General features: G+C 69.1%; 55 protein-coding genes and 1 riboswitch (2 of these 56 cut by a window edge). Of the genes, 36 read left to right on the top strand and 19 right to left on the bottom strand.

What is annotated here, in order from left to right; genetic code table 11:
* The 10 genes from ABFX36_RS08725 to groES all read left to right on the top strand — a co-directional run.
* Nucleotides 1-738, top strand: partial view of an alpha/beta hydrolase family protein gene (locus ABFX36_RS08725; protein ID WP_006897165.1) — the 3' portion only. The gene continues 165 nt to the left of window position 1, outside the view; only the last 738 of its 903 coding nucleotides appear in the window; the start codon falls outside the window, past its left edge; it ends in the stop codon at nt 736-738.
* Nucleotides 739-755: 17 nt separating this feature from the next.
* Entirely contained in the window at nt 756-2,618 is a 1,863-nt protein-coding gene (glmS, locus tag ABFX36_RS08730; protein ID WP_045540802.1) for a glutamine--fructose-6-phosphate transaminase (isomerizing), read from the top strand.
* A gap of 13 nt (nt 2,619-2,631) precedes the next feature.
* Nucleotides 2,632-4,062 (top strand): NAD(P)H-hydrate dehydratase, encoded by a 1,431-nt coding sequence (locus tag ABFX36_RS08735; RefSeq protein ID WP_346075954.1) that lies wholly within the window; start codon nt 2,632-2,634, stop codon nt 4,060-4,062.
* Nucleotides 4,063-4,067: 5 nt separating this feature from the next.
* Nucleotides 4,068-5,228 (top strand): alanine racemase, encoded by a 1,161-nt coding sequence (alr, locus tag ABFX36_RS08740; protein ID WP_346075956.1) that lies wholly within the window; start codon nt 4,068-4,070, stop codon nt 5,226-5,228.
* Nucleotides 5,221-6,420 carry an alpha/beta fold hydrolase gene (locus tag ABFX36_RS08745; protein WP_346075958.1) on the top strand — a complete coding sequence of 400 codons (1,200 nt, stop codon included), beginning with the start codon at nt 5,221-5,223 and terminating at the stop codon, nt 6,418-6,420. Before alr ends, ABFX36_RS08745 begins: the two co-directional genes overlap by 8 nt.
* Nucleotides 6,417-6,869, top strand: a complete 453-nt coding sequence (gene tsaE, locus ABFX36_RS08750; protein ID WP_006897170.1) for a tRNA (adenosine(37)-N6)-threonylcarbamoyltransferase complex ATPase subunit type 1 TsaE — start codon at nt 6,417-6,419, stop codon at nt 6,867-6,869. The genes ABFX36_RS08745 and tsaE overlap by 4 nt, the downstream gene beginning before the upstream one ends.
* Nucleotides 6,866-7,576, top strand: a complete 711-nt coding sequence (gene tsaB / locus ABFX36_RS08755) for a tRNA (adenosine(37)-N6)-threonylcarbamoyltransferase complex dimerization subunit type 1 TsaB (protein ID WP_346075960.1) — start codon at nt 6,866-6,868, stop codon at nt 7,574-7,576. The genes tsaE and tsaB overlap by 4 nt, the downstream gene beginning before the upstream one ends.
* Nucleotides 7,569-8,141 (top strand): ribosomal protein S18-alanine N-acetyltransferase, encoded by a 573-nt coding sequence (gene rimI, locus ABFX36_RS08760; RefSeq protein WP_346075962.1) that lies wholly within the window; start codon nt 7,569-7,571, stop codon nt 8,139-8,141. Before tsaB ends, rimI begins: the two co-directional genes overlap by 8 nt.
* On the top strand, nt 8,138-9,166 hold the full coding sequence (gene tsaD / locus ABFX36_RS08765; protein WP_006897173.1) for a tRNA (adenosine(37)-N6)-threonylcarbamoyltransferase complex transferase subunit TsaD: 1,029 nt from the start codon (nt 8,138-8,140) through the stop codon (nt 9,164-9,166). Before rimI ends, tsaD begins: the two co-directional genes overlap by 4 nt.
* 169 nt (nt 9,167-9,335) lie before the next feature.
* Nucleotides 9,336-9,632, top strand: a complete 297-nt coding sequence (gene groES / locus ABFX36_RS08770) for a co-chaperone GroES (RefSeq protein ID WP_006897174.1) — start codon at nt 9,336-9,338, stop codon at nt 9,630-9,632.
* Between the two features lie 127 nt (nt 9,633-9,759).
* Here the strand turns inward: groES and ABFX36_RS08775 are convergent, their stop codons facing one another.
* On the bottom strand, nt 9,760-9,999 hold the full coding sequence (locus tag ABFX36_RS08775; RefSeq protein ID WP_045540292.1) for a WhiB family transcriptional regulator: 240 nt from the start codon (nt 9,997-9,999) through the stop codon (nt 9,760-9,762).
* Between the two features lie 460 nt (nt 10,000-10,459).
* Here ABFX36_RS08775 and ABFX36_RS08780 point away from each other — a divergent pair, with 460 nt between their 5' ends.
* The 3 genes from ABFX36_RS08780 (at nt 10,460) to ABFX36_RS08790 (ending at nt 12,794) form a co-directional block, all read left to right on the top strand.
* Complete coding sequence (locus tag ABFX36_RS08780; protein WP_346075965.1) at nt 10,460-11,302, top strand: hypothetical protein; 843 nt, start codon at nt 10,460-10,462, stop codon at nt 11,300-11,302.
* Nucleotides 11,303-11,385: 83 nt separating this feature from the next.
* Complete coding sequence (locus ABFX36_RS08785) at nt 11,386-11,961, top strand: sigma-70 family RNA polymerase sigma factor (RefSeq protein ID WP_006897177.1); 576 nt, start codon at nt 11,386-11,388, stop codon at nt 11,959-11,961.
* Nucleotides 11,958-12,794, top strand: coding sequence for an anti-sigma-D factor RsdA (locus ABFX36_RS08790; protein WP_006897178.1), 837 nt, complete (start codon nt 11,958-11,960; stop codon nt 12,792-12,794). The genes ABFX36_RS08785 and ABFX36_RS08790 overlap by 4 nt, the downstream gene beginning before the upstream one ends.
* Before the next feature lie 93 nt (nt 12,795-12,887).
* Here ABFX36_RS08790 and ABFX36_RS08795 read toward each other — a convergent pair whose 3' ends face one another.
* On the bottom strand, nt 12,888-13,274 hold the full coding sequence (locus ABFX36_RS08795; RefSeq protein ID WP_039867726.1) for a DUF5319 domain-containing protein: 387 nt from the start codon (nt 13,272-13,274) through the stop codon (nt 12,888-12,890).
* Nucleotides 13,275-13,340: 66 nt separating this feature from the next.
* Between ABFX36_RS08795 and guaB the strand changes: the two genes are divergently transcribed.
* The 6 genes from guaB (at nt 13,341) to ABFX36_RS08825 (ending at nt 20,217) form a co-directional block, all read left to right on the top strand.
* The gene (guaB, locus tag ABFX36_RS08800) at nt 13,341-14,852 is read left to right on the top strand and encodes an IMP dehydrogenase (RefSeq protein ID WP_006897180.1); all 1,512 of its coding nucleotides are present in this window, start codon (nt 13,341-13,343) and stop codon (nt 14,850-14,852) included.
* 62 nt (nt 14,853-14,914) lie between these two features.
* Nucleotides 14,915-16,081 (top strand): GuaB3 family IMP dehydrogenase-related protein, encoded by a 1,167-nt coding sequence (locus ABFX36_RS08805; protein ID WP_039867727.1) that lies wholly within the window; start codon nt 14,915-14,917, stop codon nt 16,079-16,081.
* A 179-nt stretch (nt 16,082-16,260) separates the two neighbouring features.
* Nucleotides 16,261-16,551 carry a DUF4287 domain-containing protein gene (locus ABFX36_RS08810; protein WP_062367105.1) on the top strand — a complete coding sequence of 97 codons (291 nt, stop codon included), beginning with the start codon at nt 16,261-16,263 and terminating at the stop codon, nt 16,549-16,551.
* Between the two features lie 67 nt (nt 16,552-16,618).
* On the top strand, nt 16,619-17,842 hold the full coding sequence (locus ABFX36_RS08815; RefSeq protein ID WP_346075969.1) for a cytochrome P450: 1,224 nt from the start codon (nt 16,619-16,621) through the stop codon (nt 17,840-17,842).
* The gene (locus ABFX36_RS08820) at nt 17,839-18,432 is read left to right on the top strand and encodes a TetR/AcrR family transcriptional regulator (RefSeq protein WP_346075971.1); all 594 of its coding nucleotides are present in this window, start codon (nt 17,839-17,841) and stop codon (nt 18,430-18,432) included. Before ABFX36_RS08815 ends, ABFX36_RS08820 begins: the two co-directional genes overlap by 4 nt.
* Before the next feature lie 54 nt (nt 18,433-18,486).
* Nucleotides 18,487-20,217: a GMC family oxidoreductase N-terminal domain-containing protein gene (locus tag ABFX36_RS08825; protein WP_346075973.1), complete on the top strand. Its 1,731-nt coding sequence runs from the start codon at nt 18,487-18,489 to the stop codon at nt 20,215-20,217.
* A gap of 78 nt (nt 20,218-20,295) precedes the next feature.
* Here the strand turns inward: ABFX36_RS08825 and cysE are convergent, their stop codons facing one another.
* From cysE to ABFX36_RS08850, 5 genes are all read right to left on the bottom strand, one after another.
* A complete protein-coding gene (gene cysE / locus ABFX36_RS08830; protein WP_006897186.1) occupies nt 20,296-20,877 on the bottom strand; it encodes a serine O-acetyltransferase in 582 nt (193 codons plus the stop codon).
* Nucleotides 20,877-21,815, bottom strand: a complete 939-nt coding sequence (cysK, locus tag ABFX36_RS08835) for a cysteine synthase A (RefSeq protein ID WP_045537792.1) — start codon at nt 21,813-21,815, stop codon at nt 20,877-20,879. Before cysK ends, cysE begins: the two co-directional genes overlap by 1 nt.
* Nucleotides 21,816-22,084: 269 nt before the next feature.
* Entirely contained in the window at nt 22,085-22,681 is a 597-nt protein-coding gene (locus ABFX36_RS08840) for an energy-coupling factor transporter transmembrane component T family protein (protein ID WP_346075975.1), read from the bottom strand.
* Entirely contained in the window at nt 22,678-23,376 is a 699-nt protein-coding gene (locus ABFX36_RS08845; RefSeq protein WP_006897189.1) for an energy-coupling factor ABC transporter ATP-binding protein, read from the bottom strand. The genes ABFX36_RS08840 and ABFX36_RS08845 overlap by 4 nt, the downstream gene beginning before the upstream one ends.
* Entirely contained in the window at nt 23,369-23,986 is a 618-nt protein-coding gene (locus tag ABFX36_RS08850; RefSeq protein ID WP_006897190.1) for a biotin transporter BioY, read from the bottom strand. Before ABFX36_RS08850 ends, ABFX36_RS08845 begins: the two co-directional genes overlap by 8 nt.
* Nucleotides 23,987-24,411: 425 nt before the next feature.
* Here ABFX36_RS08850 and guaA point away from each other — a divergent pair, with 425 nt between their 5' ends.
* Entirely contained in the window at nt 24,412-25,995 is a 1,584-nt protein-coding gene (guaA, locus tag ABFX36_RS08855; RefSeq protein ID WP_006897205.1) for a glutamine-hydrolyzing GMP synthase, read from the top strand.
* Nucleotides 25,996-26,266: 271 nt separating this feature from the next.
* Here the strand turns inward: guaA and ABFX36_RS08860 are convergent, their stop codons facing one another.
* On the bottom strand, nt 26,267-26,485 hold the full coding sequence (locus ABFX36_RS08860) for a hypothetical protein (RefSeq protein WP_006897206.1): 219 nt from the start codon (nt 26,483-26,485) through the stop codon (nt 26,267-26,269).
* Entirely contained in the window at nt 26,482-27,765 is a 1,284-nt protein-coding gene (locus tag ABFX36_RS08865) for a PspC domain-containing protein (RefSeq protein WP_346075979.1), read from the bottom strand. Before ABFX36_RS08865 ends, ABFX36_RS08860 begins: the two co-directional genes overlap by 4 nt.
* Nucleotides 27,766-27,864: 99 nt before the next feature.
* On the opposite strand from ABFX36_RS08865, the gene ABFX36_RS08870 reads away from it, so the two are divergent.
* Together ABFX36_RS08870 and ABFX36_RS08875 are read left to right on the top strand one after the other, a co-directional pair.
* Nucleotides 27,865-29,112 (top strand): sensor histidine kinase, encoded by a 1,248-nt coding sequence (locus ABFX36_RS08870; RefSeq protein ID WP_346075981.1) that lies wholly within the window; start codon nt 27,865-27,867, stop codon nt 29,110-29,112.
* Nucleotides 29,109-29,777, top strand: coding sequence for a response regulator (locus ABFX36_RS08875; RefSeq protein ID WP_006897209.1), 669 nt, complete (start codon nt 29,109-29,111; stop codon nt 29,775-29,777). Before ABFX36_RS08870 ends, ABFX36_RS08875 begins: the two co-directional genes overlap by 4 nt.
* A 12-nt stretch (nt 29,778-29,789) precedes the next feature.
* Here the strand turns inward: ABFX36_RS08875 and ABFX36_RS08880 are convergent, their stop codons facing one another.
* Entirely contained in the window at nt 29,790-31,043 is a 1,254-nt protein-coding gene (locus ABFX36_RS08880) for a serine/threonine-protein kinase (RefSeq protein WP_346075984.1), read from the bottom strand.
* A gap of 100 nt (nt 31,044-31,143) precedes the next feature.
* Between ABFX36_RS08880 and ABFX36_RS08885 the strand changes: the two genes are divergently transcribed.
* Nucleotides 31,144-32,070, top strand: a complete 927-nt coding sequence (locus tag ABFX36_RS08885; protein WP_346075985.1) for an SPL family radical SAM protein — start codon at nt 31,144-31,146, stop codon at nt 32,068-32,070.
* Between the two features lie 72 nt (nt 32,071-32,142).
* On the opposite strand, the gene ABFX36_RS08890 is transcribed toward ABFX36_RS08885, so the two are convergent.
* Entirely contained in the window at nt 32,143-32,655 is a 513-nt protein-coding gene (locus tag ABFX36_RS08890; RefSeq protein WP_045537805.1) for a hypothetical protein, read from the bottom strand.
* Nucleotides 32,656-32,868: 213 nt separating this feature from the next.
* On the opposite strand from ABFX36_RS08890, the gene ABFX36_RS08895 reads away from it, so the two are divergent.
* Both ABFX36_RS08895 and ABFX36_RS08900 read left to right on the top strand, forming a co-directional pair.
* A complete protein-coding gene (locus tag ABFX36_RS08895) occupies nt 32,869-33,648 on the top strand; it encodes a hypothetical protein (RefSeq protein ID WP_006897213.1) in 780 nt (259 codons plus the stop codon).
* Nucleotides 33,645-35,252: a DNA polymerase Y family protein gene (locus ABFX36_RS08900; protein ID WP_045537807.1), complete on the top strand. Its 1,608-nt coding sequence runs from the start codon at nt 33,645-33,647 to the stop codon at nt 35,250-35,252. Before ABFX36_RS08895 ends, ABFX36_RS08900 begins: the two co-directional genes overlap by 4 nt.
* Nucleotides 35,253-35,285: 33 nt before the next feature.
* Here ABFX36_RS08900 and ABFX36_RS08905 read toward each other — a convergent pair whose 3' ends face one another.
* The gene (locus tag ABFX36_RS08905; protein WP_045537809.1) at nt 35,286-36,350 is read right to left on the bottom strand and encodes an alanine racemase; all 1,065 of its coding nucleotides are present in this window, start codon (nt 36,348-36,350) and stop codon (nt 35,286-35,288) included.
* Between the two features lie 33 nt (nt 36,351-36,383).
* Complete coding sequence (locus ABFX36_RS08910) at nt 36,384-38,303, bottom strand: SDR family oxidoreductase (protein ID WP_278126687.1); 1,920 nt, start codon at nt 38,301-38,303, stop codon at nt 36,384-36,386.
* Nucleotides 38,304-38,450: 147 nt separating this feature from the next.
* On the opposite strand from ABFX36_RS08910, the gene ABFX36_RS08915 reads away from it, so the two are divergent.
* Both ABFX36_RS08915 and nagB read left to right on the top strand, forming a co-directional pair.
* Nucleotides 38,451-41,741 carry an error-prone DNA polymerase gene (locus ABFX36_RS08915; RefSeq protein WP_346075990.1) on the top strand — a complete coding sequence of 1,097 codons (3,291 nt, stop codon included), beginning with the start codon at nt 38,451-38,453 and terminating at the stop codon, nt 41,739-41,741.
* A gap of 75 nt (nt 41,742-41,816) precedes the next feature.
* On the top strand, nt 41,817-42,566 hold the full coding sequence (gene nagB, locus ABFX36_RS08920) for a glucosamine-6-phosphate deaminase (protein ID WP_006897218.1): 750 nt from the start codon (nt 41,817-41,819) through the stop codon (nt 42,564-42,566).
* Here nagB and ABFX36_RS08925 read toward each other — a convergent pair.
* Entirely contained in the window at nt 42,563-43,717 is a 1,155-nt protein-coding gene (locus tag ABFX36_RS08925) for a citrate/2-methylcitrate synthase (protein WP_346075992.1), read from the bottom strand. The genes nagB and ABFX36_RS08925 overlap by 4 nt on opposite strands.
* A 54-nt stretch (nt 43,718-43,771) precedes the next feature.
* Here ABFX36_RS08925 and ABFX36_RS08930 point away from each other — a divergent pair, with 54 nt between their 5' ends.
* A complete protein-coding gene (locus ABFX36_RS08930) occupies nt 43,772-44,836 on the top strand; it encodes a citrate synthase (RefSeq protein WP_278126694.1) in 1,065 nt (354 codons plus the stop codon).
* Nucleotides 44,837-44,873: 37 nt separating this feature from the next.
* Here the strand turns inward: ABFX36_RS08930 and ABFX36_RS08935 are convergent, their stop codons facing one another.
* Nucleotides 44,874-45,338: a tRNA (cytidine(34)-2'-O)-methyltransferase gene (locus ABFX36_RS08935; RefSeq protein WP_006897221.1), complete on the bottom strand. Its 465-nt coding sequence runs from the start codon at nt 45,336-45,338 to the stop codon at nt 44,874-44,876.
* Between the two features lie 303 nt (nt 45,339-45,641).
* Here ABFX36_RS08935 and ABFX36_RS08940 point away from each other — a divergent pair, with 303 nt between their 5' ends.
* On the top strand, nt 45,642-45,812 hold the full coding sequence (locus tag ABFX36_RS08940) for a hypothetical protein (RefSeq protein WP_278126696.1): 171 nt from the start codon (nt 45,642-45,644) through the stop codon (nt 45,810-45,812).
* Between the two features lie 80 nt (nt 45,813-45,892).
* Here the strand turns inward: ABFX36_RS08940 and ABFX36_RS08945 are convergent, their stop codons facing one another.
* Nucleotides 45,893-46,285: a hypothetical protein gene (locus tag ABFX36_RS08945; RefSeq protein ID WP_346075994.1), complete on the bottom strand. Its 393-nt coding sequence runs from the start codon at nt 46,283-46,285 to the stop codon at nt 45,893-45,895.
* Nucleotides 46,286-46,377: 92 nt separating this feature from the next.
* Nucleotides 46,378-47,715, bottom strand: coding sequence for a cytochrome P450 (locus tag ABFX36_RS08950; protein WP_346075996.1), 1,338 nt, complete (start codon nt 47,713-47,715; stop codon nt 46,378-46,380).
* A gap of 121 nt (nt 47,716-47,836) precedes the next feature.
* Here ABFX36_RS08950 and ABFX36_RS08955 point away from each other — a divergent pair, with 121 nt between their 5' ends.
* From ABFX36_RS08955 to ABFX36_RS08970, 4 genes are read left to right on the top strand one after another with little or no spacing between them, the layout of a single operon-like run.
* Nucleotides 47,837-48,445 (top strand): TetR/AcrR family transcriptional regulator, encoded by a 609-nt coding sequence (locus ABFX36_RS08955; RefSeq protein ID WP_006897226.1) that lies wholly within the window; start codon nt 47,837-47,839, stop codon nt 48,443-48,445.
* A 43-nt stretch (nt 48,446-48,488) separates the two neighbouring features.
* Entirely contained in the window at nt 48,489-49,355 is an 867-nt protein-coding gene (locus tag ABFX36_RS08960) for a bifunctional methylenetetrahydrofolate dehydrogenase/methenyltetrahydrofolate cyclohydrolase (RefSeq protein WP_278126702.1), read from the top strand.
* Nucleotides 49,355-49,717 (top strand): DUF3017 domain-containing protein, encoded by a 363-nt coding sequence (locus tag ABFX36_RS08965; RefSeq protein WP_006897228.1) that lies wholly within the window; start codon nt 49,355-49,357, stop codon nt 49,715-49,717. Before ABFX36_RS08960 ends, ABFX36_RS08965 begins: the two co-directional genes overlap by 1 nt.
* 42 nt (nt 49,718-49,759) lie before the next feature.
* On the top strand, nt 49,760-50,137 hold the full coding sequence (locus ABFX36_RS08970) for a nuclear transport factor 2 family protein (RefSeq protein ID WP_346075999.1): 378 nt from the start codon (nt 49,760-49,762) through the stop codon (nt 50,135-50,137).
* A 23-nt stretch (nt 50,138-50,160) separates the two neighbouring features.
* Here the strand turns inward: ABFX36_RS08970 and metX are convergent, their stop codons facing one another.
* The gene (metX, locus tag ABFX36_RS08975) at nt 50,161-51,321 is read right to left on the bottom strand and encodes a homoserine O-acetyltransferase MetX (RefSeq protein ID WP_062367083.1); all 1,161 of its coding nucleotides are present in this window, start codon (nt 51,319-51,321) and stop codon (nt 50,161-50,163) included.
* Between the two features lie 48 nt (nt 51,322-51,369).
* A complete protein-coding gene (locus ABFX36_RS08980) occupies nt 51,370-52,680 on the bottom strand; it encodes a bifunctional o-acetylhomoserine/o-acetylserine sulfhydrylase (protein WP_278126708.1) in 1,311 nt (436 codons plus the stop codon).
* A 66-nt stretch (nt 52,681-52,746) separates the two neighbouring features.
* Nucleotides 52,747-52,861, bottom strand: a riboswitch (SAM riboswitch).
* A gap of 364 nt (nt 52,862-53,225) precedes the next feature.
* Here ABFX36_RS08980 and ABFX36_RS08985 point away from each other — a divergent pair.
* From ABFX36_RS08985 to ABFX36_RS08995, 3 genes are all read left to right on the top strand, one after another.
* A complete protein-coding gene (locus ABFX36_RS08985) occupies nt 53,226-54,443 on the top strand; it encodes an NADP-dependent isocitrate dehydrogenase (protein WP_006897232.1) in 1,218 nt (405 codons plus the stop codon).
* Nucleotides 54,444-54,536: 93 nt separating this feature from the next.
* A complete protein-coding gene (locus ABFX36_RS08990) occupies nt 54,537-55,796 on the top strand; it encodes an MFS transporter (protein WP_231875707.1) in 1,260 nt (419 codons plus the stop codon).
* Between the two features lie 9 nt (nt 55,797-55,805).
* Nucleotides 55,806-56,624: the 5' portion of an exodeoxyribonuclease III gene (locus ABFX36_RS08995; RefSeq protein WP_062367076.1), read on the top strand. It continues 24 nt past the right edge of the window; only the first 819 of its 843 coding nucleotides appear in the window; it begins with the start codon at nt 55,806-55,808; the stop codon falls past the right edge of the window.

Here is a 56,624-nt window from a genome sequence, read left to right on the forward strand (position 1 = left end):
GCGCACGGCTGGCTGGTGGGAAGTGCCCGCTACCGGGATCTGCTGTTCCACCTCGCCTCATGGGGCATCGTGGCGGCCGCGCCCGACGGCAGCCGGGGCCCGTTCCCGTCCGACATCTCCCTGGGCACCGACCTGCGCGCCGCGGCGACCGTCGCCGGCAGCGTGCAACTCGGCACCGGCCGGGTCCGCGTCGATCCGAACCGGATCGGGCTCGCCGGACACGGGTTCGGTGCCGCCGCCGCGGTCCGGGCCGCATCCGACGCCGTGCTGCTGGGCAGGCCGCCGATGAACGTCAAGGCGCTGGCGACCGTGTTCCCCGCGCCCACCACCGCCGACCTGCCTGCCGCGGCCGCGACCGTCCGGGTGCCGTCGCTGGTGCTGGCAGGCAGCGGACACCTGGCGTCGATGACCGGCAACGCACTCGACCTGGCGGAGAACGTCGCAGGCGATGTGGTGTTGCGCACACTCCCCGGAGCGGACGCGGGCGACCTCGTCGAGACGCCCTCGGTCAAGTCCCTCATCGGCATCAACGGCGCCGATCGAGCCGTACACAAGGCGGTTCGGGCGCAGCTGACCGGCTTCTTCCTGCATCGGCTGACCGGCGACGAGAAGTACGCCGCCTTCTCCGACCCCGAGCTCACCATGGGCGACGCGCTCGCCGTCGACCTCGAGTCCGCCGACCGTCCCGAACTGGACACCGTGTCCCAGTTGCTCGGCGCTAAACCACGCTCCGCCTGACGCTATTCTTGGTACCCATGTGTGGAATCGTGGGATATGTGGGCAAGCGCGACGCGCTCGACATCGTCGTGGACGCCCTCCGCCGGATGGAGTACCGCGGCTACGATTCGGCCGGCGTGGCGATCCTGGACGGCAACGGTGCGGTGACGGTCGAGAAGAAGGCCGGCCGGCTGGAGAACCTCGACAAGCAGATCGCTGAAGTCGGCCGTGCGGCGCTCACCGGTCACACCGGTATGGGCCACACGCGCTGGGCCACGCACGGTCAACCGACCGATCGCAATGCGCACCCGCACCTCAGCACCGACCACAAGATCGCCGTCGTGCACAACGGGATCATCGAGAACTACGCGCCGCTGCGTGCCGAACTCGAAGACTCCGGCATCGAATTCTCCTCCGACACCGACACCGAGACCGCGGTGCATCTGATGGAGCGCGAATACGCGTCGGGCCGGCACGCGGGCGACTTCGTGGCCGCCGCGTACGCCACGCTGCGGCGTCTGGAGGGCGCCTTCACCCTGGTCTTCACCCACGCCGACCACCCGGACACCATCGTCGCCGCACGCCGGTCCACCCCGCTGGTCGTCGGGGTCGGCGACGGCGAGATGTTCGTGGCCTCCGACGTGACGGCGTTCATCGAGCACACCCGCGACGCGATCGAACTCGGCCAGGACGAGGTCGTGGTCATCACCGCTGACACCTATGCGGTCACCGACTTCGACGGCAACCCGACCGGCGGCACCCCGTTCCACATCGACTGGGACCTGGCCGCCGCGGAGAAGGGCGGCTACGACTACTTCATGCTCAAAGAGATCGCCGAGCAGCCCGCGGCGCTCTCGGACACCCTGATCGGTCACCTCCGCAACGGCCGGATCGTGCTCGACGAACAGCGCCTGAGCGATCAGGACCTGCGCGACGTCGACAAGGTCTTCGTCGTCGCCTGCGGCACCGCCTACCACGCCGGACTGATCGCCAAGTACGCGATCGAGCACTGGACCCGACTGCCCGTCGAGGTGGAACTCGCCAGCGAGTTCCGCTACCGCGACCCGGTGCTCGACCGGTCGACGCTGGTGGTGGCGATCAGCCAGTCCGGCGAGACCGCCGACACCCTGGAGGCCGTACGCCACGCCAAGGACCAGAAGGCCCGCGTCCTGGCGATCTGCAACACCAACGGCGCGCAGATCCCGCGCGAATCGGACGCCGTGCTCTACACCCACGCCGGCCCCGAGATCGGGGTCGCGTCCACCAAGTGCTTCCTCGCGCAGATCGCCGCGGCCTACATGGTGGGCCTCGCACTGGCCCAGGCCGTCGGTACCAAGTACGCCGACGAGGTGACACGCGAGTTCGAGGCACTGGAACAGATCCCGGCCGCGGTCGAGAAGGTGCTCGAGCAGATGGAGCCCGTCCGAGAGCTCGCCCGCGGCCTCGCCTCGGCCGACACGATCCTGTTCCTCGGCAGGCACGTCGGCTACCCGGTGGCGCTGGAAGGCGCGCTCAAACTGAAAGAACTCGCGTACATCCACGCCGAGGGTTTCGCGGCCGGCGAGCTGAAGCACGGCCCGATCGCCCTGATCGAAGACGGGCTGCCGGTGATCGTGGTGATGCCGTCCCCCGAGGGCCGGGCCCTGCTGCACTCCAAGATGATCAGCAACATCCGCGAGATCCAGGCGCGCGGTGCCCGGACGATCGTGATCGCCGAGGCCACGGACACGGCGGCGGCGGAGGTCGCCGACCATCTGATCCCGATCCCGCACACCGCGACCCTCCTGCAGCCGCTGGTCTCGACGGTCCCGTTGCAGGTGTTCGCAGCCACCGTCGCCCAGGCGCGGGGCTACGACGTCGACAAGCCGCGGAACCTGGCCAAGTCCGTCACCGTCGAATAGCGATGAGGACCTCGTGGTGACCGGCTACTACACCGCCGCGCAGATCCGGGACGCCGAAGCCGCGACCGGCGATCTGCTCAGCGGCGGTGTGCTGATGGCCCGTGCCGCGAATGCGGTGGCGGCGCAGGTGAGCGCCGAACTGCGCGAGCGGACCGGCGGCGTCTACGGCCGGCGGGTGCTGCTGGTGGTCGGCGCGGGAAACAACGGCGGCGACGCGCTCTACGCCGGAGTTCGTCTGCGGCGGCGCGGCGTCCGAGTCGACGCACTCCTGCTCGATCCCGATCACGCGCACGGTGCGGGCCTGGCGGCGTTCCGGCGCGCCGGCGGCCGCGTGAGCGCCACCGTGCCGGACGAACTCGACATCGCCGTCGACGCCGTGGTGGGGCTCGGCGGCCGCGGCCCGCTGCGACCGCCGGCTGCGGAGGTCTTCGCGCGGATCGCGGACACGGGCGCGGCGGTGCTCTCCGTCGACCTTCCGTCCGGCGTCGATCCCGACACCGGCGTGGTGAACACACCGTCGGTGCGGGCCGACGTGTGCGTGACCTTCGGGGCGCCGAGGCTCGCCCACCTGCTCGCCGCGCCGGCCTGCGGCCGGGTGGTGGTGGCCGACATCGGCATCCCGGTACCGGCTGCACAGGTGACCAGTCCGAGCGATGCGGAGGTGGCCGCGCTGTGGCCGCTTCCCGGGCCGGGCGACGACAAATACTCGCAGGGCGTGGTCGGCGTGATCGCCGGGTCCGCGGTGTTCCCGGGGGCTGCGGTGCTCGCCACCTCGGCCGCGGTGGCCGCGACATCGGGCATGACCCGCTACGTCGGTCCGGCGGTCGACGAGGTGCTGGCGAAGTCGCCGGAGGTGGTCGCGGCGTCCACCGTCGCCGATGCCGGGCGAGTCCAGGCGTGGGCGATCGGCCCCGGAATCGGCACGGGTGAGCAAGCACACGATCTGCTGGCAGATGTGCTCGGGACCGACCTTCCGACACTGATCGACGCCGACGGGCTCACCGTGCTGGCGCGTGCGCCCGAGCTTCTGGCGGATCGGACCGCACCGACGCTGCTGACGCCGCACGCCGGGGAGTTCGCCCGGCTCGCCGGAGCCGAACCGGGGCCGGACCGGCTGAGCGCAGTGCGCGGCCTGGCCGAGAGGCTCGGGGTGACGGTGCTGCTCAAGGGCCGGATCACCCTGGTGGCCGACCCGGACGGTCGGGTCAGCGGCAACGACGCGGAGTCGTCCTGGGCCGCGACCGCCGGGGCGGGCGACGTGCTCACCGGCATCGCCGGATCGTTGTTGGCGGCGGGACTCCCCGCTCGTTCGGCCGGCGTCTGCGCGGCCCGCGTGCACGCGCGCGCCGCCGCGCTCGCGAGCGGAGGAGCGCCGATCAGCGCCGCCGCGTTGCGCGACGCGGTCGCGCCGACGCTCCGCCGTCTGCTGGATTTGCGAGAATAGGTGCGATGGACTCGCACGCTAACCTCTACGCCACTGTCGATCTCGACGCCATCGCCCACAATGTGGGCGTCCTGCGGGAGCGCTCGGGCTCCGATGTGATCGCGGTGGTCAAAGCCGATGGCTACGCGCACGGGGCGGTCGCCGTCGGCCGCACCGCGCTCGGAGCGGGTGCCATCGCGCTCGGTGTGGCGCAGATCAGCGAGGCCCGCGCACTGCGCGCCGCCGGCATCGACGGGCACCTGATCGCCTGGCTGCACACCGCGGAGGCCGATTTCGCCGGGGCGATCGCCGACGGGATCGACATCGCCGTCTCCTCGCCTCGGCAACTGGAGCTGGTGCTGGCGCAGGCGCGCAGACTCGGCCGGACCGCCACGGTGACGGTGAAGCTCGACACCGGGCTCGCGCGCAGCGGCGTCAGCCCGGAGGAATGGGCGCAGACCGCCGACGCGGTGGCTGCCGCATGTGCGGAGGGCGCGATCAGCCTGCACGGTGTGATGTGTCATCTCGCCTTCGGCGACGTGCCCGACCATCCGCTCAACTCACAGCAGGCGCAGCGTGTCGACGATGCCGTCGCCGACCTGCGTGCGCGCGGCGTACGGCCGCAGCTGGTGCACATCGCGAACTCTCCGGCGGCGCTCACCCGGCCCGACCTGGCGCGCGACGCGGTCCGTCCGGGACTGTCGATCTACGGCTACTCGCCGGTCCCGGACATCGGCGACTTCGGGCTGATTCCGGCGATGACGCTGGAGACGCGGATCTCGCTGGTCAAGAAGATTCCGGCCGGGCAGGGCGTCTCCTACAACCACACGTGGGTCGCTCCCGCCGACACCGTTCTCGGCGTGGTGCCCGCGGGCTACGCGGACGGAGTTCCGCGCCTGCTGTCCGGCCGGTTCGGCGTGCACGTGAACGGCCGGATCTTCCCGAACGTCGGGCGGGTCTGCATGGATCAGCTGGTGATCGACCTCGGACCGGACGGCGGCGGCGTCGCCGAGGGCGACCGGGCCGTGCTGTTCGGACCCGCGGGCGCCGCGGGCGGCGCGCCGGTGCCGACCGCGACCGACTGGGCCGACACCATCGGCACGATCGATTACGAGATCATCTCCCGAATCGGTTCGCGCGCGGTGCGACGGTATGTCGGCGGTCCCGGGGGAGACGTCGATGCCTGACCGCGAGCGTGCGAAGCCGCGACGGAAGGCCGCATGGCGCTCGGGATTGTCGGAGGCGCGCTCGCTCGGCGCGGTGACGGCGGGCGGCGCGTTCCGCCGCCGCAAGCTCCGCAAGGCCGACGGGCGGATCGATCCGCACGCGGGCGTCGATTTCAAAGCGATCTACGCCGACGAAGCTGCGACGGTCACCGCCGACGACGGCGTGTGTCTCGCGGTCCGCACGGTGCTCACCGGCGGTCCCGACGTGCGCGGCGACCGCAAGTGGGGGCGCACCGCGACGCCCGAGCTGACCGTGGTCTTCGTGCACGGGTTCACCCTGCGGATGGCGGCCTGGCACTTCCAGCGGTTCGGTCTCGCCGAGCGCTGGGCGGGCAGGCACATCAAGATGGTCTTCTACGACCAGCGCGGCCACGGAGCGAGCGACCCGGCGTCCGCCGAAAGCTCTACGATGGCGCAGCTCGGCGACGACCTCGCCGCGGTGATCCGCACGATGGCGCCGACCGGACCGGTGGTTCTGGTGGGCCATTCGATGGGCGGGATGTCGATCATGTCGTTCGCGCGACGTCATGCGCGGATGTTCTCTCACAGCGGTCGCATCGCGGGCGTCGCACTGGTCTCCACGGCGGCCAGGGGCATCACCGAGGCCGGGCTCGGCGAAGGACTCAACAACCCGATCGTCGATGCGCTGCGCCTGTCGGTCCGCTACATCCCGGGCGCCGTGCAGGCCGGCCGGGGGATCACGCGCCGGGCGGTGGAACCGGTGCTCGTCGCGGCGAGTTTCGGCCACGACCACTACAGCCCGCGCGCCGGCCACGCCGTCGAGTCGATGATTCAGAACACGTCGATCGCGACCATGGTGAACTTCCTGCACGTCTTGGAGAGCCACGACGAGGCGACGGCGCTGCCGGTGCTCGCTCAGGTACCGACGGTGGTGATGTGCGGCGACGAGGACCGGCTGACGCCGCTGCCGAACTCACTGAGCATGTACGGACAGCTCGGTCACGACTCCCGCATGGTCATCGCGGAGGGCTGCGGGCACATGCTCCCCATGGAGGACCCGGAGCTGGTCACCGACGCCATCGACGACCTGGTCTCGCGGTCGCGCCTGGCGCTGGGCCGGCCGGTGCTGCCGTGGCGGCTCTCCGGCCGCGCGCGTTCGGACAAGCACGCACGATCGGAGCGACAGGGATGACGCCGCAGCGCACCTCCGGAACCCGCGACCTGCCCGAGGTGGCCGACACCGAAGACCTCGGCCGCGAGCTCGCCGCCGACCTCGGCCCGGGGGATCTGGTGATCCTCGACGGTCCGCTCGGTGCGGGGAAGACGGCGCTGACGCGCGGTATCGCCGCGGGGCTCGGCGTGGCCGGCCGTGTCTCGTCGCCGACCTTCATCATCGCCCGTCAGCACGCTCCCGGCGTGCCCGGCGGCACCGGCCTGGTCCACGTCGACGCCTACCGGCTGGGCGGCCTGGACGATCTGGACGCCCTCGATCTCGACACCGACCTCGACGACAGCGTGGTCGTGGTCGAATGGGGCGAAGGCGTCGTGGAGCGACTCGTCGACGAATACCTCATCGTCCGGCTGCGCCGCGACGACGACACCGAGACACGACATGCGACCTGGGAGTGGGTGAACCGATGACCGCGCAGCCGCCGATTCGGGCTCTGGCGCTGGACACCGCGACTTCCGCCGTGGTGACCGGCGTGGTGGAACTGCGCGACGAGGGGCCCGTGACGCTCGCGGAGCGGATCGTGACCGATCAGCGCCGTCACGCCGAAGTGCTCACGACCCTGATGCGGGACGTGCTCGCCGAAGCGGGTGTGGCGGGCGACGCCCTCGACGCCGTGGTCGTCGGTTGCGGTCCCGGACCGTTCACCGGGCTGCGCGTCGGAATGGCAACCGGAGCGGCGTACGCCGACGCCCTCGGCCTTCCCGCCTACGGAGTGTACACCCTCGATGCGATCGACCGCGGCACGCCTGCGCCGGAGGCGGGGACGCGACTGGTGCTCACCGATGCCCGTCGCCGCGAGGTGTACTGGGCGCTGTACGAGGCCGGTCGGCGTGTCGCGGGACCGGCCGTCGACTCACCCGACACGCTGGTCGCGGAACTGGCGGGGCGCACGCTCTCCGACGTGGTGGGGGAGAGCAGATTCACCGAGCGCTTCGGCGCGGCGGGCGCCGACCTGGTCACACCGACCCCGGCCTCGCTGGTCGCCGTCGCCGCCGAGCGACTCACCGCTCGGGCTCCGGCCGAGCCTCTGACGCCGTTGTACCTGCGCCGCCCGGACGCCGTCGAACTCAAGGACCAGAAGCGCAAGTCGCTGCTGCCCTCGGCGACACATGAGTGAGGGCCCCGGCCCGGTCGTCGACGAACTGACTCCCTCCGACCTGGCCCGATGCGCCGAGATCGAGCGGGAACTCTTCGCCACGGATTCGCCGTGGCCGCTGACCGGCTTCGTCGCCGAACTGCGGGCGCCGCACAACACCTACTTCGCGGTGCGCACCGCCCCGGGCACCCCGGTCTCCGGCTACGCGGGTATCAGCGTGCTGGGCCGTGCCGGCGACCACGAGTGCGAGGTGCACACCATCGCGGTCGACGCCGCCTGCCAGGGGCGCGGCTACGGGCGGGCTCTGCTCGAGGAGTTGCTGCGGGTTGCCGACGCCGTCCACGCGCCGGTATTCCTGGAGGTGCGCACCGACAACGTCCCGGCGATCGCGCTGTACGAGCGCAGCGGATTCGAGGTGGCGGGAGTGCGACGCAACTACTATCAGCCGTCCGGCGCGGACGCGTACACGATGGTGCGCGCCGCGCGCCGGGCCGGCGACGAACACAGCAACGACGGACACAGCGGCGACGAACACAGTAACGACGAACCGGGCAATCACCGGCCGGAAGGGCACGCGACCTCATGATCGTGATGGGTATCGAGAGCTCCTGCGACGAGACCGGAGTCGGTGTCGTCGAATGGGACGGCGAGACGGCGACGCTGCTGGCCGACGAAGTGGCATCGTCGGTGGACGAGCACGCGCGGTACGGTGGCGTGGTCCCGGAGGTCGCCTCGCGGGCCCACCTGCAGGCGATGGTCCCGACGATGCAGCGGGCGCGTGAGGCGGCCGGGATCGACCGGCCCGACGCCATCGCGGTGACGATCGGACCGGGACTCGCCGGAGCCCTGCTGGTCGGCGTCGCAGCGGCCAAGGCGTACGCGCTGGCCTGGGATGTGCCGCTGTACGCGGTCAATCACCTCGGCGGACATGTCGCGGTCGACACCCTCGAGCACGGTCCGATGCCGCCCGCGGTGGCGCTGCTGGTCTCCGGCGGGCACACGCATCTGCTCGGTGTGCAGAACCTGTCACAGCCGATCGTCGAAATGGGCACCACCGTCGACGACGCCGCGGGGGAGGCCTTCGACAAGGTGGCGCGGCTGCTGGATCTCGGCTACCCGGGTGGTCCCGCACTCGACGCGGCCGCCCGTGACGGCGATCCCGCCGCGATCGCGTTCCCGCGCGGCATGACCGGGCCCCGCGACGCGCCGTACGACTTCTCCTTCAGCGGTCTCAAGACGGCCGTCGCGCGATACGTGGAGGGCCGGGTCCGGTCGGGTGCCCCCGTGTCGGTGCCCGACGTCGCCGCGTCGTTCCAGGAGGCGGTCGCGGATGTGCTGACCGCCAAGGCGCTGCGCGCATGCCGTGATCGCGGCGTCGACACCCTGGTCTTGGGCGGCGGTGCGACCGCCAATTCGCGGATCCGGTCGCTCGCGGCCGAGCGGACCGCCGCCGCGGGTATCGAACTGCGCGTGCCGAAGCCGAGGTTGTGCACCGACAACGGCGTCATGGTCGCCACCCTGGGAGCCCACGTGATCGGCGGCGGCGCCCCTCCGTCGCCTCTCACCGTGGCGACCGATCCCGGGATGAGCGTGCAGATCAGCAAGCTCTGAGCTGCCGCGACCGGCTCGGACGCCGGGGCCCTTGATGTGCTGGCACTCTCATGGGTAGAGTGCTAGTTGGCATCCGAAATGCAGCGCCGCGGCACCCGCGACGACGTGGCAAAGCGACCCGGTGCCGCGAACTTCCCATCAGTTACATGAAGGAAAAGGAACTGACATCGTGGCGAGCGTGAACATCAAGCCGCTTGAGGACAAGATCCTCGTTCAGGCCGTCGAGGCTGAGACCACCACTGCTTCCGGCCTGGTCATCCCGGATTCGGCCAAGGAGAAGCCGCAGGAGGGCAAGGTCATCGCTGTCGGCGAAGGCCGCGTCACCGATCAGGGCAACCGTATCCCGGTCGACGTCAAGGAAGGCGACGTCGTCATCTACAGCAAGTACGGCGGCACCGAGATCAAGTACGCAGGTCAGGAATACCTGATCCTGTCGGCCCGCGACATCCTCGCGGTGGTCGGCTGACGCCAGTCGGCGGACAGACACAGATCAGCCCCGGTTGAGTTCGATCTCAACCGGGGCTGATCGCTGTCTGAGGCCCGATGTCCGGGGCGTTCGGGTATCTCGTACAGGGACCGGCGCTCCGGGACGCTCAGCCGGCCAGGCGCCGGGGATTGCGTCGCCGCATCAGATTCCGCTCGGACTCGGTGAGGCCGCCCCAGATCCCGTACGGCTCGTCCACACGCAGGGCGTGCGCACGGCACTGCTGCAGCACGGGGCAGTCGGCGCAGACCTGCTTGGCGCGCCGTTCGCGCTGCATCCGCGCCTGGCCGCGCTCACCCTCGGGGTGAAAGAAGACCGACGATTCGAGCCCTCGGCATCTGCCTTGCATCTGCCAGTCCCAGAAGTCGGAGTTGGGGCCGGGCAGTCTGTCGATTGTGGTCGTCAATCTTCGCTCCTGAATGAGAAACGCTCTTACCTACGACGCTCACGGTATGTGCGTCCGGAAAAGCGAGTCAACTCGTTCTCCGGTCTCGAATCACTGCGATTAAAAGCGAACAAGTGAACGCCCGGTGACGTGACGGGGACCACGGCGGTCTCGGCGGGCGACGGACACTCCGACTCTATGGCGCCCTTTACCTGCGATTATGTTGATCGAGGGCGGAGGCGCCGGGCCGGTCGAACGCTGCGGCGCCTCGGTGGGAGGATGGACTGCAATCGTACGAAGGTTACGTCGGAGATAACGGGAGTTGTCGACTGCGGCAATTCTGCTTCCACGTGATCATCTTTTGTTAGTCGAAATGAAATCTTCATTCTGCGCGCAGGCGCCGGTAGTGAAAGGTGAATTGCGAATGTCGGATCAGTGGAACGACGCATTCGGCGTCGACGCACCGCCGGAGTGTCCGCCGGGGGGCGATCGCTGGGCTCGTGCGGTTCGGCTCGGGGCGCTCGGCAGGGCCGCCGCGGCGCGTGCGCTGATCGCCGACCTGCTCGCCGATCCGGCCACCGGCGCCGGGGTCACCGCACTGGCACTGGCGACTCGCGCGTCGCTCACGCGGCAGGCCGGTGGGCACGGGTACGCGCGAGCCGATGACGGTGCGGCACTGCGCGTCGCGGTGAGCGCGGGAGCGGAGGAGGGCCGCTGGGCCGCCGTCGCTCGAGTGGACGCCCTCGTCGGGCTGGCCGCGGACGGGTTGGGGATCGGCGACTTCGCCGGCTCGGCCCGTCTCCTGGACCGTGCGGCGGCAGAATCGGCGGGCACAGTATCGAGGGCGGCCCGCGGGAACTGGGTGCTCGACGGCCGTCCGGCACTGCGCCTGGCGTGGGTGCGTACCGAACTGGCCCTGTACACCGGCCGGTCCGACGCCGCGGACCTCGCGGCGCGGGCGCTCGAGTTGTCCGCCGGGGCACCGTCGGTGCGCCATCGGCTCAAGACCGCACTGATCGCCGCTGCCGCCGACGCGGCCTCGGGCCGGGTCGAGGCGGCGGCGCAGACGGCGCGGAGCGTCGCAGGCGACTGCGCGGCGGCCGGACTGGCGCCGCTGGAGTGGGCAGCACGCAGCATGCTCGCCTCGTTCGCCGCCGACCGGGACGAGCAGAGCCGGGCGGCGGCCGCCATCCAGGAGAAACTCATCGGCCTGGGCATGGGCTTCGCGCCCTTGGCGGGTTCGGCGCACGCGGCTCGGTACGCTTGATTGATGACTGATCTAGGCGAACCACACGGCGCACCGCGGTCAGTAGTCTCCCGAATGCGTAACACCCGGGCACCTAAGCGGCGATGAAACTTACAGGTGATGCGTTGGGCCAGGCGGTCCGTGCGGCGGCCGATGGTGACCGCGCTGCGCTGACCTCAGTGCTCGACAGTGTGCGGGAACCAGTCCTGCGCTACTGCCGAGGACGAATCGGTGCCGGAGAACGACACTTGTTCTCCGCTGACGACGTGGCTCAGGAGGTGTTGATGGCGGTGATGACGGCGTTGCCCCGGTACGAAGACCAGGGGCGTCCCTTCATGGCGTTCGTCTATGGCATCGCCTCGCACAAGGTCGCCGATGCGATGCGTTCGGCGGCCCGCGTGAAGTCAGATCCGGTAGAAGACGTCCCCGACTCGCTCGACTTCTCGAACGGGCCGGAACAGGCTGCCCTCGAATCAGATGCCTCGAGGCAGATGCGAGATCTTCTCGGCACCCTTCCCGAGAAGCAACGCGAGATTCTGGTGCTTCGGCTCGTCGTCGGTCTCTCCGCTGAGGAGACCGCGGACATGGTCGGCAGCAGCCCGGGAGCGGTGCGAGTGGCACAGCATCGGGCGCTCACCAAGCTCAAGAAACTCATGACCCCAGGAGGTGAACGTCGATGACGGAGGACGAAATGCCTACCGGTCCCATCGACGTGGGCGCGGTGCACCACGACGACGAATTCATCGACGATCTCGCGGCAGGCAGGGCCGCCCGGATCGGCGACGACGCCGAGTACCGGCTCGCCGGTCTGCTCGCGCAGTGGCGCGCGGAGTCGTTGGCCGGGCCGGTTCCGAGCACGCCGACGATCGCCGACATCGAGACCGCCATCGCTCGGGCCAACGAGCGGGAGCGTCGCGGCGGACTGGCGCGCAGGCTCCGGGTGGTCTCGGGTGCCGCCGCCATCCTGGCGGTCGCCGGTGCCGGCCTGCTCGTGCTGTCGGAGGGATCGCAGCCCGGTGATCCGCTGTGGTCGGTGAAGCAGGTGGTGTTCTCCGAGCAGGCGCAGCAGACGCAGTCGCGGATGAACGCCGAGCAGAACATCGCCGAGGCCAAGAAGGCGCTCGCCGCGGGCGACACCGTCAAGGCCCGCGAATTGATCGCGAAGGCCGAGAAGGACATCGGCCCGCTCAAGGACAAGTCCGAGGCCGATCAACTGCGCAGCCTGATCGAGGACGTGCGCAGGCAGGACCCGAGTGCGCTGATTCCGCCGCTGTCGTCCCTGCCGTCGCTGCCGTTGCCGACCTCCGCCACCAGCCCCGACGTCCCGGACCCGACCGTGATGCTGAAGCCGCCGGGCTCCTCCAGCGGTTCGAGCAGCCCGAGCACCGCGCCGTCGACCACGCAGGAACCGTCCACGAGCAAGACGGACACGGACAAGCCGACGACCACCACGTCGTCGGCGACGGCGTCGGCGTCGGTGACGACCACCGCGCCGTCGGAGAGCATCCGCTGACCCGAGGGGCCGCGAGGTAGTCCGAACAGCGAGAGGGACCGTGATCGACGATCACGGTCCCTCGCGTGTGTTAGGAGTTCGTTCCCCTGCGGATCAGTAGCGTTCGTGATAGCGCAGTGAGGCGTCGGCGTACCCGCGGCAGTAATCCCAGGTGACGTAGTCGTCGGGCTCGGGATCCACTGCGGGCTCGTGCGGTCGGACCGTGCCGTCCACGAGCAATTGGCGCAGATTGGAGCGCAACATGTCCCAGTCGTGGTAGTGATCTTCGCGACAGTCCTCGCACATCACTACCAGGCCCCGCACACCGCGCGGCGCGAGGAGGCGTTCGTACACATCGAGGTCGGCGAGATCCTCTTCCACCGCGGTGCGTTCACCCTCGTCAAGAGGGATTCCCGGGTCGAGCGCGTCCAGGGCCGACGCAGGGTCGTTCGGGTCATCGGCGAAGGGGTCCGGCGGGAGTCCGGGGAACTGGTCATGCACGTCCTCCACCGTAGCCGATAACCGGGCGGACAGGCTTCCTCAATCCACAGCGGATACGATGTGCAGATGACGCAGGTTCGCACTGGTGGAGATGATCCCGACAAGGTCGCAATGCTCGGCCTCACCTTCGACGACGTACTGCTGCTCCCGGCGGCGTCGGATGTCGTCCCGAACGCCGTGGACACCTCGTCCAGGCTGACCCGGGAGATCACCCTCCGGGTCCCGCTCGTCAGTTCGGCGATGGACACCGTCACCGAGGCCCGGATGGCGATCGCGATGGCGCGCGCCGGCGGTATGGGCGTGCTGCACCGCAACCTCTCGATCGAGGCGCAGGCCGCCGCCGTCGAGACCGTGAAGCGCTCGGAAGCGGGCATGGTCACCAACCCGGTCACCTGTCTGCCGACCAACACGCTCGCCGAGGTCGACGCGATGTGTGCGCGGTACCGGATCTCGGGTCTGCCCGTCGTCGACGCGTCCGGCGATCTGGTCGGCATCATCACCAACCGCGACATGCGCTTCGAGGCCGACGAGACCCGGCCGGTGTCCGAGGTGATGACTCCCGCGCCGCTGATCACCGCGTCCGAGGGCGTCTCCGCCGAGGCGGCGCTCGGTCTGCTGCGCAGGCACAAGATCGAGAAACTGCCGATCGTCGACGGCAACGGCAAGCTGACCGGACTGATCACGGTCAAGGACTTCGTGAAGACCGAGCAGCACCCCGACGCCACCAAGGACGCCGACGGCCGGCTGCTGGTGGGCGCGGCCGTCGGAGCGGGCGACGAGGCGTGGAATCGCGCGCTCGCCCTCGCCGAGGTCGGCGTCGACGTGCTCGTGGTCGACAGCGCCCACGGCCACTCGCGCGGGGTGCTCGAGATGATCGCCAAGCTCAAGGCGGAGGTCGGCGGCCGCGTCCAGCTGATCGGCGGCAACGTCGCGACTCGGTCGGGTGCGCAGGCGCTCATCGACGCGGGCGTCGACGCGGTCAAGGTCGGCGTCGGCCCCGGCTCCATCTGCACCACCCGCGTCGTCGCGGGCGTCGGCGCGCCCCAGATCACCGCGATCCTCGAGGCCGTCGCCGCGTGCAAGGCGGCCGATGTCCCGGTGATCGCCGACGGCGGTCTGCAGTACTCGGGCGATGTCGCCAAGGCGCTGGCCGCCGGTGCCTCGACCGCCATGCTCGGCTCGCTGTTGGCGGGTACCGAGGAGTCGCCGGGTGAGTTGATCCTCGTCAACGGCAAGCAGTTCAAGAGCTACCGCGGCATGGGCTCGCTGGGTGCGATGCAGGGGCGTGGCCAGGGCAAGTCGTACTCCAAGGACCGCTACTTCCAGGACGACGTGCTCGCCGAGGACAAGCTGGTCCCCGAGGGCATCGAAGGTCGGGTGCCGTTCCGCGGACCGCTGTCACAGGTGATCCATCAGCTCACCGGCGGCCTCCGCGCGGCCATGGGCTACACGGGGTCGCAGACCATCGCCGACCTGCAGAACGCGCAGTTCGTGCAGATCACCGCGGCGGGTCTCAAGGAGTCGCACCCGCATGACATCACCCTCACCGCCGAGGCGCCCAACTACTATGCACGCTGAGCCGGTTTGCGGCGCGACCGCCGCAGCCCGCTCGCCTGAGTTTCCACTAGAAAGGCGCAATGGTGCGTGACCTCGTCGAATTCGGCATGGGCCGGACGGCTCGCCGAACGTACGAACTGGAAGACATCTCGATCATCCCGTCCCGGCGGACGCGGTCGTCGAAGAACGTCTCGACCGCATGGCAGATCGATGCATACCGCTTCGAATCGCCGATCCTGAACCATCCGACCGATGCGCTCGGCTCGCCGGAGTCGGCCATCGCGATGGGGAAGCTCGGTGCGCTCGGCGTGCTGAACGGCGAAGGCCTCTGGGCCCGCCACGAGCACGTCGAGGACAAGATCGCCGAGCTGGTCGAGATCGCGGAGAAGAATCCGGACCCGTCCGCGGCGATCCGTCGCCTGCAGGAGCTCCATCGCGCCCCGATCAACCTCGACCTGCTGTCGCAGGCCGTCGCCCGAGTGCGGGAGGCCGGTGTCACCACGGCGGTCCGGGTGAGCCCCCAGCACGCCCCCGAACTGACACCCGCGCTGATCAAGGCGGGCGCCGAGATTCTGGTGGTGCATGGCACGATCATCTCCGCCGAGCACGTGGTGCTGGTCGACCGCGGCCACGAGGACGGACTCGTCGCCGAACCGCTCAACCTGAAGACCTTCATCTCCGACCTCGACATCCCGGTGATCGCCGGAGGCGTGCACGACCACCGCACGGCACTGCATCTGATGCGTACCGGCGCCGCGGGCGTCATCGTCGGATACGGCTCCACGGAGGGATCCACCACGACCGGTGAGGTCCTCGGCATCGGGGTCCCGATGGCGACCGCGATCGCCGACGCGGCCGCGGCCCGTCGCGACTACCTCGACGAGACCGGTGGACGCTATGTGCACGTGATCGCCGACGGCGACATCCACACTTCAGGCGACCTCGCCAAGGCGATCGCGTGCGGTGCCGACGCCGCGGTGCTGGGCACACCGCTCGCCGCCGCCGACACCGCTCCGGGCCGCGGCTGGTTCTGGCCGTCGGCCGCGGCGCACCCCGACACTCCGCGCGGTGCGTTGCTGCAGGTGGCGATCGACGAGGAGCGGCCTTCCCTCGAGACCGTGCTGAACGGACCGTCCGACGATCCGGACGGCCTGCTGAACCTGGTCGGCGGCCTCCGCCGGTCCATGGCGAAGGCGGGTTACTCCGATCTCAAGGAGTTCCAGAAGGTCGGCCTCTCGGTCCGAGCCTGACCTCGCGACGCGGGCGTCGCCCACTCGGTGAGCCGAGACCCCGGAGTACCGGGGTCTCGGCTCTCTTGGTCTGCGACATGGTTGTGAACCGTCTTGAGTCGTTTCGGGCTGATACCGATCAGTTTCGGTGCCGGCGGCTGTCAATACTGGTGACAGCATCCGACGACAGGAGAACCGTCATGTCATTCCAGGCATACCTCGACACCATCGAGATCAAGACCGGGCACACCCCTCGCGAACTCGTCGAGCAGGCAGCCGAACGCGGTTTCGGCCCGGGCACCAAGGCCGGGCCGATTCTCGAATGGCTGAAGGACGAGTACGGGCTCGGCCGTGGACACGGCATGGCGCTGGTCCACGTCATCACCAAGGGGCCGAAGATCAGCGCGAAACACGTCGGGACGTCCGGCCCGCACCGCGATGCCAGCGACACGCTGTGGCTCGACGGGGCGGCGACGAACCCGTCACGCTGACGCGGGCGGGAGGCGGAGGCCATCGTTCGTCGTTGACAATATGTGAGAACTGTCTCATAGTCGGGACATGAAGAACGATCTGTCTCCGGAGTTCACCTTGCGGTCGGGTCCGTCCTGGCGCGATCCGTTCGAGATGTACGCGCTCCTGCGCGACTGCGACCCCGTCCATCACGTGGTGCCCGAGGGGGATCCGGCGGCGGACTACTACGTCCTCACTCGCCATGCCGACGTGATGGCCGCCGCGCGGGACTGGGAGACCTTCTCCTCGGCGCGCGGATTGACCGTGGCGTACGGCGAACTGGAGAGCATCGGCCTGCAGGACAACCCGCCGATGGTGATGCAGGATCCGCCGCGGCACACCGCCTTCCGTCGCCTCGTGGCGCGCGGCTTCACGCCGAGACAGGTGACGACGTTGGAGCCCGAGGTTCGCGAGTTCGTGATCGAGCGGCTCGCCGATCTGGCCTCCCGCGGCGGCGGAGACATCGCTGCGGACCTGTTCAAACCGCTGCCGAGCATGGTCGTCGCCCACTACCTCGGCGTGCCGGAGTCCGATCGCGGACAGTTCGACGCGTGGACCGACGCGATCGTCGCGGCCAACCCGGGCGCCGACATGGCCTCGGCCGTCGAATCGGCGTCGGAGGCGGTGATGGGACTGATGGCGTACTTCGCCGACCTCATCGAATTCCGCAAGCGCAGTCCCGGCGACGACACGGTGTCGCATCTGGTGGCCGCCGGCCTGACCGACGACCCGGCGGACCAGTCGGGCGTCCTGTCGGTGCTGGCGTTCGCCTTCACAATGGTCGCCGGCGGAAACGACACGACCACCGGCATGCTGGGCGGCTCGTCGGCGCTGCTGACCATGCATCCGGATCAGCGTGCGATTCTTCGGCGAGAACCGGAACTGCTGCCGTCGGCCGTCAACGAACTGCTGCGGCTGACCTCGCCGGTGCAGGGGCTGGCCCGTACGGCGACGCGCGACGTCGAGGTCGAGGAGGTGACGATCCCGGCGGGCCGCAAGGTGCTGCTCTGCTACGCGTCGGCCAACCGTGACGAACGCGTGTACGGCGAGGACGCCGCCGACCTGGACGTCCGCCGCGACCCCGCGAACATCCTCACCTTCAGCCACGGATCCCACCACTGCCTCGGCGCCGCCGCCGCACGGATGCAGGCGCGGGTGGCGCTCGAAGAACTGCTCGCGCGGTGCCCGGACTTCCACGTCGACGTCGACGGAATCGAATGGGCGTCCGGAAACTATGTGCGGCGACCGGTCTCGGTACCGTTCTCGGCATGACCGACGATCAGGATCTCCGAGTGCGCGGGGCGGATTGGATGCGCGGCACCCGGCGGCCCGCCGTGCAGGATGCGATCCTCGAGATCGCGGGCGAGGTGTTCGCCACGAAGGGGGCCAACGCCTCGATGGGGGACATCGCCGCGGCGGTGGGGTGTTCCCGGGCGACCCTGTACCGCTATTTCGACGGCCGGCGCCAGTTGCAGCTGGCGTACGTCGAACGGGTCGCTCGCCGTATCGGCGCCGTGGTGGCCGAGACCGTCTCCGACCGACCGGAGCCTGCGGACCGGCTGACCGAGTCGATCATCGTGGCGCTGACGGAGGTCCGCCGGGATCCCGCGCTGGCCGCCTGGTTCACCGCGGCGGGTGCGGGAGTGGCTGGTGAACTGGCGCTGTCGTCGGAGTTCATCGAGACGGTGGCGACGGCCTTCCTCGGCACCGGCGGTGAGGACGGGGGAGAGGCGGCGCGATGGGTGGTCCGGGTGATCGTGTCGCTGCTCGCGGTGCCAGAAGGGTCGCCGGAGCGAGAGCGCGCCGTGATCGCTCGTTTCGTCACGCCGACCGTACTCGGATTCACCGAGACCAGGAGTTAGCGTAGCCTACACTGGCTTTCGATAATGAGACAATGATCATTAGTATGGTCGGCTATGGCGCAGACTGATTTCGACGTCCTCATCATCGGTTCCGGATTCGGCGGCAGCGTCAGTGCGCTCCGCCTCATCGAGAAGGGATATCGCGTCGGCATCATCGAAGCCGGTCGCCGCTTCGAGGACGACCAGTTCGCCAAGACGAGTTGGCGTCTCAACCGATTCGTCTGGGCGCCGAAGTTCGGTTTGATGGGCATCCAGCGCGTCCACATGCTCAAGGACGTCATGGTTCTCGCCGGCGCCGGAGTCGGCGGCGGATCGCTGAACTACGCCAACACGCTCTACAAGCCGCCCACACCGTTCTTCACCGATCCCCAGTGGAACCACATCACTGACTGGGAATCAGAGCTGACGCCCCATTACGAGCAGGCTCGCCGGATGCTCGGTGTGGTGACCAACCCGACGTTCACCAACTCGGACCGCATCATGAAGGAGGTGGCCGACGAGATGGGGGTCGGCGACACCTTCACCTCCACCCCGGTCGGCGTCTTCTTCGGAGCCAAGACCGGCGGCGAGGGCGCCCCGGGTGAGACGGTGCCCGACCCCTACTTCGGCGGCGCGGGTCCCGAACGCACCGCCTGCACCGAGTGCGGCGCGTGCATGACCGGCTGCCGCGTCGGCGCCAAGAACACGCTGATGAAGAACTACCTCGGTCTGGCCGAGCGGAACGGCGCGACGATCATCGACCGGACCACCGTCGATCGCCTGGAGCAGCGGGCCGACGGCTCATGGCTGGTGTCGGCGCACGGGTCGTCGTCCTGGGGCCCGTTCGGCGCCCGGCGGCGGCGGTTCACCGCCGACCAGGTGATCGTCGCCGCGGGCACATTCAATACGCAGAAGATCATGCATCGCGCCAAGGGCTCGACCCTGCCGAGGCTCTCGGACGCGATGGGCGTGCTGACACGCACCAATTCCGAATCCATCCTCGGGGCGCAGGCGCGGTCGTACGATTCGAGCCGCGACTTCACCGAGGGCGTCGCGATCACCTCGTCGTTCCACCCCACGTCCAACACTCACATTGAGCCGGTGCGGTACGGCAAGGGCAGCAACGCGATGGCCTACCTGCAGACGCTGCTCACCGACGGCGGCAGCGTCCCCAACCGACTCGGCCAGTTCCTCAAGAACGCCGTCACCAACCCGCTGATGCTGCTGCGGCTGTTCTTCGTCCGCAAGTGGAGCGAGCGGACGGTGATCGCGCTCGTGATGCAGAACAACAACAACTCGCTGACGACCTTCGTCCGTAAGCGCGGTCCGTTCAAGTACGTGACGAGCAAGCAGGGCATCGGCGAGCCGAATCCGACCTGGATTCCGGAGGGCAACGAGGCGACCCGCCGGATCGCGGCCAAGCTGCCCGGCGGACTGGCGGGCGGCACCTGGGGCGACATCTTCAACATGCCGCTCACCGCGCACTACCTCGGCGGATGCGTCATCTCCGACGACCCGGCCACCGGCGTCATCGACCCCTACCACCGCGTCTGGAACTACCCGACGCTGCACATCACCGACGGCGCGGCGATCACCGCGAACCTCGGCGTGAACCCGTCGCTGTCGATCTGCGCGCAGGCCGAGCGTGCGATCTCCCTGTGGCCGAACAAGGGTGAGGCCGACCCGCGTCCCGCGCAGGGCGACGCCTACCGGCGGCTGACCCCGGTGGCGCCGAAGGCGCCGGTGGTTCCGGCGGACGCGCCCGGCGCGCTGCGCTTGCCGATCACCCCGGTGGAGAAGGCCTGACCGACCTGAACGCTTATGCCGTTCTCCGTGACCCGAATCGGGTCACGGAGAACGGCATAAGCGTTTGAGCAGGAAGAATCAGATGTAGATCGCCGGGTCGGCGTACGGGTCGTGCACCGGTGCGCCGGCCGCCCGTGTCGTCGCGGCGACGCCCACTGCGACGAATCCGGCCGGAACGTCATGCACCACAACGGCATTGGCGCCGATCTTCGCGTCGTCACCGAGAGTGATGGGACCGAGGACCTTGGCGCCGGCGCCGATCAGCACGCGGTCGCCGACGGTGGGATGACGTTTGCCCTTCGACATGCTGACGCCGCCGAGGGTGGATCCGTGGAACATCACGACGTCCTCGCCGACCTCGGCGGTCTCGCCGATCACCACACCCATGCCGTGGTCGATGAACATGCGGCGGCCGAGCCTCGCGCCGGGATGGATCTCGATGCCCGTGACGAACCGGCCCAACTGCGAGAGCAAGCGCGCGGGTAGACGCGCCGCCCCGCCGGAGTTCCACAGTCGGTGAGCCACCCGGTGGAACCAGAGTGCGTGGACTCCCGGGTAGGCGAGTGCGACCTCGATCATCGACCGGGCCGCCGGATCCCGCTCCTGCGCGACGCGCAGATCTTCGCGCAACAGGCGCAGTAGCGGAACCGGCTCGGACATCAGTCGACCAGCCCTTCGAAGAGCAGCGTCGACAGGTAGCGCTCGCCGAAGTCGGGGAGCACGACGACGATGGTCTTGCCCTTGAGCTCCGGACGCTTGGCGACGTCGACGGCGGCGGCCAGCGCGGCACCGGACGAGATGCCGACGAGCAGGCCCTCCTCGGTGGCCGCCCGGCGGGCCCACTTCACGGCGGTGTCGACGTCGACGTCGATGACCTCGTCGTACACGGTGGTGTCGAGGACCTCGGGGACGAAGTTGGCGCCCAGGCCCTGGATCTTGTGCGGTCCGGGCGCGCCGCCGTTGAGGATCGGCGACTCGGCGGGTTCGACGGCGTAGATCTTGATCTCGGGCTTGCGCTTCTTGATGACCTGGCCGATACCGGTGATCGTGCCGCCGGTGCCGATGCCGGCCACCACGGCGTCGACCGCGCCGTCGGTGTCGTTCCAGATCTCCTCGGCGGTGGTGCGACGGTGTATCTCGGCGTTGGCCTCGTTGGCGAACTGGCGGGCGAGGACCGAACCGCGGCGCTCGGCGGCGATCTTCTCTGCGGCGTTGACGGCGCCGGCCATGCCTTCGGCGGCCGGGGTCAGGACGAGTTCGGCGCCGAAGGCGCGGAGCAGGGCGCGGCGCTCCTTCGACATCGACTCGGGCATCGTCAGGACGACGTTGTAGCCGCGCGCCGCGCCGACCATCGCCAGTGCGATGCCGGTGTTGCCGCTGGTGGCCTCGATGATCGTGCCGCCCGCGGGCAGTTCTCCGGAGGCTTCGGCGGCGTCGACGATCGCCACGCCGATGCGGTCTTTCACGGAGTTGGTGGGGTTGTAGTACTCCAGCTTGGCCAGGATCGTGGCGTCCACGCCGTCGGTGATGCGGTTGAGGCGCACCAGCGGGGTGCGGCCCATGAGAGCGGTGACGTCGTCGAAAATGGTGGGAGACATGACTTTTCCTTTGCGAAATGGGTCCGTGAGGGGTCGGTTTGCAGACACTGATGGCCTGGATCCGGTGCTCAGGTGCCGACCCTGAGAACGGGACGGCACGGTGCGATGAGCCCTACTGACAGTGATCGGTGAGGAAGTACACCGAGTGGGCGAAGAGGGCGCGCGACAGGTGCGGGAAGGGGTCCACCGCATCCTCCTTGAAGTCGTCAAGCCGTCTGATTGAAGGCTAACAGACCGCGGTGACCGACAGATCGGGGAAGGGCTGCTCGTCAGTCCATTCCGCGTGCGGCGAGGGTCTCGGCGAAGCCGTCGGCCGTCTGCAGGGCGGCGAGCACCGTCGGTGCCAGGAGAACGCGCGGGCCGGCGCGCAGTCCGCGGGCGCGACGCGCCTCGTCCACCTGGGCGAGCACTTCGGCGATCAGTGGGATGCTGCGGATGGTGAGCGCGAACGCCATGGCGATGAGGTCGGTCCGCACGCCGAGCCGGCGCAACGGGGAGAGGCCGGTGATGATCGCGTCGAGCATGTCGGTGGTCCGGGTGGTGAGTGTGACGACGGCGGCCAGCCCCACCGAGGCGAGCAGGACCGCGCACACCACGAAGGCTCGCGCGGCGTCGGTGATGAGCCACTGGAAGACGAAGAGCGCCGCCAGTACCCAGACCACGCCCTTGATCTGCGACCAGGCGTGGCGGGGCGGAATCCAGGCGAGGGCGAACGTCGCGACGGTGCCCGCCAGGGCGATCCCGGCGGCGATCGGTGTTCGGACCACCACTGCGAGCGTGATGATCGACGCCATCAGCGCGACGATCTTGAACCCCGCCGGGAGCCGGTGCAGCAGGGAGCGGCCGGGAACGTAGACGCCGATCATCGGCTCATCAGGTCGCGGTAGAAGGCGAGTGCGGGGGCCGGTTCGTCGTCGGCCACCACCCGGCCGTCGTCGAGGACGAGCACGCGGTCGAAATCGTCGAGCATGTCGAGGTCGTGCGTCAGTACGATCAGCTGTTCTGCGAGGTCGGCGAACACTCTCCGGAGCATGAGCGCGTTGCGGAGGTCGAGCATGGTGGTGGGCTCGTCGGCCACCAGAATGGTCGGTCCGACCACCATCACTGCGGCGAGCGCGAGCAGTTGCTTCTGGCCGCCGGAGAGCTGATGCGCGGGCTGGTCGGCGTGGCCGTCGAGGCCGAAGTCGGCGAGTACCTCGCGCGCCCGGGCGCGACGCTGGGCCTTGTCGGAGACGATGCGCGAGAGCGAGAGCTCGATGTCCTCGGCCACGGTCGGCATGATGATCTGCCGGTCCGGATCGGAGAAGATGAAGCCGACGTCGCGCCGGACCCTGCGCTTGTTCTTGCGGACGTCGAGCCCGTTGACCGTGACCGTCCCGCGGTCGGGGAGGACGAGCCCGTTGATCATCCGTGCCAGCGTCGACTTGCCGCTGCCATTGGCGCCGACGATGCCGACGCGGCGTTGCGAGATGGCCAGGTCCACTCCGCGCAGTACCACGCGGTCGCCGAAGGCGTGCTCGACGCCGTCGAAGACGATCGACGACGGGGCGGGCTCAGGCACGGCGGAGGAACGACGGCCGCAGCGGCGCGATGAGACCGGGACGGCCGCGATGCACGGGGGCCGCGACGAGAGCGGTCACGAGCGCCTTGAGCACGTCGCCGGCGACGAAGGATCCGTTGGTGGCGATGGCCGCGCCCAGCGACATGTCGGTGCGCAGGAGCAGGCCCACGATGCCGCACGCGTAGATGATCAGGACGCCGCCGAAGAGGTTGATCACGATGCCGGCCACGATGTTGTACTTCGGCATCATCAGCGCGGTGAGCAGGCCGATCACGATCACCGCGGGCAGGAAGCCGACGAAGTAGCCTGCGGTCGGGGAGCCGAGCGCCACCATGCCGGTGCGTCCGCCCGCCAGGATCGGCAGGCCGGCGATGGCGAGCACCATGAAGATGACGACCGCGAGCGTGCCCTTCTTCGGTCCGAGTACCGCCCCCGCCAGCATCACGCCGAGCGTCTGCAGCGTGATCGGGACTCCGCCGGCGAGATTGATCTGCCCGGGGAGGCCGAGGACCGCGATGAGCGCGGCGAAGACGGCGGCCTGAGCCAGGTCGGCGATGGTCAGCGACCAACGCGAGCGGCGGCCTTCGGTGTCGGAGGAAAGGTGCGTCACAGGGTCAAGGGTATTTGGCGAGTGGCACAGATACCTATTGCGGGCTGGGCGGGAGCGTGGTGCGGGAACGAAAACGGGTGGGGTGGCGGGTGCAGGTCACAGCGGTGAGGTAGCGGCGCTGTGGATACGTACTCGGTGGCAGACGGACCATCCCTGCTCGCGCGGGGAGCACGGCACCCACGCCGTCGATCCCGAGTTCGACCATGGGCCATCCCCGCTCGCGGGGAACACATTCGCGGGGAACACAAAGCGTCCTAGTCTTCCAAACTAGCTACGCGGGGAACTCGCTTCCGGACTTCCATCGTCCAGTCGAGAAACCGCGATCCGATCATTCTAGTCGACCGCCACGGTCGCCGCAGGGCTCCCGAACTGCCTCGCTGGTCCGGACCACCAGCGACGATCGCGCGCAAGATAGACTTCACGTCGTGACGGAAACATCCCCCGACCACCCGCGTCCCGTACTCGTCGTCGACTTCGGAGCCCAGTACGCGCAGCTGATCGCTCGCCGCGTTCGCGAGGCCCGCATCTACTCGGAAGTGATCGCGCACGACGCGACGCTGGAAGAGATCAAGGCCAAGAATCCGGCCGCGCTGATCCTGTCGGGCGGACCGGCGTCGGTGTACGCCGACGATGCGCCGACCATCGATGAGAAGCTCTTCGACCTCGGAGTTCCGGTATTCGGCATCTGCTACGGATTCCAGAAGATGACGGCCGCTCTCGGCGGCACCGTCGCGAACACCGGCGGACGCGAGTTCGGCCGGACAACGCTCACGGTCGCCGACGGCGGCAAACTGCACCGCGGACTGCCGGAGTCGCAGCCGGTGTGGATGAGCCACAACGACGCCGTGCAGGTGGCCCCGGAGGGCTTCACCGTCACCGCGTCCACGCCGGGCGCGCCGGTCGCCGCGTTCGAGTGCGCGGAGCGGCAGATGGCCGGCGTGCAGTACCACCCGGAGGTCCTGCACAGCCCGCACGGCCAGGAAGTGCTGACCCGCTTCCTCTACGAGATCGCGAACCTCACGCCGACGTGGACCGCGGCGAACATCGCCGAGGCGCTCATCGCCGACATCCGGGAGCAGGTCGGCGACGAGGGTCTCGCGATCTGCGGACTGTCCGGCGGCGTCGACTCGGCGGTGGCGGCAGCACTGGTGCAGCGCGCGATCGGCGACCGTCTGACCTGTGTTTTCGTCGACCACGGACTGCTGCGCGCCGGTGAACGCGAGCAGGTGCAGACCGACTTCGTCGCGGCGACGGGCGCGCGGCTGGTGACGGTGGACGCCGAGGACGTCTTCCTCGGCCACCTCGACGGCGTCTCCGATCCGGAGACCAAACGCAAGATCATCGGCCGCGAGTTCATCCGCTCCTTCGAGGGCGCGGTGTCGGAGGTGCTGGGCGACCAGGCCGCCGCGGGCAAGAAGGTCGACTTCCTCGTTCAGGGCACCCTGTACCCGGACGTCGTCGAATCCGGCGGCGGCAGCGGAACCGCGAACATCAAGAGCCACCACAACGTCGGCGGCCTGCCGGAAGACCTCGAGTTCAAGCTCGTCGAACCGCTGCGCCTCCTCTTCAAGGACGAGGTCCGTGCCGTCGGCCGTGAACTCGGTCTGCCGGAGGAGATCGTCGCCCGACAGCCGTTCCCGGGCCCCGGTCTCGCGATCCGCATCGTCGGATCGGTCACCAAGGACCGGCTCGAACTGCTGCGCAAGGCGGACCTGATCGCGCGCGAGGAACTGACGTCCGCCGGACTCGACGGCCAGATCTGGCAGTGCCCGGTGGTCCTGCTGGCCGACGTCCGCAGCGTCGGGGTGCAGGGCGACGGTCGTACGTACGGCCACCCGATCGTGCTGCGCCCGGTGTCGAGCGAAGACGCGATGACCGCCGACTGGACGCGCGTGCCGTACGAGGTCCTGGAGACGATCTCGACCCGCATCACCAACGAGGTCCCGGACGTGAACCGCGTGGTGCTCGACGTGACGAGCAAGCCGCCGGGCACGATCGAATGGGAGTGACCTCCCGCTGAACCGCGCCGAGTGCCGCCCGCATCTGGATGTGGGCGGCACTCGGTGGTTTCGGGGCGGGTGGTGGTGGGCGGTCTCGACTCGCTCCGTCGCTTCGCTCCGGTGCGGCTCGACGAGCCTGAGGTGGCGCTTCGTTCCGGTGCGGCTCGACGAGCCTGAGGTGGCGCTTCGTTCCGGTGCGGCTCGACGAGCCTGGGGTGGCGCTGCGCTCCGGTGCGGCTCGACGAGCCTGGGGTGACGGTTCGGCTCGACGCCCGGGGTCCTACTTTCTTCGGAATCCGCTCGCGATCAGGCCGACGCCGACCACGATTCCGATCGCGAGCAGTGCCCAGGGCAGGTAGGTCGTGTCGAGGAGGAAGGGGCCGTCGGCCAGGCACCAGGCGGCCACCAGGAGGGTCACCAGCGCCGAGAGACCCATCACCACTGAGCGGTGGCGCTCGGGTTCGGCGGTGCCGGTCTGGTCGGGAGTCTCGTCGATCATTGCTTCATCTCCACGGTTCCGAGGTTGAGGTTCGCCTTCACAGTCAGCGTCGGTGTCTTGGCGTCGGGGTTGACGATCCCGTCGGGGCACGTCTGATCACCGACCACCGTGCTGCACTCGGTCTTGACGCGGATGTCGTCGGGCAGCCAGACCGTCATATCGCCGATGCCCTGGTGGATCTCGATGGTTCGGTCGTGGTCGAGACCGCCGAGATCGCGGAGGTCGAGGCTGGTGGTGCCGATGGTCAGCTGGTAGGTGTCGCTGAGCTGCTCGGCGCTGCGCGGATGCCACGACCGGTCGCCGATCCCGCCGGAGGCGAAGGCCGGCCGATCGCCGGAGAACGCGGTGGCGGTGACTGCCACGACGCCGACGATGATGGCGAGCGGCACCAGTCCGGCCGCGCGCGTATTGCTCTGCCTGCGCTGCAGCGCGTCGATCGCCATGCCGACACCCAGCACCGCCAGCGCGAGTCCGGCGATCCGGCCCACGGTGAACCACTCGACGTCGCCGAGTACGCGGGCGGCGGTGCCGACGGTCGCGGCGATGAGGGCGAGACCGGCGAAGACCGACGTCAACGGAGACCGGGGAGGCTTCACCACGGGCGGCTCGGGCGGTGTCGGTTCCGGCAGATCCCAGGCGAACCTCGCGGTCCCGAGCGGATCCCACGACGGCGGTGCGTCGGGCGGGGCGGGCGCCGGCGGTTCAGCGGCCGCGAACGGGATCGTCTCGGACGCGGGCCGGACGGCGGTGTCGGCGAGAACGTCGTTCGTGACCACCTCGTCTGCGATGAGCGTCGGCGCGGGCGTCACGGTCGTCGATCCGTCGGACGGCCTCAGCTGATCCGCGCTGGTTCCGGCGGGCGCGGTCGGGGTGCGCTGATAGAGCAGCCACCAGCCGCCCAGCATCAGCACGAGTCCGAGCAGTCCGCTGGTGCCCCAGAACGGCGACGAGCCCATGTTGCTGAAGACGATGACCGCGATGACGGCGACCACGATCCAGTACCAGGGCATGTCGTGCCGAACGCGGTGATGTGCGCGATGCGACTGATGGATCTTGCGGGGTGCCGTCTCGTCTTCGGCGGGAAGAGCGATCAGCGCGGCGATGTAGAGCAGGATTCCGCTGCCCCCGAACAACGCCGCGACGACGAATGCGACCTTCACCAGCGTCGGATCGACCCGGTAGCGCATGCCGATGCCGGTGCAGACGCCGCCGACGGACTTTCCGGTCCGGCGGCGGACCGGCCGGGTGTTCCAGATGTCGATCAGAGTCTTGGTGTCCATGCAGTCAATCTTGGACGCCTGATCAGCGAGGCAAATCGGGTTAAACCCTGAGATGCTCCCTGATGTGCACGCGGTCCGGTTCGTGCCACTATCGAATCAATGACTCACGTGACGCAGACCCCGCAAGTCGACCGTGTGCGCCGGCGCAACGGCGGCAAGGTCGTGGGCGGAGTGTGCGGCGGCATCGCCGACCACCTGGGCGTCGACGTCTTCCGCGTCCGCGTGGTCTTCGTCGTGCTCGCCGCGCTGGCGGGGGCGGGCGTCGCCGCTTACGGACTGCTGTGGTTCTTCTGTCCGACGGGCACCGACGTGGAGCGGCCTGCTCCTCGGGAGCGCCGGCAGGCGCAGGGATTGATCGTCATCGGCGTGGTGGCCCTGCTGCTCAACGGTTTCGCAGCCTCGAGTGCGCCGGCGTCCACGCTGCTGGCACTGGTGGTGGTACTCGGCGGTGCGGCGCTGGTGTGGCGCGAGGTGGACGTCACCGGCGTCTCCTCGCGCGGGGGCGTGGTGACGTGGCTCCGACTGGCCGCCGGCGCCGTCCTCGTGGTCGGAGGACTGGTGGTGCTGGTGACCGCCCCGGACACCGCGCTGGCCGGAATGAACCCGACCCTGCTCGCGGTTCTCGGGACGCTGTTCGGCGTGTTGCTGCTGACCATCCCGCTGTGGATGCGGATGTGGCGGACGCTGAACGCCGAGCGTGCCGCGCGGATCCGGAACCAGGAACGCGAGGAGATCGCCTCGCACCTGCACGACTCGGTTCTTCAGACGCTCGCGCTGATCCAGAAGCGCGCCGACCAGCCCGACGCCGTCGCACAGCTCGCCCGTCGCCAGGAGCGCGAGCTGCGGCAGTGGCTCTTCGGCGACCAGGCGCGCAGGCGCGAGTCGCTCGCCGCGGCCGTCTCGGCGGTTTCGGCGGAGGTGGAGGACGCGTACGGTGTCGAGATCGAGACGGTGACGGTCGGCGACGTGACTCCCGACGAACTGCGCGACGAGACGGTCTCCAACGGATTGCAGGCGGTGGTCGCGGCCGCTCGTGAGGCATTGGTGAACGCCGCCAAGCACTCCGGCGCCGACAAGGTGGACGTCTACTGCGAGGTGGACGACGACCACGTCGAGGTCTTCGTCCGCGACCGCGGCAAGGGGTTCGATCCCGACGCGGTGAGCCAGGACCGCCAGGGCATCGCGCGGTCGATCCGCGCGCGCATGGAGCGTGTGGGAGGGTCGGTGCGGATCACCTCGACACCGGGCCGTGGTACCAATGTGGCGCTGATGCTGCCGCGTGGCCGGCGGCACGGGCCGTCGGCGTCCATCGATTCGGAAACTCAACGGACACAGGAGTTCTCATGACCGCCGACAAGACCTACCGGGTGTTCCTGGTCGACGACCACGGGGTGTTCCGCTCGGGGGTGCGCACCGAGCTCGCCGGCGAGGCCGGACTCGAGGTGGTCGGCGACGCGGGCAACGTTCCCGAAGCGGTCGCGGGCATCGTCCAGGCGCGTCCCGACGTGGTGCTGCTCGACGTCCACATGCCGGGCGGCGGAGGTGTCGCGGTGCTCCGCGGGGTGACCGACGCGCTGGGTTCGGAGGCGCCGGTGTTCCTCGCACTGAGCGTCTCCGACGCCGCCACCGATGTCATCGCCACCATCCGCGCCGGTGCGCGGGGGTACGTCACCAAGACCATCGACGGCACCGAACTGGCCGACGCGGTCCGTCGCGTCGCCGAGGGCGACGCGGTGTTCAGTCCGCGACTGGCCGGATTCGTTCTCGACTCCTTCACCGGGCGGTCGCCGGTGCCCGAACCGCAGCTCGATCCCGAACTCGATTCGCTGACCCGCCGCGAGATGGAGGTGCTGCGCCTGCTCGCGCGCGGCTACACCTACCGGGAGATCGCGGAGGAACTGTTCATCTCGGTGAAGACGGTGGAGACTCACGCGTCGAACGTGCTGCGCAAGACGCAGCAGTCCAACCGCAACGCCCTCACCCGCTGGGCGGTGAACCGCCAGATCGGATGAGGCGGTCGCCGGTCACATCACCAGGATGATGATGCCCGCGGCGATCGCGGTGAGCAGTGCGAATACGGCGAAGACAGCGGCCGCGAGACCGGCGTGACTGCTCGGCCCCTGCTGCTGGTAGTAGGTGGGCGGGGGCGTGTACAGGCCCGGCGCCGACGAATACTGCGTGGGAGCGTAGGGCACCGGTTCCGGCGTGGTTCGCGGCGCGTAATAGCCGGAGGCGACCTGAGTCGGGTTGTGGGGCGCCGAGCCCTGCGACGTGTCCGGGGCCGAGTGCGTCTGCGGGGCGGACGTCTGCGGAGTGGACGGTTGCGATGTGGACTGACTACTGATCGGGGGCAGTGTGGCCGACCGGTTCCGCGCCGACAGCGGTTTGGTCGCCACCAGCCCGGTGAGCACGTTGTCGGTGGTGCCGAGGGTGTCGGCAGCGTACTTGGCGAGCAGATCTCGGGCCTGGGCCATCGTCGGCCGATTGGCGGGATTCGGCTCCAGCAGCCGCAGGAGGATCGGCGAGAGCGCGCCCGCCCGGGTGATCGGATTGATCTGACCGAGCGCCACCCGGTGCAGCGTGGCGATGTAATTGTCCTCGCTGCCGAACGGGGGACGACCCTCGATCATCGTGTACAGGGTGGACCCCAGCGAGTAGACGTCCGAGGACTCGCCCGGTTCATCGCCTCGGGCCACTTCCGGTGCGAAATACGCGGGCGTGCCGGTCACGACACCGGTCTGAGTGATGGATACGTCGTCCTTCGCGCGGGAGATGCCGAAGTCGGTGATCTTGACCAGGCCGACGTTGCGGCCGGTGTTCGCGATCAGGATGTTGGCCGGCTTGATGTCGCGGTGGACGATGCCGGAGGCGTGCGCTTCGGCGATGGCGTCGGCCACCTGCGCGCAGATCTGCGCGGCCTCGACCGGATCGATCGTCCCGTTCTCGTGCAGGACGTCGGCCACGCTGTGGCTCGGCAGGTACTCCATCACCAGCCACGGCTCGTTGCGATCGAGCGCGACGTCGTGCATCGCAACGGCGTTCCGGTGCGAGAGCCGAGCTGCCAACCGGCCCTCACGCAGCGCTCGGGCCCGGGAGGTCTCGGCGATTGATTCGTCCATCCCGCTGGTGGTCAGGACCTGTTTCACCGCCACCTCGCGGTCGAGGAGTTGATCGTGCGCCAGCCACACCGCACCCATGCCGCCGTGTCCGATCCTTCGGATCAGCCGGTAGCGTCCGGCCACCAGATACGACGGGCCGGGTGTGGCAGGAGAGGTCATGGCCCGATGATAGCCGCAGGCGGTGACGGCGATCGGGGCCGCACTCACTGTGCGCGCCAGCCCTTGACGAGTCCATCGCACGTATGTTCGGATAGGTGGCATGGCAGCACTGACCGAACTGGTGTGCGGCGACTTCATGCGATCGACCATGATCCCGGAGGCGCCGGGCGTCCGGGTGCACGAGGTGCTGGCGCGGACAGTGCTGGAATCGGTCACCGGCGACCGGAGTCATCGGCACTCCTTCGCGGCCTCGGCTCTGCGGCGGTCGGGCGAGGCGATGCAGGTGAAGATGAACGCCCCGGCGGTGCTCCGGAGGGAGCTGCGGCGTCGGTCGTGGCGTCGCGACACCGTGGCGATCGGAGTGGTCGAGGATCCCTACCATCCGGTGGAAGAGCACTACCGGATGATGCCTCAGGTCCTGTCGGTCCTGTCGGAGTCGCAGACGCCGATCGCTCTCTACACCGCGTCGACGCTGCTGCTGCGCGATCTGCCGTTGCTGCGGTTGATCGGGCGGGCGGTGCCGGTGACGGTGTCGATCTCACTGGCCACCCTCGACCCGGGACTGTCGGCGCGGGTCGATCCTTCGGCGTCGTCGCCACGGGCGCGACTGGACATGGTGGCGCGGCTGTCGGAGGCGGGACTCGCGCCGCATATTCGGATCGCGCCGCTGCCGCCGCTGCTCGCCGACGGCACGGCGCAGCTCGACGAACTCCTCGCGGCGTTGTCGGCCGCGGGTGCCGCCCGGGTGTCGGTGTCTCCGCTGCAGTTGGGCGGTGACGACGGTGCTGACTTCCTCGGCTGGCTGGGAAATGCGCACCCTGCGCTGGTGCGCAGGTACCGCTCCCTCTACGGCCGACGGAGCTTCGTGTCGGCGGAGTATGCGCTCGGTCTCCGGGCACGGATGACGCCGCTCGTGGAGAAGTACGGTCTGGGCAGTGACCCGGAGTCGGAGAGTGTGAATCCGGCCGAACCGTCGGTGCTTCCGCCGGCGGGGACGGCTCCCTCGCCAGATCTGACGTTGTTCTGATCAGGTTCGGATCGGGTCTGCGGCTGCGGTCGCTGCGTGCGGAATCGAGGTACCGCCAGGAAGCGGGCCGGGTCAGGCTCCGGAGTCGTCGATCAGGTTCTGTTCGCTGCGGTCGATGAAGAGTGCGCCGCACAGTGCGGCCAGGATCAGCAGTATCACAATCAGGCCGATGAGGATCGCTTTGCTGACAGTGACGAGCTCCTGGGCGTCACTCAATCCGAGTCCGTCGAGGAATCCGGCGAAGTACCAGGACGGCCAGATCCACACCGCTACGGGGACGAAGGCGGCGGCAGTGGATCCGACGGCGGCGACTCCGGCCAGGACTCGGCCGATGCTCTGGGCTTTCGCGGCGGGCAGCAGTGCGACGATTCCGGCGAGGGCGGCCAGCGCGCATGCGGCGACGATCAGCCAGCCGCGGCCGGCCGGTGCCACGCCGAGGTCGCTCTGGCTCACGGTGCCGATTCCGAGTCCGTTCCATGAGGCGTCCATGCCCAGTCGGCGCAGGTCGAACCACGGCAGCGCCGTGACCGCGATTCCGGTGACGGCGGCGGCGATGACGGCGAATGGAAGGGCTCGGGACTGCATGGATCCGAATGGTAGAGCATGGTGCGCCGACGGTCGCTGTTGCGACTGAAGGGACGCAGATCCTCGCGTGTGGCGGGTGTTTCCTGCTCCGTTGACGGTTGTCAGAGGGCGGACTTAACATCGAACACAAGTTCGAACACCGGCATCTTCCCTGCCGCTTCGGACGAGAGGTGAGAACACGGGCGCAAGCCCGGAACGACGAGGGGAAGCGCCATGAATGCAGCGGAGAAGGCCGAACTGGAACACCTGCGTCGCAAGCTGAGCCGGCTGTCCGGCCAGTCGGGCGCTCGTGCGGGAACGGCCTCGGGAGTGGTGTCGTCGGGAGTGATCGCCGTGCCGGAGTCCGTGGCGTCGTTGTTTCCGAAGCGCGGGCTCCCGCGTGGCTCGGTGGCCGCGGTGTCCGGTGCTTCGGTGGTGCCGATGTCGATCATCGCCGAGGCGAGTCGGACGGGGGCCACGGTGGCTCTGGTCGGGCTGCCGCGACTCAATCTGGCCGCGGCGGTGGAGATGGGGGCGGATCTGAGCCGGATCGCGGTGGTCGCCGAGCCGGGAGCCGATCGACTGGAGGTGGCTGGGGTGCTGCTGGACGGAATGGACCTGGTGGTGCTGGGATTCGAGGATCGACTGGGTCCGACGGGGTCGTCGGTGGCACCGGCCCGAGCCCGGGTGCTCGGGGGCCGGGCGAGGAAGCAGTCGTCCACGCTGCTGGTCCTCGGTGACTGGCCGGGGACGGCCACGCGTGTGCAGGGGCGAGTGCGGGAGTACCGGCATCTGCCGGTACGGCGAAGCGGATACGGCCGCATCGGGGGTTTTCGGGTGGAAGTTCAGGTGTCGGCGCCGGGGGCTCGCCCAGTGAGCGACGTGTTCGACCTCGTGGTGCCGGGACTGGGAGAAGAAGGAGTGATGCGGCTGGTCCGGCCGACGATGCCGAAGGCGGGGTCAGGTGCAGAACACGGGGCCCGGGTGCCGGCGGCGCTGGCGGTGGCGAATTGACCGCCGATTCTCCCGGCAGGCGAGTGCTGGCACTGTGGTGTCCGGACTGGCCGACGACGGCGGCCGCCGCGGCGGCCGGGCGAGTTCCGGGCGATCCGGTGGCGGTGCTGCGGGCGGGACGAGTGGAGGCGTGTTCGCATGCGGCCCGCGTCGACGGGGTGAGACGGGGGATGCGCAAACGGCAGGCGCAGTCGTCGTGTCCGCGGCTGACCGTGTACGACGCCGACCCGGCACGCGATGGGAGATTGTTCGAGCCGGTGGTGGCGGCGGTGACCGGCGTGGTCCCGATGACCGAGGTGCTGCGGCCGGGACTGCTGGTGGTGGCCGCCGATCGTGCGGCGCGCTTCTTCGGCGGGGAGGAGCAATTGGCCGAACGGCTCACCGATGCGGTGGCCGAGGTCGGCAGGGGCCGCGACGCAGATGGTCTCGGAAGGACGGTGGTCGGGGGAGTCACGGCCAGAGTCGGGGTGGCCGATGAGCTGTTCACCGCGGTGCTCGCCGCGAGATCGGGGCAGACCGTCCCGCCGGGGACGGATGCCGCCTATCTCTCGGCGAGGCCGGTCGCCGACCTGGTGGCAGAACCCGCGCTGAACGGCCCGGGACGTGAGGATCTGGTGAGTCTGTTGTGGCGCTTGGGGATTCGCACCCTGGGCGCCTTCGCTGCGATGGATCCCGCGGATATCGCATCACGTTTCTCCGGCGATGCGATCACCGCGCATCGGCTGGCCCGAGGTCTGCCGGGCCGGCGGCCCAGCCGGGCACCGATCCCGCCGGGTTTGGCGGTGGAGCACAGCTGTGATCCGCCGGTCGATCGGATCGACGCCGCGGCCTTCCTGGGACGGCGAATGGCGCAGGAGCTGCACGAGCGACTGTCCGCAGCCTCGCTGGCCTGTATGCGACTGACGATTCACGCGTTCACGGAGCGAGGGCAACGGCACTCACGGACCTGGCGATGCGTGGAGCCGCTCACGCCGGAGGCCACTGCCGACCGTGTGCGCTGGCAGCTGGAGGGGTGGCTGACCGGCCGGGCCGGCAGCGTCGAAGCGCCTGACTCACCGGTCGTCCGACTGGTGCTGGAGCCGGTCGAGGTGGTGAATCCGGGAACGCTGCAGTCGGCGCTGACGGGCGCCGGGCTTCCGGGCGACACCGGTGGCGGTCTCGGCGATCAAGCACGTCGGGCTCTGGTCCGGGTCCAAGGGCTGCTCGGCGGCGAGTCGGTGCGGGTGCCGGTGCGCAGCGGTGGTCGGGGACCGGCCGAGCAGGTGGCGCTGGTGGCCTTCGGCGACGAACTGCGACCGCCGCGCGATCCGGCGGCCGCCTGGCCGGACCGCCTTGCCCGGCCGACGCCCTCGCTGCTGGTGCAGGCCACAGCGGAGGTCCTCGACGCCGAGGGGCGGTCGGTCGCCGTGAGTCCGCGCGGTGCGTTCAGTGCGGAGCCGGTGACCGTGCGGCTCGGGGCGCGGTCGCATCGTCTGCACTGGTGGGCGGGACCGTGGCCGTTCGGTCCGGGGAACGCTCGGGCACAGGCACTGCTGGAAGACGGCCGCGCACTGCTGCTCTGCTGCCGGGAGGCGGTGTGGGTTGTGGAAGGAGTCTATGAGTGAGGCGAACCCGTTCCGGCGATCCCAGAGGAGGACTCAGCTGTTCGCGCCACGCGCCGCGACCGGCCATGATTCGAGTTCACCGTACGGGTCCGGACCGGCGAACAGTTCGTCGACCAGGTTCACCGCGGTACAGACGTGGTTGGGTATCACCCGTACCCGGTCGCCCACCTCGGGCACGACGGCAGCCGGTGGGAACTCGGCGACGGCATGATGCTCGGACAGCGAGACGAGACGGGCGTCGAGATGATCGGCGAGCCGGCCGAAACCGGTGGTCCAGCCGGGGCGGTCCGCCCCGAGGATCTTGCTGCCGGCGTCGAGCACCACCCGGGAGCCGGATGCGCTGACCACCGTGGACACCGCGGTCAGTGCGATGTCGTCGATACCGCAGCTGCCGAGTTCCAACTGCTGGGCGTCGTTGAAGACGTAGACGCCCGGACGCAACTCGGTGACCACGCCGGGATCGGCGAGTCGTGCGGTCGGCGTCGACCCTCCGCTCACCACGGAGACGTCGATACCGTTGTCGCGCAGAGCGTTCGCAGCGACGGCCAGGGATAGGGCCTCCTGCTCCGCGGCGTCGGCTCGCGCTGTGTCGAGTCCGTAGCCGTGGCCGGGGAAGGTGAAGACACCGGCCACGGTCAGTCCCGCGTCGCGAGCCGCGTCGGCGACCGAGACCACGCTATCGGCGGGTACACCGCTGCGGTGCATGCCCGAATCGATCTCCACGAGCACTCCGACGGGAGCGCCGCCGAGTCCTTCGGCGAGACGGCGCACGCCCTCGACGGAATCGGCACCGACGGTCAGCGTCACCCGACCGGCGAGTGCACGCAGGCGGCGGGCCTTGTCCTCCGACAACCACAGCGGGTAGGCGATGAACAGATCGTCGAATCCGGCGTCGGCGAAGACCTCCGCCTCGCCGATCGTCGCGACGGTGAGTCCGACGGCACCGGCGGCGAGCTGCCGCTGCGCGACCCGAACGCACTTGTGCGTCTTGGCATGTGGTCGCAATCGCACGCCGTGCCGTTCGGCCCACCCGGCCATCGCGGCGAGATTGCGGTCGAGGCGAGCGGGATCGACGTGCAGGAACGGAGTGTCGGGCATACCTGATGGTGGCATGGACGACGGCTTTCGTCGTCAGCCGGTGCGGCCGAGCGCGGCGTCGGACTCCTCATGCAGAAGGAAGTCCTGATGGAGCAGCCGGTTGGTGAGCCGCGGTGCGGCGTGATGACCGAAATCGATGAGGTCGCCGAGTAGCGTGTTCACCCGCTTGGGGCGCTCGACGATCGCGTGCAGCACCCGGTGGGCGGCCTTGTCGACGCTCCAGATCCCCCGAGCGCTGTCGTAGGCGTTGGTCGGAACGATCATCCGCGTTCGGGTCAACGGGATGCGCACATTGCTGAACGTGACGTGATCGGAGAGGGTCTCGGCACCGGTGGCGTCGCTGAACGCCTCCAGTGCGGCCTTCGACGCGGCGTACGCGCCGAATCGTGGTGCGCGGCTTTGGACTTCGATCGAGGACACGTTGACGATATGTCCGGACTGCCGCTCGATCATGTGCGGCAGCAGGGCGAGCGTGAGATAGACGGCGCCGAAGTAGTTGACGGCCATCATCCGGTGATAGTCGTGCGACCTGGTCACCGCGTTCGCGGTCGCCCGTCGGATGGACCGGCCTGCGTTGTTGACCAGCACGTCCACATGGCCGTGCTCGCAGATCACCGACTTCACAAGGGTCTGCACCGCGGCCTCATCGGTGATGTCGACGGGATAGGCGTACGCGCGTCCGACGGGCAGCCCGGGTTTGGGAACCTCCGCGTCGAGTTCGGCGGCGGTCTCGATCAGCCGATCGGCGTCGCGGGCCACCAGGAAGACGTTGGCGCCGCGCCGCACGCACATGCGGGCGGTCGCGCGGCCGATTCCCGACGACGCCCCGGTGATCAAGATGTTCTTGCCGACCAGCGGGCCCCGCGAATCGTTGCGGCGGTGACGGGCCGGATCGAGATTCTCGTACCAGTACCGCCACAGTCGGGGTGCGTACTCGTCCAGATCGGGCAGTCTCACACCGAGCGTGTCGAGTTCGGCGGCGGTCGCGTCGCTGCGGAACACCACGGGAAGGGAGGCGACGTCGAGGATCGCGGGTGGGACGCCGGTCTGTTCGGCGATCAGGTCGCGGCCGGGCCGCAGCAGTCCGCGACCGCTGGCGGCCAGCATCGGCCTCACCAGCCCCGAAGGCAGTGCGGTGAAGGCCCACGGTCCGTCGAAGGCCGGTGACAGGGCGTTGAACAGGTCGGTGATCGAGCGTGGGTCGGGGTCGGCGAGATGGAACACGAGCCCGCTCCGGCCGTCCTGCACATCGGTCAGCGCGACCATCGCCTCGGCGACGAAGTCGACGGGGACGACGTTGAGGGGCCCCGGATCGGGGATCGGCAGCGGCAGGAACGAGGGCAGCTGACTGAGCACGGCGAGGTGACCGAAGAAGTAGTAGGGGCCGTCGGCCCTGTCGACCTGTCCGGTGACGGAGTCGCCGACGACGGCCGACGGCCGATACACCCGCCAGCGCAGGCCCTCGGTCTCCCGCACGACGCGCTCGGCGTCGAACACGGTGCGGTGGCATTCGGTCGGCAGGCCTTGGCCGAGGTCGAAGTCGGTCTCGGTGAAGTCGCCGCGATGGTCGCCGGCCACCGCGATCGAGGAGAGATGGTGCAGGAGCGCGCCGCGGGCGAGAGCGAACTCGGCGACCCTGCGGGTGCCGTCGACGTTGACCGCCCGCAGGTCGGCCTCCTCGGCGGTGAGGTCGTGCAGTGCGGCCAGGTGGATCACGTGGTCGACCTCGTCGACGTCGGAGCCGTGCAGGCCGAGGCCTTCGTGTGTGAGGTCGCCGGCGACGGCGACGACGCGGTCGCCGCCGTCGATCCTCTCCATGGCGGCGGCGAATCGCTGCAGTGATCCGGTGCGCACGAGCGCGTACACCCGGGCCTGCTCGTCGCGGGCCAGCAGGCGCGCGACGACTCGACGGCCGATGAAGCCGCTGCCGCCGGTCACGAAATAGCTCGTCACCGGCCCAGAGTCTCACAGAGAGATACCGATGTGAATGATTGACAGCGGTAATTCGTGCGTCGGTCCGGTCTCTGGCACGCGTTTGGGGTGTGGCCGGGGGCGGGCCACGGCAAGGCAGATATCGAACATATGTTCTATCATCGGTGTGTGGGATGGAACAACGGGCCTCCGACCTGGTCGGAGATGGAGCGAGTGCTGTCGGGGCGTGCGCCTGCGCGCGGCGACCGGCTCGGTGAGACGTTTCCGCCCACGTTCAACGGCGCGGGGCCGCCGGGGGACGGCGGCGATTCGCCGGCATGGTCGCGTAAGCGGGGCCCGTACCAGGCCACCGACATCGAGTTCGGCGCATCGACGGTGCCGTACGCCGAGTTGCACGCGCACAGTGCCTACAGCTTCCTCGACGGCGCGTCGATGCCCGAGGCCATGGTCGAGGAGGCGCAGCGGCTGGGGCTGCGCGGGCTCGCGCTGACCGATCACGACGGCTTCTACGGTGTCGTCCGATTCGCCGAAGCGGCCCGCGAGTTCGGCATGCCGACGGTGTTCGGCGCCGAACTCTCGCTGCAGCGAGACAGTGCCCGCGCCGGTGCGGTGGACCCGCCGGGGGAGCACCTGTTGGTCCTCGCACGCCGCGCCGAGGGCTACCGCCGGCTCTCCCGCGTCATCGCCGACGCGCATATGAGCGGTGGCGAGAAGGGGTTGTTGCGCTACGACGCCGACGCGATCACCGAGTACGCCGCCGACGGCGACTGGCTGGTTCTGACCGGGTGCCGCAAGGGTGCGGTGCGCCGGGCGCTCGACCGCGGCGGCCGGCGGGCCGCCGACACCGCGCTCGGGACGGTGATCGACCGTTTCGGGGCCGGGAACGTCGCCGTCGAGCTGAGCCCCGGTGCCGGGTCGGACGACGACGAACGCAATGCGATCCTGGCGTCACTGGCCGCATCCCATCGGGTGCCGACAGTCGCGACCACCGGCGCGCACTTCGCCGCGCCGGAGAACGGCCGACTCGCGACGGCGATGGCGGCGGTGCGCGCCCGGACCGATATCGCGACCATCGACGGCTGGATGCCCGGGGTGGGCGGGGCGCACCTGCGCAGCGGAGACGAGATGCTCCGGCTGATGCCCGCCCACCGTGAAGCCATCGACAACGCCGTCGCCTTCGCGGAGGAATGCGCCTTCTCGCTCGGGCTGATCGCCCCGAACCTGCCGCCCTTCGACGTCCCCGACGGCCACACCGAAGCCAGTTGGCTCCGCGCACTCACCGAACGGGGAGCCCGCGAGCGTTACGGCACCAGGGAGCAGCGTCCCGACGCGTACCGGCAGATCGACCACGAGCTGGCGATCATCGAGACGCTGACCTTCCCCGGCTACTTCCTCGTGGTGCACGACATCGTCTCGTTCTGCAAGGACAACGACATCCTGTGTCAGGGCCGGGGCAGCGCGGCGAACTCGGCGGTCTGCTACGCGCTCGGGATCACCAACGTCGACCCGGTCGCCAATCATCTGCTGTTCGAGCGATTCCTCTCACCCGAGCGGGACGGTCCGCCGGACATCGACGTCGACATCGAGTCCGACCGCCGTGAGGAGGCGATCCAGCACGTCTACGCCAAGCACGGGCGCAGTCACAGCGCACAGGTCGCCAATGTCATCACCTACCGCGGGCGGTCGGCCGTGCGCGATATGGCCCGGGCGCTCGGGTACGCCCCCGGACAGCAGGACGCCTGGAGCAAGATCCCCGACTCCGCGCCCGACGACGTCCGCGAGCTCGCCGCGCAGATCTCCTCGCTGCCGAGACATCTGGGGATTCACTCGGGCGGAATGGTGATCTGCGACAGGCCGATCGCCGACGTCTGCCCCACCGAATGGGCCCGGATGGAGAATCGCAGCATCCTGCAGTGGGACAAGGACGACTGCGCGGCGGTCGGCTTGGTGAAGTTCGATCTGCTGGGCCTGGGCATGCTGTCGGCACTGCACTACATGATCGATCTCGTCGCCGAGCACAAGGGCGTGCGGGTGGATCTGGCACGGCTCGACCTGACCGAGGAGGCCGTCTACGACATGCTGTGCCGCGCCGATTCGGTCGGCGTCTTCCAGGTGGAGTCACGGGCGCAGATGGCGACCCTGCCGCGGCTGAAGCCGCGGAACTTCTACGACCTCGTCGTCGAGGTGGCGTTGATCCGGCCGGGGCCGATCCAGGGCGGTTCGGTGCATCCGTACATCCGCCGGCGCAACGGGCTGGAGGAGCCGCACTGCGATCATCCGTCGATGGAGGACGCACTCGGGCGCACCCTCGGCATTCCACTGTTCCAGGAGCAGCTGATGCAGGTGGCGCGCGATGTCGCGGGTTTCGGCGCCGCGGAGGCCGACCAGTTGCGTCGTGCGATGGGATCCAAACGGTCGCCGGAGAAGATGCAGCGGCTCCGCACACGGTTCTACGACGGGATGCGCGAGAGGCACGGCATCACCGGCGACCTCGCCGACCGCATCTACGAGAAGATGGCCGCGTTCGCGAATTTCGGTTTCCCGGAGAGTCATTCGCAGAGTTTCGCGTCGCTGGTCTTCTACTCCGCGTGGTTCAAACTCCATCATCCGGCGGCCTTCTGCGCGGCGCTGCTGCGCGCCCAGCCGATGGGCTTCTACTCGCCGCAGTCGCTGGTCGCCGATGCCCGGCGGCACGGCGTCCAGGTGCACCGACCGGATGTGAACTCCTCGCTCTCCCACGCGAGTCTGGAGAACGACGGGCTCGACGTGCGGATCGGCCTGAGTGCGGTGCGCGGACTGTCCGACGACCTCGCGACGAGGATCGTCGAGGAGCGGACCTGCGGCGGTCCGTTCGTCTCGGTGGCGGATCTGTCCCGGCGTGTGAATGCGACGACGGCGCAGCTGGAGGCGCTCGCGACCGCGGGCGCGTTCGAGAGCCTCGGTCTGGATCGCAGACAGGCGCTGTGGGAGGCCGGTGCCGCCTCGGGACTGCGCGACGACCAGCTCGACGTGCCGTCACCGCGGGCGACCCCGACGCTGCCCGGCATGTCGGAGGTGGAACTCACGGCCGTCGACGCGCTCTCCACCGGCATCTCACCCAAGTCCTATCCCACCGAATACCTGCGGCCCCGGCTCGATGCGATGGGTGTGGTCCCGGCCGCCCGGCTGCTGTCGGTGGCCGATGGCAGCCGGGTGCTGGTCGGGGGAGCGGTGACGCATCGGCAGCGGCCGGCCACCGCTTCGGGTGTCACGTTCGTGAACCTCGAAGACGAGACCGGCATGGTGAACGTGGTGTGTTCGGTGGGGTTGTGGGCACGCTATCGGTCACTGGCGCAGACGGCGTCGGCGTTGCTGATCCGGGGCCGGGTGCAGAACGCGGAGGGAGCGGTGACCGTCGTCGCCGATCGGCTGCAGCGACTGGATCTGAAAGTGGGAACGCGGTCTCGGGACTGGTGCTGACGAGTCGCCGCACCACCGGCCGAATCGGGATATCGTCGCGGTGACGACGGAGGCGCACAGAGAGCGGGGAGACGCATGGAGGTCGTGATCGTCGATCGTCCGGAGCTGGTGATGGCCGACATCATCGCCGAGGCGATCGAAGGCGGTGCATCGACGCTCGGCCTCGCGACCGGATCGTCGCCGCTGGCCACCTACACCGAGCTGATCCGCAGGCATCGCGAGAACGGGCTGTCGTTCGCGGGCGTCGACGCGGTACTGCTCGACGAGTACGTCGGGCTTCCGCCCACGCACCCGGAGTCGTACGCCCGGTTCATCCGCGACAACTTCACCGATCACATCGACATCGGCACGGTGCACTCGCCGGACGGCATGGCTCCCGATTTCAAGGCCGCCGCCGAAGCCTACGACGCGCTCATCGGCCGCCTCGGCCCGGTGGACGTGCAGATCCTCGGCATCGGCAGCAATGGGCACATCGGATTCAACGAACCGTCGTCGTCACTGACCTCACGTACCCGGATCAAGACGCTGACCGAGAAGACCAGGCAGGACAACGCCCGATTCTTCGACTCGTTCGACGAAGTGCCGATGCACGTGATCACCCAGGGGCTCGGCACCATCTGCGATGCCGAGCGGCTCGCGCTGGTCGCCACCGGCGAGGGCAAGGCGGACGCGATCGCGGCGGCGGTGGAGGGACCGCTGTCGGCGTCGTGCCCGGCATCGATCCTCCAGTGGCATCGTCACGCGACGGTGGTGATCGATCCCGCGGCCGCGAGCAAGCTGGCCGACGCCGACTACTACAAGTACGTCTACGCCCACAAGCCTTAGGCGTCCGCAGTGGTTCGCGAACTCGCGGTGCGGCTCGGCTCCGGTCCCACGTAGCGGGCCACCGGACGGATGATCTTGCGCTCGGCGGCCTGTTCGAGGATGTTCGCGGTCCAGCCGACGATTCGCGCGACGCCGAAGGTCGGCGTGAACATCTCCGGCGGCAGACCGACCTCGCTCATCAGCACACCGGCGTAGAACTCGACGTTCGCGTACAGTCGCCGACCGGGCTTGAATTCGTTGATCGCGGTTTCGATCTCGGCCTCCACCGCGGCCGCCTGCCGGACCAGGGGAGAGTCGTAGCGCGTGGTGACCACCTCTTTCAGCAGTTCGGCGCGGGGGTCGTGCGTGCGGTAGACGGCATGACCGAAGCCCATGATGACCTCGCCGCCGGCCACCTTTCCCCGCACCCAGTCCCGGGTGTTCGACGGATCGCCGATCTCCTCGAGCGCCGCCAGCGCCCGTCCGGGCGCGCCGCCGTGCAGCGGGCCGAGAAACGCACCGAGCGCGCCCAGGATCGACGAGGTCATGTCCGACCCCGATGAGGCGACCACGCGCCCGGCGAACGTCGAGGCGTTGAAGCCGTGGTCGATGGTGGTCACGAGGTAGGTCTGCAGGGCGCTGACGGCGTCGTCGGCGGTGTTCCCGGTCGCCATCCGCAGGTAGTCGGCCGTGTGTTCGGCGGCGGGGTCGGCGTCGACGACGTCGAGTCCGCGCGCGAGCCGGTGCGCGGCGGCGATCACGGTGGGAGCGATGGCCGCGTAGCGCAGCGCGGCGTGGATGCGGTCGGCTTCGGGCAGGTCGAACAGCGGGCGTTCGGTGATCCCCGCCGTCGCCAGTGCCACGCGCAATGCCGCCAACGGCTCCACATCGGGGGTGACGACGCTGCGCAGCAGATCGACGGTGGTGCCGTCGAGGACGCGGAGTTCACCGATGCGGCGCGCGAACCGCTCCGACGCCGCCGCGTCGGGAAGCTCGCCGTAGATCATCAGATGCCAGACGTCCTCGAAGCGCGCCGTGCGCGCCAGCTCCGTCGCGTCGTACTGCCGGTAGTGGTAGAAGCCCTCCTCGCCGCGGACGTCGCCGATGGCCGTGTCGGTGACGATCACATTCTTCAGTCCGCGGGGAACGGTGATGGGCGTGCTCTGAGTCATGCGGCCGAGTCTGCGCCCATTGATCAACATCTGCAATGTTGATTGAATCAACCCGTGGACCAGTGGATCACCACGTCGGAGGCGGCGGCCCGGCTCGGAGTCAAGCGCGGGACGCTGTACTCGTACGTCAGTCGCGGCGTCCTGTCCTCGCGGCGGATGCCGGGCCAGTCGGAATCGCTGTTCGACCGCACGCAGATCGACTCCCTGGCCGCCGCCAAGCACGACGGACGCCGGGCGGGCGACCGACTGCTGCGGTTCCGCGCCGTCGCCAGCGGCGTATCCGCGATCCGCGACGACCGCCTGTACCTACGGGGCCGTGACCTCGCCGAACTGTGCGCGGAGACCGATTTCGCTGGGGCGGCGAAGTTGGTCCTCGGAGCCTCGTCGGCCGTGACACCGCCCGACGTCGACGGTTCCGTGGTCTCGGGCGTGCCCGTCGAGCGCCGCATCCCGTTGACGGTGGCGTTGATCGCCGCGGCCGACCCGCTGCGGGCCGATCTGTCGGACATCGGCGACCGCGTCGTGGGACTGCTTCCGCGTCTTGCCGCATCAGTGCCCGAGATCGACTTCACGCACCCGTGGATCGACCTGCTCGCGACGGTCCTGATCGACAACGGTCTCGCCGCGTCGACGACGGCGGCGCGGGTCGCGGCGTCGGCACGCGCCGGCGTGTTCGACGCGCTGCTCGCCGGATACGCGGCGCTGTCGGGTCCGCTGCACGGTGGGGCGCCGGCCACTGCCCGGGTGCTGCTCGACGCGGTGGTCGGCGGGACGGCAGTCGATCGCGCGCTGGCCGACGCGGTGGTCGGAGGCCGTGTGCCGGGGTTCGGGCACGTGATCTACACCGGGGTGGATCCGCGGGCGCGGATCGTGCTCGACCGTGTCCGGGCCGACCGGCCCGACTCGCAGGCCCTGGCTGCGGCCGAGTCGATCGCCCGCCGGGTGGGGCGGCCGATGAACATCGACTTCGCCGGTGCTGTCGTCACCCACGAACTGGGGCTCCCGGTGCGGTCGGGGGAGGTGCTGTTTCAGTACGGGCGGACGGTCGGGATGGCCGCGCACGCGGTCGAGGAGTACGGCGAGGCGCCGCTGCGGTGGCGAGGCAGCAGGACGGGGTGACGAGTGGGACGTGCCGGACGCGACCTCGTCACCGGCGTCACACCGCGCCGTCGAACCCGTGCTGACGCCACGCCTCGTACAGCGCGACGCTGGTGGCATTCGCCAGGTTCATCGAACGCCGCCCCTCCAGCATCGGGATGCGCAGCCGGTCGGTGATCCGCGGATCGGCGAGGACCTCGTCGGGCAGTCCCGTGGGTTCCGGTCCGAACAACAACACATCGCCGGTCTCGTAGGCGACGTCGGTGTAGAAGCGGGTGGCGTGGGCGGTGAAGGCGAACACCCGTCGCGGAGCGAGCCGTTCCCACGCGGTGTCCAGGTCCGGGTGGACGGTCACATTGGCCATCTCGTGGTAGTCGAGACCGGCACGGCGCACCTGGGCATCGGTCATGGTGAATCCGAGCGGCTCGATGAGGTGCAGTTCGCAGCCCGTGTTGGCCGCGATCCGAATCGCATTGCCGGTGTTCGGAGGGATGCAGGGCTGGTAGTAGACGATTCGGAACACACGAGGATCCTATGCTCCGGCACCTCGGAAGCCGGAGTCGAGGGACGGGCGCTTGACGCGTCTCGAATGAATGTGCGAGGATGTTGTATCCGCGATTCGCTGGCGTAGACCCTCTCACGGTCCGCCGGAAGCGATCCGCGAATCTCCCGAGGAACTCTGGGTCAAGGATCGGCGCATCGATGCAGCCGAACCACGAGAGCCTCATGAAGTCCGTGACTGGGCCGATATCGGAGCCCCAGACCCATGACATCTCCCGCGACGGCGTGAGCCGTTGCCATCTACCCGAATGCCAGGAGGCATCACATGAACAGCACTATCGACAACAACACCACCACCATCACCTCGATCGCGGGACGGGCCGGGCTCGATCCGAAGCAGACCGTCTGGTTTCAGATCGACGACGCCACCGGCTTCTACGTGACGGTCGAGGAGTTCCTCGCCGTCGCGCGGTCGCAGCAGATGGCCGCCGCCTGACCTCTGTTCGCGGCAGGTACCGGGCGGTTCAGCACAGGCTGGGCTCGCCGATCTTGACGACCGACAGAACGGCGTCGCCCTCACCGATCGGCGTCCCGGGGGGACGGAGTCTGAGCGACGACCACCCAGTTCCGGTCGCGGATCTGGTGTCGGCCCCTGCCGGTGGCGTCGTTGCTTCGCGAGTAGAAGACACCGGCCCGCTGGATCTCGTTCTGAGCCTCTTGGAGGTTCATGCACACGACGTTCGGCATGATCGCGTTCGCGGCCGAGCTGACTGGCGCCGCAGGGTGCTGAGTATTCATCTCGGTCGTCTCCGGCGCCGGGGACGTGTACGCAGCGGTGTACTCCTCGGCAGAAGCCGCCGTCTTCGATACAACAGTCTCCGGCGACGTCGCGCCTCCGGCGGAGACGTCGCCTGTGGAACAGCCGACGAGCAGGCCGGCTGCGACGACTGCCGCAACAACACCGGTCACAGAGCGAAACATGGGGCGCCTCTCATTCTGATGAATGGGACGATACCGACTCATATCGGCCGGCGGCGGGGAACCACCCCGCGTCCGCCGCCTCAGATTCGTCGCGACAGCACCACGCGCCCGCCTCGTGCGGGCGCGTACGCGACGCCTCGGGAGTGCCAGCGTTCGCCCTTCGCTGCGGTCGGCTGGACGGTGAACGTGCGCAGCAGTTCTCGGAGCACCACATCCATCTCCATGTGCGCGAACGCTGCTCCGATGCAGCGCCGGGTGCCGCCGCCGAAGGGCAGCCACGCCTGCCCGGGCTTCGCGTCGACGAAGCGCTGCGGGTCGAACCGTGCCGGGTCGGCGAACTGCCGGCTGTCGTCGTGCAGCAGTGAGATGGCCACCACCGCGTTGTATCCCTTGGGGATTCGGTAGTCGCCGAGTTCGAGACCGTCCTCGGCGATGACGTGTCTGCCGAACAGGTCGATCACCGGCCGGCTCCGCTGGACCTCGTGGATCGTCGCGATCCGGAGTGCGTTCTCCTCCGACCGCGCCTCGGCCGCGAGGTCGGCGAGAATCCGCGGGTGCCGGCTCAGACGCTCCATCGCCCACGCGAGCGTGGTCGCGGTGGTCTCATGACCGGCGGCGAGCAGGGTCAGCAGTTCGTCGCGGATCTCCGCGTCGGACATGACTGTGCCGTCGTCGTAGCTGCTCTGCACCATCAGCGCGAGGATGTCGTTGCGCTCGGCGAGGTGGGCGTCAGCGCGGGCCTGAGTGATCAACGGCGAGATGACTGCGTCGTACTCGGCGCGCTCGGCGTCGAATCGGTTGCGCGGGTTGGCCTTTCCTCCCAACCGCGGCAGTTCGGGAAGTGTGGCGAGCCGCGACCCGTTCGTCACCAACCGAGGCATGAGGTCGGCAAGCGCGTCGAGTCCGCTGCCCTGCGCCCCGAACACCGCGCGGAGGATGACGTTCAGCGTGATCCGCATCATCGGCTCCAGCGTCGCGAACGGACGTCCGACCGGCCAGCGCGACGCCTCCGAGGCGAACTCCTGCGCGACGATCGCCTCGTACTCCTTGATTCGCCGCCCGTGCAGCGGCGGAGTGAGCAGACGCCGCCGGCGCCGGTGCTCGTCGCCGTCGAGTGCGAACATCGAACCGCGGCCCAGAGTGCGCCCGAGGTTGGGCCGGACGTTGACGACGGTGTCCGACTTCGCCATGCACAGTTGCTTGGCCATCGCCGGATCGCTGATCAGCACGGTCTCGCCGAAGAACGGAAGGGACAGCGCGGCGGCGTCGCCGTAGCGGTGCGCGATCCAGCGCAGGGATCGGCGTCGGTCGACGAGGAATCCGGCACCCTGCACCGCGCGCGGCAGTCGAGGGCCGGGTGGAAGACGGTGCGGCCCGTCGGCGCGTGTGCGTTCCGGATCGGAGACTTGGAGATCCACGACATCGTCCTTTCTCGAGAGCGGGCACCGGCGGAACGCGTCCGCGTCACCGCCTGGTACCGGTCGGTACCAACGGTACGATGAAGTACCGAACTTGCCAAGGGGACCCGTGAGGTGGGAGATGCCGACGACCGCGCAGGAGAGCCCGACCGTCCGCGGGCGGCTGCTCGACGCGATGCGCCAGTGCCTGACCGATCGCGGCTACCAAGCGACCACCATCGCCGACATCGTGCGTGTGGCACGCACGTCGAAACGTTCCTTCTACGCCGAGTTCGCAGACAAGCAGGAGTGCTACGTAGAACTGCTGGGCGCCGTCAACGTAGAACTGCTGGCGGCAATCGAGACGGCCGTCGACCCGGCGTCCGCGTGGCCGGCGCAGGTGCGACAGGCGGTGCACGCATACATCACGGTGTGCGAATCGAATCCCGGCACCACGCGCAGCTGGATTCGGGAACTGCCGGCTCTCGGTGACGCGGCCCGTGCGGTGCAGCTCGCTTCGCTGGAGGCGTTCACGGCTCTGATGGCACGCCTGACCGGCACGGACCGGTTCCACGCCGCGGGCATCCCGCCGATGTCTCGCGAGACCGCGGTGATCGTCTGGGGAGGCATTCGGGAACTCGCGGCATCGACGATCGAACGCGGCCTTCCGCTGAGCTCGCTCGAGGAGCCGGCGGTGGCGGCGTGCGTCGCCCTGGTCGGCGGCACGGCCGCTGCGCGCGCCGTCGACTAGGGGGTACGCGCGATCGGCGGGGATAGTGGAACAATAGAGACCCGTGACGGCGATTCGACTGGACGGCAAACTCACCCGCGACGAGATCTTCACCGATCTGAGCGCCCGCGTGGCGCGGCTCAACGCAGCCGGGATCACTCCCGGACTGGGAACAGTGCTCGTCGGCGACGACCCGGGTTCGCACTCGTACGTGAAGGGCAAGCACTCCGACTGCGCCAAGGTCGGCATCGCGTCGATCCGCAAGGATCTCCCGGCCGACGCGACCACCGAGCAGCTGAACGCCGCGATCGACGAACTCAACGCGGACCCCGCGTGCACCGGCTACATCGTGCAGCTGCCGCTGCCCAAGCATCTCGATGAGAACGCGGCGCTCGAGCGCATCGCACCGGAGAAGGACGCCGACGGTCTGCATCCGATCAACCTCGGCCGCCTCGTGCTCGGTAAGGAGTCGACCCTGCCGTGCACGCCGCGCGGCGTGATCCACCTGCTGCGCCGCTACGACATCCCGCTCGACGGCGCGCGCGTCACCGTGGTCGGCCGCGGCGTCACCATCGGCCGACCGATCGGCCTGCTGCTGACCCGCCGGAGCGAGAACGCGACGGTCACGCTGTGCCACACCGGTACCCGCGACCTCGCGGCCGAGGTGAGCCGCGCCGACATCGTGGTCGCGGCAGCCGGCGTGCCGCACCTGATCACGGCCGACATGGTGAAGCCGGGTGCCGCCGTCATCGACGTCGGCGTCAGCCGCACCGAGGCGGGACTCACCGGCGACGTGCACCCCGACGTCTGGGAGGTCGCCGGCGCGGTGTCGCCCAACCCGGGCGGCGTCGGTCCGCTGACGCGCGCATTCCTGCTGGCGAACGTCGTCGAGCGCGCCGAAGCTCAGCTGGCGGACCTCGAGAGCAAGTGATGGCGGCCGAGGCGTCCGGGGGTGCTGCGCACGACGGGCCCGTCCCGGTCGACTCGGAACGGGTGGAATCGATGCGCCGTGCCCGCAAGCTGCACGGCTTCATCGCCAACGTGCCCTACTACACCGTTCTGGCGGTGATCGCCGTCGCGGCGCTGCTGGTGCTGATCGACCGTTGGCGACGCGGGGCATTCGTCTTCGGCTCGGCGATGCTCCTGGGCGCGGTGTTCCGTGCGTTCCTTCCGGCGAATCGCGTCGGCCTCCTGCAGGTGCGCAGCCGCGTCTTCGACATCTGCGCCATGGCGGCGCTCGGCGGCACCGTGCTGTGGCTCGCCACATCGATCGACTCGCTCGGAACCGCATAGCACCTCCGCCGGGTCGGCGCCGTGATGTGTCACGGTTGAGGCATGACCGAATCTGCCGACGCATGCGATCTGTATCGCCGCTGGATCGATGAATTGTGGAACGGGCCGACCGACCGCGAACGTCTCAAGGCGGTCGCCGAGGAACTGGTGAGCGAGGACTTCCTCGGACACTGGCCGAGCGCGGAGGTCGCCGGTCCCGGCAAGCTCGCCGCACTGGTCGACGCCACGAAAGCCACCTACCGGGACCTGGTCTTCGAGGTGGAGGTCGGGCCGTTCGCCGCCGACGGCTACGTGGCCGGGCGGTGGGCAGGTCAGGGTACGACGTCCGACGGCCAGATCTCGTATCTGACGGGCAACGACATCCTGAGCGTCCGTGACGGACGGTTCACCGAGTACTGGGTGGCCTCGACGGAACTGTGAGAGTGAGCGCTGCGGGGTGCGGCTCAGTCCGCCGACCGCCGCAGGCGCGCGACGTCCATCGTCTTCGCGAGGAGTTCCCGGATCGGCTCGAACTCGGTGAGGAATCCGTCGTGGCCGGCGTCGGAGCGGATCACGTGCAGCCCGCCGACGCAGTCGCCGAGCTCGCGGGCGATCTCCTCGAGCTGGTACAGCGGATACAGCCGGTCGGAGTCGATCGCGCCGACGACGGTCGGCACGCTGCATCCGGCCAGGGCCGCCGCGACGCCGCCGCGGTCGCGGCCGACGTCGTGGTTGTTGAGGACATCCGAGAGCACCACGTAGGCGCCCGGATCGAAGCGCCGCTTGAGCTTCTCGGCCTGGTGCTCCAGATAGCTGGCGATGGAGTAGCGGCCGTCGACCAGCGGGTTCTCCTCCCCCTGGGGGCGGTTCTCGAAACGCTGGTCGAGTTCGCGGTCGCTCCGGTAGCTCAGATGCGCGATTCGGCGCGCGATACCCATTCCGGTGCTGGGGGAGCGGCCGGTCCCGTAGTAGTCGCCGCCCTGCCACGCGGGATCGGACTTGATCGCCTCGATCTGGGTGGTCTGCGTGCCGATCTGATCGGCGCTGGCCCGCGCGCCCACCGCCAGCACCAGCGCGGCGCCGACCGCGTCGGGGTGGGTGACGGCCCATTCGAGGGCACGGGCACCGCCCATCGAGCCGCCCGCGACGGCGGCCAGACGGCTGATGCCGAGTGCCTCCAGCGCGAGCGACTCCGACCGGACGAGGTCGCGAACGGTGAGCCGCGGGAAGCGTGACCCCCACGGCCTGCCGTCGGGAGCGAGGGAGCCGGGACCGGTGGAGCCGAAGCAGCCGCCGATCGCGTTCGGCGCCAACACGCACCATTCGTCGGTGTCGACCGCGCAGCCCGGCCCGATCAGTCCGTCCCACCATCCGGTCATCGAGAACTGATCGTCGGCCGGGCCGGCGACGTGCGAGTTACCGGTGAGCGCGTGCAGCGCCAACACGATGTTGTCCCGGGCCGCCGTCGGCGTGCCCCACTTCTGGAAGGCGACGGTGACGTCGGCCAGCGTGGCCCCCGAATCGAGAGTCAGATCGCCGATCGAGACGCTGACCTGAGCTCCGTCCGGACGGGTGGCCCAGTCGGGGTCGCTCACCGTCGTGGCCGGGTCGATACTGACCGACACCTGGCCTCCCTTCAGTAGACGAGACAACGGCAGTGGACGAGACAACGGCTACTTGACTCGCGCTGCCGCGGCGAACCCGGTGGTGAGGTCGGCGAGGATGTCGTCGATGCCCTCGATGCCCACGGCGAGCCGGACTAGACCGGGCGTCACACCGGCGGCCAGCTGCTCCTCCGGGGAGAGCTGGCTGTGCGTGGTGGACGCGGGGTGGATCACCAGCGAGCGGACGTCGCCGATGTTGGCGACATGGCTGTGCAGGGTCAGCGCGTTCACGAAGGCCTTGCCCGCCTCGACGCCGCCCTCGATCTCGAATCCGATGACCGCGCCGGCGCCCTTCGGCAGCAGCTTCTGCGCCCGTTCGTAGTACGGCGACGACTTGAGACCGGCGTACGAGACCGAGGTGACCTGGTCGTTGGCCTCCAAGAACTCGGCCACCTTCTGTGCATTGGAGACGTGGCGCTCCACGCGCAGGCTCAGCGTCTCGATGCCCTGAGCCAGCAGGAAGGCGTTGAACGGCGAGATGGCCGCGCCCGTGTCGCGCAGCAATTGCGTGCGCGCCTTGAGCGCGTAGGCCGGAGCCCCCAGGTCGGCGAAGACGACGCCGTTGTAACTCGGGTCCGGGGTTGTGAAGCCGGGGAACAGGTCTTCACCGTCGCGCTGGACGCGCCAGTCGAAGGTGCCGCCGTCGATGATGACGCCGCCGATCGCGGTGCCGTGACCGCCGATGTACTTGGTGGCCGAGTGCACGACGATGTCGGCCCCGTGCTCGATGGGATTCAGCAGATACGGCGTCGCGACCGTGTTGTCGACGATCAGCGGGAGGCTGTGCGAGTGTGCGACGTCCGCCACTCCGGCGATGTCGAGGACCTGATTGTGCGGGTTCGCGATGGTCTCACCGAACAGTGCGCGGGTGTTGGGCCGGATCGCCGACTTCCACGACTCGAGATCGTCGGGATCGTCGACGAACGAGACCTCGATGCCGAACTTCGGCAGCGTGTAGTGGAAGAGATTGTATGTGCCGCCGTAGATGCGGGGGCTGGAGACGACGTGCCCGCCGGCCTCGACGATGTTCTGAATCGCGTAGGTGGTGGCGGCCTGGCCGGAGGCCACCAAGAGGGCCGCGACGCCGCCGCCGAGAGCCGCGAGGCGCTGCTCGACGGTGTCCTGCGTCGGATTCATGATCCGGGTGTAGATGTTGCCCGGCTCGGCGAGCGCGAACAGGTTCGCCGCGTGGTCGGTGTTGTCGAACACGTACGACGTGGTCTGGTAGATCGGCAGTGCGCGTGTCTTGGCGGTCGCGTCGACTACCTGCCCGGCGTGCACCTGGGTGGTCTCGAAGCTCCAATTCGCGGCGTCAGACATGAGACGTCATTCTCTTTCTTCGGTCGGCGGCCCGGGGTGGGCCTCGTATGTTGGGTCCGACCCTCGGACCCGCGCTTGCTGCGGCGACTTCCGTCGCAGCCAGGTCATCACCCGGAGCACCCCACCGCGGATGGAGGGTTGCCGGTCAGCAAGCCGGGGCTGTGCGCTGACACTCATGACCTGTTGCTGAGGATATATCAACTCGATGCGGCTGTTGAAACGGCTTCACCGCCCCTGGTCGTAAATCTGTCGACCCGGTGGGCGATGTGGTAGGACCGCGCAAAAGCGACGACCGGTGCGAGCGGTCGGTCTCGGCGCGTCGGCGCGGTGTTCAAGGAGAACTGCTGCCGCACAGGGCATTCGGCGCGGATCTGCGGAGGCGCGGCGGTGCTTGCACGATCGCTCGGTCGCTGAGCTGCTCATGGGATATGCTGGTTAAAACAGTACGCGCGTTCTGTTTGGAGCCCGCCGCGCCGAACGACCGTCCGTATTACGTTTGAGGACGAGTGGCCGGCGGTCTACTGCTGAGGAGGGCACAGAGCCATATGGGCAAGATCAAGGTCGAGGGCACCGTCGTCGAACTCGACGGCGACGAGATGACGCGAATCATCTGGCAGTTCATCAAAGAGAAGCTGATCCACCCCTACCTCGACATCGATCTGGATTACTACGACCTCGGGATCGAGAACCGCGACGCGACCGACGATCAGGTCACGGTGGACGCCGCGCACGCGATTCAGAAGCACGGTGTCGGCGTCAAGTGCGCCACCATCACCCCCGACGAGGCCCGCGTCGAGGAATTCGGTCTCAAGAAGATGTGGCGATCGCCTAACGGCACCATTCGGAACATCCTCGGCGGCACCATCTTCCGGGCTCCGATCCTGATCTCGAACGTGCCTCGGCTGGTACCCGGCTGGACCAAGCCGGTGGTCGTCGGGCGTCACGCCTTCGGCGACCAGTACCGCGCCACCGACTTCAAGGTGCCCTCGGCGGGCACGGTCACCATCACCTACACGCCCGACGACGGAAGCGAGCCGATCGAGCACGAGATCGTCCGAATCCCCGAGTCGGGTGGCGTCGTGATGGGCATGTACAACTTCAACAAGTCGATCGAGGACTTCGCGCGGGCGTCGTTCAACTACGGACTGCAGCGCAACTATCCGGTGTACCTGTCCACCAAGAACACCATCCTCAAGGCCTACGACGGCGCGTTCAAGGACATCTTCGCCGACGTCTTCGAGCGTGAGTTCAAGGCCGAGTTCGATGCCGCGGGGCTGCACTACGAGCACCGGCTGATCGACGACATGGTCGCCTCGTCGCTCAAGTGGGAGGGCGGCTACGTCTGGGCGTGCAAGAACTACGACGGCGACGTCCAGTCGGACACCGTGGCCCAGGGCTACGGCTCGCTCGGACTGATGACCTCGGTTCTGATGACACCCGACGGCCAGACCTGCGAGGCCGAGGCCGCGCACGGTACCGTGACCCGGCACTACCGGCAGCACCAGCAGGGCAAGCCGACGTCGACCAATCCGATCGCGTCGATCTTCGCCTGGACGCGTGGTCTGGACCACCGCGGCAAGCTCGACAACACTCCCGAGGTGCGCGAGTTCGCGGAGAAGCTCGAGGACGTCGTCATCAAGACCGTCGAGTCGGGGAAGATGACCAAGGACCTGGCACTGCTGGTCGGCGGCGACCAGGCGTACCTCACCACCGAGGAGTTCCTGGGCGCTCTCGACGACAATCTGCAGGCCGCGCTGCGGTAGTCCTCTCCTCCGGGTGTCGGAGGTCACCGCGGTCTGTGGAATGGCGCTCGGTGTGCGGGTGTTGCGCATCGGGTGGACACCGAGACTCAGGACGTGGCGGCATCGTGCGACGGCGAGCATCCGGCTGGGCGGGTAGGCTGGGTGGTCGGAGCACTCGCGCTCGGCGGGTTCGGCATCGGAACCACCGAGTTCGTCGCGATGGGGCTGCTGCCGAACATCGCGTCGAGCCTCGGCGTCAGTGAGCCGACCGCCGGGCACCTGATCTCCGCCTATGCGCTGGGCGTGGTGGTGGGCGCTCCGCTGATCGCGGTGCTCGCGGCCCGGGTGTCGCGACGGACGCTGTTGATCGCACTCATGGTGGCGTTCACTCTCGGCAATGCGCTGAGTCTGGTGGCGCAGAACTATCCGACGCTGATGGCCGCACGCTTCGTCGCCGGGCTGCCGCACGGGGCGTATTTCGGCGTGGCCTCGTTGGTCGCCGCCCACCTCGCCGGCCCCGGCCGCCGTGCGCAGGCGGTGGGGCAGGTGATGATGGGACTGTCGGTGGCCAACGTCCTCGGGGTGCCGGCGGCCACCTGGCTGGGCCAGGCGCTCGGGTGGCGCGCCGCCCTCGCCCTCGTCGTGGTGATCGGTGCTGTGACGGTGCTCGCGCTGTGGCGCGTGGTGCCCGATCTGCGGTCGATGCGCACCACCGATCCCGCCACTGAACTCGGCGGACTCCGCCACGGGCAGATCTGGCTGACGCTGCTGGTCGGCGTGGTGGGATTCGGCGGCTTCTTCGCCTTCTACACGTATCTGAACACCGCGCTCACCTCGCTGGGCGGACTGTCGGAGGCCGCGGTGCCGATCGCGCTGATGCTGTTCGGCGCGGGAATGGTGAGCGGCAATTACCTCGGCGGCCGTCTCGCCGACCGCCTGGGCGACAAGGCCATCGCCATCGGCATGGCGAGCGCAGCGTCGGCGCTGGTGCTGTTCGCGCTCCTGGTGTCCACCGGGTGGCCGGCCGTGATCATGACCTTCTTCGTCGGCTGTTCCGGATCGGCCGCCATCCCCGGGCTGCAGACGCGACTGATGGACGTCGCGCACGATGCGCAGACGATCGCGGCCGCGCTCAACCATTCGGCGCTGAACGTCGCCAACGCTCTCGGCGCATGGGTCGGCGGGCTGGTGATCGCCCACGGTCTCGGTTACCGGGCACCGTCACTGGTCGGTGCGGTCCTCGCGGTGGGCGGCGTGCTGGTGCTCGCGGCGGCGGTGGCGGCTGCGCGGCGGTCCGGCGAGGAGATGCCGCAGCGGGAGGTCGCGGTTCCGGTCGGAGACGAGCCCGTGGGCGATGTCCGAAGCGGTCGCTAGGGTGGTCCCGTGACCACACCGTTCTCCATCACCACGATCAACGTCAACGGGATCCGTGCCGCTGTGAAGCAGCGCTCGGACGACAATCCGGGCATGCTCCCGTGGCTCGAGGACGCCGCACCCGACGTGGTGCTGATGCAAGAGGTGAGGGCAGGCGACGCGATCGCTCGCAAGGCGCTGCAGCCCGCGCTGGATGCCGGGTGGCACTTCGTGCACACGGAATCGTCGGTCAAGGGCCGCGCCGGCGTCGGGATCCTGTCTCGCCGCGCACCCTCGCAGGTGCGGGTCGGTTTCGGCAGCGACGAGTTCGACACGGCGGGACGGTACATCGAGGCGGATTTCGACTTCGGCGGTGAGACGGTGACCGCGGCGAGCCTGTATCTGCCGACGGGGGCGGCGCCGACCGAGCAGGAGAAAGACATCGAGAAGTACGAGGAGAAGCGGCGCTTCCTCGAAGTGTTCCGGCCCTACCTCGACAAACTGCTCGGCACCGGGGGACTGGCGGTGGTGGCGGGTGACTGGAACATCGCGCCCGACGAGCGCGACATCAAGAACTGGAAGGGCAATCTCAAAAACGCGGGTTTCCTCCCGCACGAGCGGGCATGGGTCGCCGGACTGCTGGAGGCCGGCTGGGTGGACGTGGCGCGCGAGCATCACGGCGACGTCGCTGGGCCGTACGCGTGGTGGTCGTGGCGGGGCAAGGCGTTCGACAACGACGCCGGCTGGCGTATCGACTACCACCTCGCGACGCCGGCATTGGCTGCACGAGCGCAACGGACGCGGGTTGATCGAGCCGGCGCGTACAACCTTCGGTGGTCCGATCACGCC

The sequence above is a fragment of the Gordonia cholesterolivorans genome (assembly GCF_039531975.1).
GTDB classification, from domain to species: Bacteria; Actinomycetota; Actinomycetes; order Mycobacteriales; family Mycobacteriaceae; genus Gordonia; species Gordonia sihwensis.

Coding starts and splice junctions, on each gene's coding strand:
- glmS (WP_045540802.1), top strand. CDS start 756: ATGTGTGGAATCGTGGGATATGTGGGCAAGCGCGACGCGCTCGACATC.
- alr (WP_346075956.1), top strand. CDS start 4,068: ATGGACTCGCACGCTAACCTCTACGCCACTGTCGATCTCGACGCCATC.
- ABFX36_RS08745 (WP_346075958.1), top strand. CDS start 5,221: ATGCCTGACCGCGAGCGTGCGAAGCCGCGACGGAAGGCCGCATGGCGC.
- tsaE (WP_006897170.1), top strand. CDS start 6,417: ATGACGCCGCAGCGCACCTCCGGAACCCGCGACCTGCCCGAGGTGGCC.
- tsaB (WP_346075960.1), top strand. CDS start 6,866: ATGACCGCGCAGCCGCCGATTCGGGCTCTGGCGCTGGACACCGCGACT.
- rimI (WP_346075962.1), top strand. CDS start 7,569: ATGAGTGAGGGCCCCGGCCCGGTCGTCGACGAACTGACTCCCTCCGAC.
- tsaD (WP_006897173.1), top strand. CDS start 8,138: ATGATCGTGATGGGTATCGAGAGCTCCTGCGACGAGACCGGAGTCGGT.
- ABFX36_RS08775 (WP_045540292.1), bottom strand. CDS start 9,999: ATGCAAGGCAGATGCCGAGGGCTCGAATCGTCGGTCTTCTTTCACCCC.
- ABFX36_RS08780 (WP_346075965.1), top strand. CDS start 10,460: ATGTCGGATCAGTGGAACGACGCATTCGGCGTCGACGCACCGCCGGAG.
- ABFX36_RS08785 (WP_006897177.1), top strand. CDS start 11,386: ATGAAACTTACAGGTGATGCGTTGGGCCAGGCGGTCCGTGCGGCGGCC.
- ABFX36_RS08790 (WP_006897178.1), top strand. CDS start 11,958: ATGACGGAGGACGAAATGCCTACCGGTCCCATCGACGTGGGCGCGGTG.
- guaB (WP_006897180.1), top strand. CDS start 13,341: ATGACGCAGGTTCGCACTGGTGGAGATGATCCCGACAAGGTCGCAATG.
- ABFX36_RS08810 (WP_062367105.1), top strand. CDS start 16,261: ATGTCATTCCAGGCATACCTCGACACCATCGAGATCAAGACCGGGCAC.
- ABFX36_RS08815 (WP_346075969.1), top strand. CDS start 16,619: ATGAAGAACGATCTGTCTCCGGAGTTCACCTTGCGGTCGGGTCCGTCC.
- ABFX36_RS08820 (WP_346075971.1), top strand. CDS start 17,839: ATGACCGACGATCAGGATCTCCGAGTGCGCGGGGCGGATTGGATGCGC.
- ABFX36_RS08825 (WP_346075973.1), top strand. CDS start 18,487: ATGGCGCAGACTGATTTCGACGTCCTCATCATCGGTTCCGGATTCGGC.
- cysE (WP_006897186.1), bottom strand. CDS start 20,877: ATGTCCGAGCCGGTTCCGCTACTGCGCCTGTTGCGCGAAGATCTGCGC.
- cysK (WP_045537792.1), bottom strand. CDS start 21,815: ATGTCTCCCACCATTTTCGACGACGTCACCGCTCTCATGGGCCGCACC.
- ABFX36_RS08840 (WP_346075975.1), bottom strand. CDS start 22,681: ATGATCGGCGTCTACGTTCCCGGCCGCTCCCTGCTGCACCGGCTCCCG.
- ABFX36_RS08860 (WP_006897206.1), bottom strand. CDS start 26,485: ATGATCGACGAGACTCCCGACCAGACCGGCACCGCCGAACCCGAGCGC.
- ABFX36_RS08865 (WP_346075979.1), bottom strand. CDS start 27,765: ATGGACACCAAGACTCTGATCGACATCTGGAACACCCGGCCGGTCCGC.
- ABFX36_RS08870 (WP_346075981.1), top strand. CDS start 27,865: ATGACTCACGTGACGCAGACCCCGCAAGTCGACCGTGTGCGCCGGCGC.
- ABFX36_RS08875 (WP_006897209.1), top strand. CDS start 29,109: ATGACCGCCGACAAGACCTACCGGGTGTTCCTGGTCGACGACCACGGG.
- ABFX36_RS08880 (WP_346075984.1), bottom strand. CDS start 31,043: ATGACCTCTCCTGCCACACCCGGCCCGTCGTATCTGGTGGCCGGACGC.
- ABFX36_RS08885 (WP_346075985.1), top strand. CDS start 31,144: ATGGCAGCACTGACCGAACTGGTGTGCGGCGACTTCATGCGATCGACC.
- ABFX36_RS08890 (WP_045537805.1), bottom strand. CDS start 32,655: ATGCAGTCCCGAGCCCTTCCATTCGCCGTCATCGCCGCCGCCGTCACC.
- ABFX36_RS08895 (WP_006897213.1), top strand. CDS start 32,869: ATGAATGCAGCGGAGAAGGCCGAACTGGAACACCTGCGTCGCAAGCTG.
- ABFX36_RS08905 (WP_045537809.1), bottom strand. CDS start 36,350: ATGCCCGACACTCCGTTCCTGCACGTCGATCCCGCTCGCCTCGACCGC.
- nagB (WP_006897218.1), top strand. CDS start 41,817: ATGGAGGTCGTGATCGTCGATCGTCCGGAGCTGGTGATGGCCGACATC.
- ABFX36_RS08925 (WP_346075992.1), bottom strand. CDS start 43,717: ATGACTCAGAGCACGCCCATCACCGTTCCCCGCGGACTGAAGAATGTG.
- ABFX36_RS08940 (WP_278126696.1), top strand. CDS start 45,642: ATGAACAGCACTATCGACAACAACACCACCACCATCACCTCGATCGCG.
- ABFX36_RS08955 (WP_006897226.1), top strand. CDS start 47,837: ATGCCGACGACCGCGCAGGAGAGCCCGACCGTCCGCGGGCGGCTGCTC.
- ABFX36_RS08965 (WP_006897228.1), top strand. CDS start 49,355: ATGGCGGCCGAGGCGTCCGGGGGTGCTGCGCACGACGGGCCCGTCCCG.
- ABFX36_RS08970 (WP_346075999.1), top strand. CDS start 49,760: ATGACCGAATCTGCCGACGCATGCGATCTGTATCGCCGCTGGATCGAT.
- ABFX36_RS08980 (WP_278126708.1), bottom strand. CDS start 52,680: ATGTCTGACGCCGCGAATTGGAGCTTCGAGACCACCCAGGTGCACGCC.
- ABFX36_RS08985 (WP_006897232.1), top strand. CDS start 53,226: ATGGGCAAGATCAAGGTCGAGGGCACCGTCGTCGAACTCGACGGCGAC.